The sequence below is a fragment of the Amycolatopsis dendrobii genome, assembly GCF_014145675.1.
Lineage (GTDB): Bacteria > Actinomycetota > Actinomycetes > Mycobacteriales > Pseudonocardiaceae > Amycolatopsis > Amycolatopsis dendrobii.
The window spans coordinates 1-56,357 of record NZ_JACGZW010000013.1; the positions used below are offsets into that span (position 1 = coordinate 1).

At 70.4% G+C, this 56,357-nt stretch carries 55 protein-coding genes (1 of these 55 running past the window's edge); 25 read left to right on the plus strand and 30 right to left on the minus strand.

All coding sequences use genetic code 11. From position 1 onward, the window contains the following. A partial coding sequence (locus H4281_RS34045) for a sensor histidine kinase (protein WP_182894974.1) occupies positions 1 to 271 on the plus strand: 271 nt, incomplete at its 5' end. Positions 272 to 315: 44 nt separating this feature from the next. On the opposite strand, the gene H4281_RS34050 is transcribed toward H4281_RS34045, so the two are convergent. After that, entirely contained in the window at positions 316 to 633 is a 318-nt protein-coding gene (locus H4281_RS34050; RefSeq protein WP_182894975.1) for a dsRBD fold-containing protein, read from the minus strand. Positions 634 to 1,048: 415 nt separating this feature from the next. On the opposite strand from H4281_RS34050, the gene H4281_RS46665 reads away from it, so the two are divergent. Then, entirely contained in the window at positions 1,049 to 1,798 is a 750-nt protein-coding gene (locus H4281_RS46665; RefSeq protein ID WP_182894976.1) for a GAF and ANTAR domain-containing protein, read from the plus strand. A gap of 70 nt (positions 1,799 to 1,868) precedes the next feature. Further along, positions 1,869 to 2,630 (plus strand): GAF and ANTAR domain-containing protein, encoded by a 762-nt coding sequence (locus tag H4281_RS34060; RefSeq protein WP_182894977.1) that lies wholly within the window; start codon positions 1,869 to 1,871, stop codon positions 2,628 to 2,630. Positions 2,631 to 3,073: 443 nt separating this feature from the next. Here the strand turns inward: H4281_RS34060 and H4281_RS34065 are convergent, their stop codons facing one another. Continuing rightward, positions 3,074 to 3,625, minus strand: coding sequence for a hypothetical protein (locus tag H4281_RS34065; protein ID WP_182894978.1), 552 nt, complete (start codon positions 3,623 to 3,625; stop codon positions 3,074 to 3,076). A 515-nt stretch (positions 3,626 to 4,140) separates the two neighbouring features. Here H4281_RS34065 and H4281_RS34070 point away from each other — a divergent pair. Then, positions 4,141 to 5,766 (plus strand): carboxylesterase/lipase family protein, encoded by a 1,626-nt coding sequence (locus H4281_RS34070; RefSeq protein WP_182894979.1) that lies wholly within the window; start codon positions 4,141 to 4,143, stop codon positions 5,764 to 5,766. A gap of 41 nt (positions 5,767 to 5,807) precedes the next feature. Here H4281_RS34070 and H4281_RS34075 read toward each other — a convergent pair whose 3' ends face one another. Next, positions 5,808 to 6,452 carry an SDR family oxidoreductase gene (locus H4281_RS34075; protein ID WP_182894980.1) on the minus strand — a complete coding sequence of 215 codons (645 nt, stop codon included), beginning with the start codon at positions 6,450 to 6,452 and terminating at the stop codon, positions 5,808 to 5,810. 93 nt (positions 6,453 to 6,545) lie between these two features. Here H4281_RS34075 and H4281_RS34080 point away from each other — a divergent pair, with 93 nt between their 5' ends. Continuing rightward, entirely contained in the window at positions 6,546 to 6,908 is a 363-nt protein-coding gene (locus H4281_RS34080; protein WP_370648177.1) for a winged helix-turn-helix transcriptional regulator, read from the plus strand. Positions 6,909 to 7,233: 325 nt separating this feature from the next. Here H4281_RS34080 and H4281_RS34085 read toward each other — a convergent pair whose 3' ends face one another. Genes H4281_RS34085 through H4281_RS34095 form a run of 3 tightly spaced genes read right to left on the minus strand, consistent with a single transcriptional unit; the run spans position 7,234 to position 9,107 of the window. After that, positions 7,234 to 8,238 (minus strand): alpha/beta hydrolase family protein, encoded by a 1,005-nt coding sequence (locus H4281_RS34085; protein WP_182894981.1) that lies wholly within the window; start codon positions 8,236 to 8,238, stop codon positions 7,234 to 7,236. Positions 8,239 to 8,240: 2 nt separating this feature from the next. Then, on the minus strand, positions 8,241 to 8,591 hold the full coding sequence (locus H4281_RS34090) for a hypothetical protein (RefSeq protein WP_182894982.1): 351 nt from the start codon (positions 8,589 to 8,591) through the stop codon (positions 8,241 to 8,243). A gap of 15 nt (positions 8,592 to 8,606) precedes the next feature. After that, positions 8,607 to 9,107, minus strand: a complete 501-nt coding sequence (locus H4281_RS34095) for a TetR/AcrR family transcriptional regulator (protein WP_182894983.1) — start codon at positions 9,105 to 9,107, stop codon at positions 8,607 to 8,609. 289 nt (positions 9,108 to 9,396) lie between these two features. Between H4281_RS34095 and H4281_RS34100 the strand changes: the two genes are divergently transcribed. Continuing rightward, a complete protein-coding gene (locus H4281_RS34100; protein ID WP_182894984.1) occupies positions 9,397 to 9,894 on the plus strand; it encodes a hypothetical protein in 498 nt (165 codons plus the stop codon). Here the strand turns inward: H4281_RS34100 and H4281_RS34105 are convergent. After that, positions 9,875 to 11,998 (minus strand): HelD family protein, encoded by a 2,124-nt coding sequence (locus H4281_RS34105; protein WP_182894985.1) that lies wholly within the window; start codon positions 11,996 to 11,998, stop codon positions 9,875 to 9,877. The genes H4281_RS34100 and H4281_RS34105 overlap by 20 nt on opposite strands. Before the next feature lie 933 nt (positions 11,999 to 12,931). On the opposite strand from H4281_RS34105, the gene ligA reads away from it, so the two are divergent. Beyond that, positions 12,932 to 14,923, plus strand: coding sequence for an NAD-dependent DNA ligase LigA (gene ligA / locus H4281_RS34110; RefSeq protein WP_182894986.1), 1,992 nt, complete (start codon positions 12,932 to 12,934; stop codon positions 14,921 to 14,923). Between the two features lie 313 nt (positions 14,924 to 15,236). Here ligA and H4281_RS34115 read toward each other — a convergent pair whose 3' ends face one another. Next, entirely contained in the window at positions 15,237 to 16,184 is a 948-nt protein-coding gene (locus tag H4281_RS34115; protein ID WP_182894987.1) for a ketopantoate reductase family protein, read from the minus strand. A 69-nt stretch (positions 16,185 to 16,253) separates the two neighbouring features. Between H4281_RS34115 and H4281_RS34120 the strand changes: the two genes are divergently transcribed. Both H4281_RS34120 and H4281_RS34125 read left to right on the plus strand, forming a co-directional pair. Next, positions 16,254 to 16,418 (plus strand): hypothetical protein, encoded by a 165-nt coding sequence (locus tag H4281_RS34120; protein ID WP_182894988.1) that lies wholly within the window; start codon positions 16,254 to 16,256, stop codon positions 16,416 to 16,418. 56 nt (positions 16,419 to 16,474) lie between these two features. Beyond that, a complete protein-coding gene (locus H4281_RS34125) occupies positions 16,475 to 16,861 on the plus strand; it encodes a hypothetical protein (protein WP_182894989.1) in 387 nt (128 codons plus the stop codon). Between the two features lie 185 nt (positions 16,862 to 17,046). Here H4281_RS34125 and H4281_RS34130 read toward each other — a convergent pair whose 3' ends face one another. From H4281_RS34130 to H4281_RS34155, 6 genes are all read right to left on the minus strand, one after another. Next, on the minus strand, positions 17,047 to 18,762 hold the full coding sequence (locus tag H4281_RS34130) for an ATP-binding cassette domain-containing protein (protein ID WP_182894990.1): 1,716 nt from the start codon (positions 18,760 to 18,762) through the stop codon (positions 17,047 to 17,049). Between the two features lie 103 nt (positions 18,763 to 18,865). Beyond that, on the minus strand, positions 18,866 to 20,518 hold the full coding sequence (locus H4281_RS34135; protein ID WP_182894991.1) for an ABC transporter ATP-binding protein: 1,653 nt from the start codon (positions 20,516 to 20,518) through the stop codon (positions 18,866 to 18,868). Next, the gene (locus tag H4281_RS34140) at positions 20,491 to 20,763 is read right to left on the minus strand and encodes a hypothetical protein (RefSeq protein WP_182894992.1); all 273 of its coding nucleotides are present in this window, start codon (positions 20,761 to 20,763) and stop codon (positions 20,491 to 20,493) included. The genes H4281_RS34135 and H4281_RS34140 overlap by 28 nt, the downstream gene beginning before the upstream one ends. A 122-nt stretch (positions 20,764 to 20,885) precedes the next feature. Next, positions 20,886 to 21,020: a class III lanthipeptide gene (locus H4281_RS34145; RefSeq protein WP_182894993.1), complete on the minus strand. Its 135-nt coding sequence runs from the start codon at positions 21,018 to 21,020 to the stop codon at positions 20,886 to 20,888. 32 nt (positions 21,021 to 21,052) lie between these two features. Next, positions 21,053 to 23,587: a class III lanthionine synthetase LanKC gene (gene lanKC, locus H4281_RS34150; RefSeq protein WP_182894994.1), complete on the minus strand. Its 2,535-nt coding sequence runs from the start codon at positions 23,585 to 23,587 to the stop codon at positions 21,053 to 21,055. Between the two features lie 605 nt (positions 23,588 to 24,192). Continuing rightward, positions 24,193 to 25,086 (minus strand): LysR family transcriptional regulator, encoded by an 894-nt coding sequence (locus H4281_RS34155; RefSeq protein ID WP_182894995.1) that lies wholly within the window; start codon positions 25,084 to 25,086, stop codon positions 24,193 to 24,195. Between the two features lie 82 nt (positions 25,087 to 25,168). Here H4281_RS34155 and H4281_RS34160 point away from each other — a divergent pair, with 82 nt between their 5' ends. After that, positions 25,169 to 26,065: a DMT family transporter gene (locus tag H4281_RS34160; protein WP_182894996.1), complete on the plus strand. Its 897-nt coding sequence runs from the start codon at positions 25,169 to 25,171 to the stop codon at positions 26,063 to 26,065. On the opposite strand, the gene H4281_RS34165 is transcribed toward H4281_RS34160, so the two are convergent. The 10 genes from H4281_RS34165 to H4281_RS46855 all read right to left on the minus strand — a co-directional run bounded on the left by H4281_RS34165 (position 26,062) and on the right by H4281_RS46855 (position 35,085). Then, complete coding sequence (locus tag H4281_RS34165) at positions 26,062 to 26,844, minus strand: class I SAM-dependent methyltransferase (RefSeq protein WP_182894997.1); 783 nt, start codon at positions 26,842 to 26,844, stop codon at positions 26,062 to 26,064. The genes H4281_RS34160 and H4281_RS34165 overlap by 4 nt on opposite strands. A gap of 52 nt (positions 26,845 to 26,896) precedes the next feature. Further along, positions 26,897 to 27,730: an endo alpha-1,4 polygalactosaminidase gene (locus tag H4281_RS34170; protein WP_182894998.1), complete on the minus strand. Its 834-nt coding sequence runs from the start codon at positions 27,728 to 27,730 to the stop codon at positions 26,897 to 26,899. A 174-nt stretch (positions 27,731 to 27,904) separates the two neighbouring features. Beyond that, positions 27,905 to 29,212 (minus strand): alpha-glucosidase/alpha-galactosidase, encoded by a 1,308-nt coding sequence (locus H4281_RS34175; protein WP_182894999.1) that lies wholly within the window; start codon positions 29,210 to 29,212, stop codon positions 27,905 to 27,907. Next, complete coding sequence (locus H4281_RS34180) at positions 29,209 to 30,147, minus strand: carbohydrate kinase family protein (protein WP_182895000.1); 939 nt, start codon at positions 30,145 to 30,147, stop codon at positions 29,209 to 29,211. The genes H4281_RS34175 and H4281_RS34180 overlap by 4 nt, the downstream gene beginning before the upstream one ends. A 23-nt stretch (positions 30,148 to 30,170) precedes the next feature. Then, a complete protein-coding gene (locus H4281_RS34185) occupies positions 30,171 to 31,058 on the minus strand; it encodes a carbohydrate ABC transporter permease (protein ID WP_182895001.1) in 888 nt (295 codons plus the stop codon). Continuing rightward, entirely contained in the window at positions 31,055 to 31,969 is a 915-nt protein-coding gene (locus tag H4281_RS34190; protein ID WP_182895002.1) for a carbohydrate ABC transporter permease, read from the minus strand. Before H4281_RS34190 ends, H4281_RS34185 begins: the two co-directional genes overlap by 4 nt. Positions 31,970 to 31,979: 10 nt before the next feature. Continuing rightward, positions 31,980 to 33,257 (minus strand): extracellular solute-binding protein, encoded by a 1,278-nt coding sequence (locus H4281_RS34195; protein ID WP_237599259.1) that lies wholly within the window; start codon positions 33,255 to 33,257, stop codon positions 31,980 to 31,982. A gap of 50 nt (positions 33,258 to 33,307) precedes the next feature. Further along, a complete protein-coding gene (locus H4281_RS34200) occupies positions 33,308 to 34,489 on the minus strand; it encodes a Gfo/Idh/MocA family protein (RefSeq protein WP_182895003.1) in 1,182 nt (393 codons plus the stop codon). Between the two features lie 78 nt (positions 34,490 to 34,567). After that, a complete protein-coding gene (locus H4281_RS45255) occupies positions 34,568 to 34,750 on the minus strand; it encodes a hypothetical protein (protein ID WP_220508320.1) in 183 nt (60 codons plus the stop codon). Next, entirely contained in the window at positions 34,690 to 35,085 is a 396-nt protein-coding gene (locus H4281_RS46855) for a DeoR family transcriptional regulator (RefSeq protein WP_370648178.1), read from the minus strand. Before H4281_RS46855 ends, H4281_RS45255 begins: the two co-directional genes overlap by 61 nt. A 191-nt stretch (positions 35,086 to 35,276) precedes the next feature. On the opposite strand from H4281_RS46855, the gene H4281_RS34210 reads away from it, so the two are divergent. From H4281_RS34210 to H4281_RS34225, 4 genes are all read left to right on the plus strand, one after another. Further along, on the plus strand, positions 35,277 to 36,104 hold the full coding sequence (locus H4281_RS34210; protein WP_182895211.1) for an SIS domain-containing protein: 828 nt from the start codon (positions 35,277 to 35,279) through the stop codon (positions 36,102 to 36,104). After that, complete coding sequence (locus H4281_RS34215) at positions 36,104 to 36,991, plus strand: 1-phosphofructokinase family hexose kinase (protein ID WP_182895004.1); 888 nt, start codon at positions 36,104 to 36,106, stop codon at positions 36,989 to 36,991. The genes H4281_RS34210 and H4281_RS34215 overlap by 1 nt, the downstream gene beginning before the upstream one ends. After that, complete coding sequence (locus tag H4281_RS34220; RefSeq protein WP_182895005.1) at positions 36,988 to 37,824, plus strand: class II fructose-bisphosphate aldolase; 837 nt, start codon at positions 36,988 to 36,990, stop codon at positions 37,822 to 37,824. The genes H4281_RS34215 and H4281_RS34220 overlap by 4 nt, the downstream gene beginning before the upstream one ends. A 715-nt stretch (positions 37,825 to 38,539) precedes the next feature. Then, the gene (locus H4281_RS34225) at positions 38,540 to 39,748 is read left to right on the plus strand and encodes an amidohydrolase family protein (protein ID WP_182895006.1); all 1,209 of its coding nucleotides are present in this window, start codon (positions 38,540 to 38,542) and stop codon (positions 39,746 to 39,748) included. A gap of 143 nt (positions 39,749 to 39,891) precedes the next feature. On the opposite strand, the gene H4281_RS34230 is transcribed toward H4281_RS34225, so the two are convergent. Further along, on the minus strand, positions 39,892 to 40,548 hold the full coding sequence (locus tag H4281_RS34230) for a GntR family transcriptional regulator (protein ID WP_182895007.1): 657 nt from the start codon (positions 40,546 to 40,548) through the stop codon (positions 39,892 to 39,894). 137 nt (positions 40,549 to 40,685) lie between these two features. Between H4281_RS34230 and H4281_RS34235 the strand changes: the two genes are divergently transcribed. Further along, a complete protein-coding gene (locus tag H4281_RS34235) occupies positions 40,686 to 42,152 on the plus strand; it encodes a chlorohydrolase family protein (protein ID WP_182895008.1) in 1,467 nt (488 codons plus the stop codon). A gap of 13 nt (positions 42,153 to 42,165) precedes the next feature. Here H4281_RS34235 and H4281_RS34240 read toward each other — a convergent pair whose 3' ends face one another. Genes H4281_RS34240 through H4281_RS34250 form a run of 3 tightly spaced genes read right to left on the minus strand, consistent with a single transcriptional unit; the run spans position 42,166 to position 44,989 of the window. After that, positions 42,166 to 43,326 (minus strand): amidohydrolase, encoded by a 1,161-nt coding sequence (locus H4281_RS34240; protein ID WP_182895009.1) that lies wholly within the window; start codon positions 43,324 to 43,326, stop codon positions 42,166 to 42,168. Then, a complete protein-coding gene (locus H4281_RS34245; protein ID WP_182895010.1) occupies positions 43,323 to 44,777 on the minus strand; it encodes a sodium:solute symporter family protein in 1,455 nt (484 codons plus the stop codon). The genes H4281_RS34240 and H4281_RS34245 overlap by 4 nt, the downstream gene beginning before the upstream one ends. Further along, positions 44,774 to 44,989 (minus strand): hypothetical protein, encoded by a 216-nt coding sequence (locus tag H4281_RS34250; protein ID WP_037812989.1) that lies wholly within the window; start codon positions 44,987 to 44,989, stop codon positions 44,774 to 44,776. The genes H4281_RS34245 and H4281_RS34250 overlap by 4 nt, the downstream gene beginning before the upstream one ends. Before the next feature lie 254 nt (positions 44,990 to 45,243). Here H4281_RS34250 and H4281_RS34255 point away from each other — a divergent pair, with 254 nt between their 5' ends. Next, positions 45,244 to 45,591 (plus strand): hypothetical protein, encoded by a 348-nt coding sequence (locus tag H4281_RS34255; RefSeq protein ID WP_182895011.1) that lies wholly within the window; start codon positions 45,244 to 45,246, stop codon positions 45,589 to 45,591. A 30-nt stretch (positions 45,592 to 45,621) separates the two neighbouring features. Here H4281_RS34255 and H4281_RS34260 read toward each other — a convergent pair whose 3' ends face one another. Next, positions 45,622 to 46,236, minus strand: coding sequence for a TetR/AcrR family transcriptional regulator (locus H4281_RS34260; RefSeq protein ID WP_182895012.1), 615 nt, complete (start codon positions 46,234 to 46,236; stop codon positions 45,622 to 45,624). Between the two features lie 101 nt (positions 46,237 to 46,337). Between H4281_RS34260 and H4281_RS34265 the strand changes: the two genes are divergently transcribed. From H4281_RS34265 to H4281_RS34300, 8 genes are all read left to right on the plus strand, one after another. Further along, positions 46,338 to 47,123 (plus strand): SDR family NAD(P)-dependent oxidoreductase, encoded by a 786-nt coding sequence (locus tag H4281_RS34265; RefSeq protein WP_182895013.1) that lies wholly within the window; start codon positions 46,338 to 46,340, stop codon positions 47,121 to 47,123. Between the two features lie 88 nt (positions 47,124 to 47,211). Beyond that, positions 47,212 to 48,120, plus strand: coding sequence for an NAD-dependent epimerase/dehydratase family protein (locus tag H4281_RS34270; protein ID WP_182895014.1), 909 nt, complete (start codon positions 47,212 to 47,214; stop codon positions 48,118 to 48,120). 51 nt (positions 48,121 to 48,171) lie between these two features. Next, positions 48,172 to 48,816, plus strand: coding sequence for a GntR family transcriptional regulator (locus H4281_RS34275; RefSeq protein WP_182895015.1), 645 nt, complete (start codon positions 48,172 to 48,174; stop codon positions 48,814 to 48,816). A 299-nt stretch (positions 48,817 to 49,115) separates the two neighbouring features. After that, complete coding sequence (locus H4281_RS34280; RefSeq protein ID WP_182895016.1) at positions 49,116 to 50,108, plus strand: ABC transporter permease; 993 nt, start codon at positions 49,116 to 49,118, stop codon at positions 50,106 to 50,108. Between the two features lie 27 nt (positions 50,109 to 50,135). Further along, positions 50,136 to 51,857 (plus strand): ABC transporter substrate-binding protein, encoded by a 1,722-nt coding sequence (locus H4281_RS34285; RefSeq protein ID WP_182895017.1) that lies wholly within the window; start codon positions 50,136 to 50,138, stop codon positions 51,855 to 51,857. 60 nt (positions 51,858 to 51,917) lie between these two features. Next, a complete protein-coding gene (locus H4281_RS34290; protein ID WP_237599267.1) occupies positions 51,918 to 52,946 on the plus strand; it encodes an ABC transporter permease in 1,029 nt (342 codons plus the stop codon). 6 nt (positions 52,947 to 52,952) lie between these two features. After that, positions 52,953 to 53,939: an ABC transporter ATP-binding protein gene (locus tag H4281_RS34295; RefSeq protein ID WP_182895018.1), complete on the plus strand. Its 987-nt coding sequence runs from the start codon at positions 52,953 to 52,955 to the stop codon at positions 53,937 to 53,939. Continuing rightward, the gene (locus H4281_RS34300; RefSeq protein ID WP_182895019.1) at positions 53,936 to 54,931 is read left to right on the plus strand and encodes an ABC transporter ATP-binding protein; all 996 of its coding nucleotides are present in this window, start codon (positions 53,936 to 53,938) and stop codon (positions 54,929 to 54,931) included. Before H4281_RS34295 ends, H4281_RS34300 begins: the two co-directional genes overlap by 4 nt. A gap of 44 nt (positions 54,932 to 54,975) precedes the next feature. On the opposite strand, the gene H4281_RS34305 is transcribed toward H4281_RS34300, so the two are convergent. After that, positions 54,976 to 55,203: a hypothetical protein gene (locus H4281_RS34305; protein WP_182895020.1), complete on the minus strand. Its 228-nt coding sequence runs from the start codon at positions 55,201 to 55,203 to the stop codon at positions 54,976 to 54,978. Positions 55,204 to 55,392: 189 nt separating this feature from the next. On the opposite strand from H4281_RS34305, the gene H4281_RS34310 reads away from it, so the two are divergent. Next, positions 55,393 to 56,357, plus strand: partial view of an alpha/beta fold hydrolase gene (locus H4281_RS34310; RefSeq protein ID WP_182895021.1) — the 5' portion only. 34 nt of this gene lie beyond the right edge of the window; 965 of the gene's 999 nt are visible here — the first part of the coding sequence; it begins with the start codon at positions 55,393 to 55,395; its stop codon lies off the right edge, out of view.

The following is a 56,357-nucleotide window of genomic DNA, read 5'->3' on the forward strand; positions in this document are numbered from 1 at the left end:
GCTGGCCGAGCACGTGGAAGCCGTGGTGCGGGAAGCAGTGAGCAACGCCGTCCGGCACGCCGGAGCGTCGGCGCTTTCGGTTTCCGTCGCGGTCCGGGACGAGGTGGTGCGGATTTCGGTGACCGACGACGGGACCGGGCTGCCCGAGGGGGTTTCGCCCAGCGGGCTGGGGAATCTGCGGGAACGAGCGGAGTCGGTGGGAGGCGAGTTCACGCTCGGGACGCGCCCGGGCGGCGGGGTGCGGCTGGACTGGTCGGCGCCGCTGAGCTGATCCGGGGACGGCAGGCTGGCGCGAAAATGTGCCCAGCGGGAAGTTCAGGCCCGCAGCGCGTCCGGATGATGGTCCGCGGCGGTCCGGCTCGCGGGCACCGTCGCGCTGAGCTGGTTCATTTCGGCGTCGACGTCGATGACGACCGCCTCCAGCAATTCCTGCGAAAGGTCGCACAACGCCCGTCCTGCGGCGAGATAACCGGCCACGTGCGTGAGCCCGCGGCCCTCGGCCGCGCTGTGCGCGAGGCCCACGCCGGAGAATTCGTCGCCGTCGCCGGTCCGCAGCACGGCCCGGGCGCGGGTGTAGTGCACGGTCCGGTCGAACGCGACGGCCAGGGTCCACTGCTGCGGGGTCTCGGTCATGTCAGCTCCGTTCCGGGTTCACCGTCGCAGGCCCGGCCGGGCGAGGAAAAGGGCCGGAAGTCCTCTGCGCGCCTTCGTATTCCGTCGCGGGTACCAGCCGCTTCTTTCTGTTCGGACGCTCGGGCCGATCGTGCGGCGCCGTGCGCGGGCGGCGCTAGGGCCGGAGGTCACCGGCGCTCCGGCGGACGTCCGTTTCCGCGCGGCCGGACCGGAGCCCTTGGCAGTCCACTGTGGACCACCGGATTCCTGGCGGAGGGCCAGTTTCCCGACTGTCCATTGCGGACGATGCCGGGCGCGGCGGGAAACCGGTTGGCCCGGCGAGGCGGTTTCGGCGGCGGGCCGGGTCGGAGGTAAAGTGGAAAAGCCGTCCGACGCTGCTGCGGAACTCGGCTGGGTTCCGGATTCGGGAAGGCGGGTGGGACGAGCAGTGACGGGTGTCGGGGATTTCGCTGAGGCGGTGTCGCCCTTGCTTTCCCAACTGCTGGCCGCGCTGCGCGAGGGCCGCGACGCCGCCGTGCCGCTCGCGGCGTTGTGCCGAGGGATCATCGGGCTGATGCCCGTCGACGGAGCCGCGGTTTCGCTGGTCGTCGAGGGCGCGCAGCGCACGCTCGTGCTGGCCAGCGACCCGGTGGTCGAACGGCTGGACGCGCTGCAGTTCAGCCTGGGCGAGGGCCCGTCCTTCGAGGCGTTCGAGACCGGGCGGCCGGTGCTGGCGCCGGACCTGTCGCGGAACCTTCCCGCGTCGTGGCCGGTGTTCGCCACCGAGGCCGGGATGGCCGGGATCGGCGGCATATTCGCGTTTCCGCTGCGGCGCGGCGCGGTCAAGCTCGGCTCGGTGGACACCTACCGGCGCGCGCCCGGCTGGCTTTCCGAGGACGAGCTGGCGACGATCCTGCACGGGACCGACCTCGTGGCCAGCGCGTTGCTGACCGTGGTGACGGCGGGCGTCGAAGAAGAGCCCGACGACAACGTCGTCAGCAGGCTGGTCCGGGACCGGGCCGCGGTGCACCAGGCCACCGGGATCGTGATCGCGGAATTCGGGATTCCCGCGGAACAGGCACTTGCCCGGCTGCGGGCGTACGCGTATGCCCGAGGGAGACTGCTGGACGAGGTCGCGCGCGACCTCGTCGCCCGGCGGCTGCACCCGAGGGAGATCGAGGCATGAAAGCTGTCGGACGGCCGGGTTCCGCACGGGCGGAACGCAGGAACCCCGCCAATGGGAGGGAGAGAGACCGATGAGCGACGGGTTCGCCGGCGCGGTCAGGTCATCGAACGAGAACGAGCTGTTGCGCGCGTTCGTGGACATGGCCGACACGCTGGTCGACGAGTACGACGTGGCGGACATGCTGCACCGCCTCGCGAAATACTGCGTCACACTGCTCGGCGCCTCGGCTGCCGGGCTGCTGCTCGCCGACCAGCGCGGCGGCCTGGAGGTCGTCGCGTCGTCGGACGAGGGCACCCGGATGCTGGAACTGCTGCAGCTGCAGACCGAGCAGGGTCCGTGCCTGGACGCCTACCGCAGCGGCGAATCGGTGAACATCGAGGACATCGCCGCGGATTCCGGGCAATGGCCGCTGTTCGCGCGGCAGGCGGCCGCGGCGGGATTCCGCTCGGTGCAAGCGCTTCCGCTGCGGTTGCGCAGGCAGGTGATCGGCACGCTGAACCTGTTCGGGCGGCAGGGGCAGAGCCCGGTGGGCGGGTCCGCGCTGAGCGTGGCTAGGGCGCTGGCGGACATCGCGACTATCGGGATCCTCCAGGAACGCGCGATCCGGCGCGGGGAGCTGCTGACCGAGCAGTTGCAGCACGCGCTGAACAGCCGGGTCGTCATCGAACAGGCGAAGGGCGTGCTGGCCCATGCCGGCGGGCTGGAAATGGACGTAGCGTTCGAGCGGCTGCGTGCCTACAGCCGCGCGCACAACGCACGGCTCAGCGAGGTGGCCGAGGCGGTCGTGCGCAGCGCGCTGAGCCCGGAGCAGGTGATCGGCGGCGCGAGCTGAGCGCCGGGCGTCACCCGCCGCAGCCGGGAAACCACCCGGAATGACCGTAACGGCCCCGCTCCGTGCACCGCCCGGCGGTGCGGGACGTGCGGACTGCCCGGAAGGACGTCTTGGCAAGGTCGCCGGGCCGCCGTTACTGTGGGATTTCCCGGGAGGGACGCCTTCCGGGCAAATGCAGATGCCGCGTGCCCCGGCCCCCGGCTTTCTGACATCTGCGACACGGAACCCGTGCCGACCGTCCGGAGTGCCTGATGTCGCTTACGTCCCCCGAAGCGGTTTTCCATACCCGGCGCAGGAGAACGTGCGATCGCTGCGGCGAGCAGATCCCGCCGGGGAAACTGCAGACCGCGCTCGTCCCGGATTCCTCGCGCGTCGATCCCGCCGATTCCGCCGGCCACGGCCAGCGGCTCGTCTACGCGTGCGGCGACGAGCACATGGCCCTGCTAGTCGAGAAGGCCCGGCGCGACTGGGTCGACGAGCAGTGGTGGTTCGGCCTGCTGTGCCAGGCGAGCCGGGCCGCGCGGCGGGCGTCGCTGCCCGAACTCGCCCGCCACGCCCGGCTTTCCGGCAGGCAGCTCGACGCGGCGCTGAAGTGGAACCGCGACCGCGAACACCCGTTGCGGTGCTTGCCGGGCGGGCAATCCTGCTGACCCCGGCCCGCTTCGGGCGAGAGCTCTGCGCTGCCCGGAGAACCGCGCGGTCCAGCTGATCGCCAGCACCACGATCAGGACACCGGCCGCAGCCGCGACCAGCCCGCCCGCGTGCAGGAGCCAGCCGAGGAGCATGCCCAGCAATCCGGCCGCGGCGGCGGCGAGCAGCCTTCGCCGCAGCTGCGGTTTGCGGAAAAGGCTGCCGGGACGGATCGCGCACACGGAAACCGCTCCGGCCGCGAGCGCCAGCACCAAGGCGAACAGTCGCACGGGCAGCGCCGGGCTGAGTGCGCACAGCAGGAACACGCAGCTGCAGAGCAGACGCCATTCGACGCGAGCGGACACGGCACACCCCGGTTGGTCGGGCTTTGTCTTCGAGGTGCTGCCCACGGTAGGTACGCGCCGTTCCCGTCCGGCAGGGCCGGAGGAGAGCGGCTCGAAGGACCGGAGGCCCGAATCGGACAGAACACCGGCGGCCGTCGCGTTCCGTCCGCATTTTTCCGCGGATTCCGTTCCCGATCCCGCGAAGAATTCACCGCATTCGCCGGGCAGTCCCGCGCCGCGCCGCCGCCTTCTGTCCGGCGGGCCGAATCCGGATCCCTGACAAAGACCATTCTGCCCGGGAATTTGACAGTTCCCGCGCGACCGAACGGAGGTTGTGCCTTGTCCCGCCGAGCCCAGACTGGAGTCAGGCGGGAACGCGCGGTCCGTGCCGTTCTCGTGGCGGTGGCCGGGAAAACGGCCATCGGTGATGTCGAGCCCATGCCGGCAGGCCGCCTGGCCGGTGCGTGGATGCCGCTCGTCGTGTCCCGCGCCTGTCCGTCCGGCTCTCCCGGCGAGGCGGGAGCGAAGGAGGACGGATGAGACTTGACGGGAAGGCAGGCGTCGCGCTGGCGGCGGTCGCGCTGGTGGCGACCTCGCTGGCCGGTTCGGCGTCGATGGCAGGCGGCCGGGCCGCGGCCGCGCCGCCGCCGGCGTGCTCGCCGGACACGACGGTGACCACCGACGACGGCCCGGTGTGCGGGATCGCCGGTCCGGACGTCCGTTCGTGGGAAGGGATCCGGTTCGGCGCGCCGCCGGTCGGCGATCTGCGCTGGGCCCCGCCGCGGCGGCCCGCGAAGTGGACGAAGCCGTTCGCCGCGACCGCGCCCGGCAACGCGTGCCCGCAACTGGCCGGTCTCGGCCCGGGATCGGAGACCGAGGACTGCCTGAACCTGAACGTCCGCGTGCCCGCCAATCCCGGGTCTAAGAAGCTTCCGGTCATGGTGCAACTGCACGGCGGCGGATTCCTGATACTGCAAGCGCAGAACGCCGGCAGGCTCGTGACCGAGGGCCACGTGATCAGCGTCGAGGTCAACTACCGGCTCGGGATTTTCGGCTTCCTGGCGCACTCGGCGTACGGCGAGCACGCGGGCGACTACGGGCTGCAGGACCAGCAGGCCGCGCTGCGCTGGGTGCAGCGCAACATCGCGAAGTTCGGCGGAGACCCGCACAACGTCACGATCTACGGGGCGTCCGCGGGCGGTTCCAGCGTCTGCGACCACACCGCTTCGCCGACCGCGGCGGGATTGTTCCAGCGCGGCATTTCCCAGAACGGCGAGTACAACTCGTTGCTGGGCAACGACATCCAGTGGCAGGCGCAGGACTGCAAGGCTGATCTGCCCGACGAGGAGCAGGCCCAGCAGGCAGGCGCGCGGTTCGCCAAAGCGCTGGGATGCGAGTCGGACGCCGGGGCGTGCTTGCGCAAGGTGCCCGTGGCGACGCTGCTGAAGCAGGCGGGCAACGGGATGAAACCGGACAGCGGCACGATCGCGCCGATCGTGAACGGGACCACGCTGCCGATGTCGCCGGGCGAGGCATTCGCCAAGGGGCGGGTCAACAAGGTCGCGCTGATGCACGGCGTGGCTCGCGACGAGGTCCAGCTGCCGTCCGCCTCGACCCCGGAGGACTACCGGAAAATGGTGGCGCAGCAATACGGCGAACACGCGAAGGAAGTCAGCGAAAGCTATCCGCTGAAGCGATTCCCGAACCCGGCGCCGTTCCTCGCCTACCGGACCGTCGTGGCCGACTCCAACTCGGTCTGCCCCGCGCTGCTGAACGACGAGCGGCTCTCCCGGCATATTCCGGTTTACGCCTACGAAATGGACGACACCGACGTGCCGCCCGCGTTCTTCCTCGATCCGGCCAAACCGAACGGCGCCTACCACGTCTCCGAGGGGATGCTGCTGACGCCGCCGCCGGGAGTCCAGCTCAACCCCAACCAGAAGGTGCTCTCCGACCAGCTGGTGGCGCAGTGGACCGGCTTCGCGCGCACCGGGAACCCCACCGTGGACGGCACTCCGCAGTGGGATCCCTTCACCGAGCGCAACCCGGTCGTCATGTCCCTCAACGCGGCGGGGGACAGCCAGCTCACCACTGAGATCCCGCGTCAGCACCGGTGCGATGGGCTCTGGAACCCGTTGGCTCCGTTCGCGCAGCATCGGTGACGTGCCGGTGCCGGCAGGGTTTTCTCCTGCCGGCACCGGTTTCAGGGCCTGCCGCCTTCCAGATGGATGGTTTCGCCGGTCAGGAACTCGGCTCGCAGCATCCACAGCACCGTGTCGGTCACGTCGGCGACGGCGCCGGCACGGCCGACGAGGGTTCGCTTCGCGGCGTTCGCGAGGACCTCCGGCTTGCCGTCCCAGACACCGGAGTCGATGATCCCCGGCGACAACGCGTTGACCCGGACCGGCGCGAGTTCGGCGGCGAGATGTCGCGCGGCGAAGGCGGCCGCTCCGTTGGTCACGCCCGTCACCACGCTTCCGCGGGCCGGACGCCAGCCGACCTGCCCGGAGAACAGCAGCAGCGACCGGCGGATCGTGAAGTGCTTCGCGAGCAGCAAGGGGCCGATGACCTTGGCCGCGAAGGCGTCGACGGTCTTGTCCCGGTCGAGTTCGCGGATCGGCGCCGCGTGGGGCGCCGCCGCTGTGTTGACGACGTGATCGACCGGTCCGAGCTCGGCCGCCGCGGCCGCGATGGTCGCCTCGTCGCGCAGGTCGATGCGCAGCCCGCCGGGCCGATGGGACGCGACGTGCACCTTCGCGCCCGCCGCGGTCGCGGCCTCGGCGATCGCCGTGCCCAGATGCCGTCCGCCCAGCACCAGCACCGTTTGTCCGGCCAGCCGGTTGTCCATGGTCCTTCTCCGTTCCGTCGGTTCGCCGTGGCCGAAGTAGGCTATGGAAAAGTAACCAGGTACTTCAACGTAACCGGAACCGGAGGAATCGCCGTGGGCTACAACGTCATGTCCGCCCGTTGCCCGTCCCGGGTGGTGCTGCACCGGATCGGGGCGCGGTGGACGGTCTTCGTGGTCAACGCGCTGGAGGACGGGCCGATGCGCTTCACCGCGCTGGTGGACCGGATCCAGGGCGTCACCCCGAAGGTGCTGACTGAAACGCTCCGCGCGATGGAGGAGGACGGCCTGCTCGCCCGCGTCGAGTACGCGGAACAGCCGCCGCGCGTCGAGTACGGGCTCACCGACCTCGGCCGCTCGCTGCTGGTGCCGTTGCGCGCCGTCCGCGAATGGGCCGAAAGCCACGTCCCGGAAATCCTCGAAGCCCGTGAACGCGCCCAGGCCGCCCGGCAGAACTGATTCCGCGCTTGGGGCTAGGCCGTACCCAGGTGCTCCGGACCGCTCCGGCCGATGCCGCGCGCGGCGTCCGAACCGTCCGGCGCCCCGGTGCTCCTGCGCTGGGCGGCGGCCCGGACTCTCGTCGCCCGCCTCATTCGCCACCTTGCCGGAGCGACACCGGGGCTCGGCCAAGCTCGTCTCCACGCGCACCCGCCACGCCGTCTCCGCCGCCGCGGAACTGCTCGCCCGGTTCGATCACGACCACGCCGTGATCGCCGTATTTCTCGGCATTGACCCAGCGCGAGGACTGGCGCTGTCGAACGCCGGCCCGCCGCGGCCGGTCGGCTCAACGTCCCGCGAACCGGTGCAGCGCGTCGAGCACCGCCGGGGCCGGAGTGTCCGGGTGGCCGGCGTCGTGCAGCAGGTGATCCACCCCGGGAAGCCGCACCCGGCCCGGTCCGCCGGCCTGCGCGCGCCGCAGTGCGGCAGTCAGGGCATCCGTTGTCGCGCAGGGGACTTGAGCGTCGTTCGTGCCGCAGGTCAGCAGCACCCGGGTCCCCGGCCGCAGCGCCGCGGCGGCGTCCGGCGGGTACACGGCGTCGTCGCTGTCCACGAATCGGCTGTTCGGTCCTTGAAAACCGGCGAAGAGATGCGCGACGGCGGGCGGCAGTCCGGCGGCGTCGACCGGCCGGTGTTCGCGCAGGGCGGCGACGGCGGCGTCGATCGCCGTGTCGATCGCCCGCTGCTGTTCCGGGGTCAGCTGGCCTTGCCGGGCCGCCTCGGCGATCTGGGCATGCAGTTGCAGCGCGACCAGGTCCAGCAGGCGGATCGCCTGGGGTTGCAGCAGGGCCAGGCCGCGCGGCCGCACTTCGGCGCCGAGCAGCAGGGCGGTCAGCGCACCCTCGCTGTGCCCGACGACTGTCAGCGCGTGCCGGTCTGTCTCCGGCTGGTCGCGCAACGACGCGTAGGCGGCTCTCGCCTGACGGACGAACGCCGGGTAGTCGAGTCTCTCCGGGTGGTCCTGATAGGCGCCGAGCCCGGTGCGGCCGGTGCCGTACTTGTCGAACCGCAGCGTGACGACCCGGTCTTCGCCCAGTGCGGCGGCGACGTGCGTCAGGGTGTTCGGCGACGCGTGCGGCTGGTTGCCGTCGCGATCGGTGGGGCCGCTTCCGGGCAGCAGCAGGGCCGCGGGCAGCCGTTGCCCGGCGCGGTGCGCGGGAACGTGCAGGGTGCCGTAGGTCGAGGCGCCCTCGGCGGTGAAGACGATTTCGCGGTCGGCGGCGGGCACAAGGCAGGGAGCCGCGGTGACGCTGGTCAAGGACAGCACGGCCGCGGCGAGGTGGGGGAGCATTGTCAGCGCAGGCCCTTCTCGATCAGCGCGACAGTCTCGCGGGGATCGTCAACCTGGACCACCAAGCGGGCGTAACGCTCGTCGGCGAGCTCGATGACGACGGCCTTCGACGCGTCCTTGACGTCCCAGAACACCTTTTCCCCGTCGAGATGGAACGTGCCCGCCGTGATCACGCCGGGCACGTGGGCGCCCGGCGCGCGAATCCCCTTGGGCTCGGCGGCCATTCCGGGGTCCGCGGTCGCGCCCCGGACATTGGCCAGCGGGATGGTCAGGCTGCTCTTGAAGGCCCAGAGCTTGTCGAGACCTTCGATCACGACAACGAGATCGTCGCCGTCGATGTGGACCAGTGCCATGTGTGTTCTTCCTTGTCAGTCAAGCGGATCGAGCCGTCGGGTCAGCGCGGTGCGCGCCTCTTCGGGGTTGCCGCGCAGCCGGAGTCCCAGTGCGGCAGCGGCGAGGGCTTCGGCCAGGGCGGGGGAGACGCCGAGCGCGTCGCCGATCGCCTGGTCGAGCGAGGCCAGCGCCGCGGAGACCTCGGTGGCGACCTCCTCGTCGGACGGTGCCCGTTCGACCGCGGCGAGCAGCAGCAAGCCGAGGTCGGCCGAGGCGACCAGGCGCAGCGCGGCATCGGCGTCTTTCGCCGCGGCGAGCGCTTCGGCCAAGGGCTGGACGTCGTCCGCGACGTGCCGGCGCAAGGCGATCAGGTAGAGGCCGCGTTTGCTGCCGAACGTCTTGTACAAGCTGTTGCGGTGCACGCCGAGGTGGGTGACGAGGTCGTCGACCGACACCCCGTCGTATGCGCGCCCGCCGAACAACCTCGCGGCGGCGCGCACCACCTCGTCCTCGTCGAACGCCCGTTGCCTGCCCATGCGACGACGGTAGCCTTTTGAGGAACGATCAGTCAAGAACAATCGTTCCTTAAAAGGCCGGGAGGCGTCGCCGCCGAACCGGCGGACGGGATCGGCCTCGTCCGCGCCGACCTCGCCGAGGCCAGTCCGCCGATTCGCTTTCCCGCAACGAAAAGGCGCCCTGGCGCGCTGCACGGGCCTGTCGGAGAAAATCCCGTCACCATCGGCGTACCGGCGCGCATAACCTCCGGAAACCGCCAGGTCGTGATCGACAGCGGACCGTATTGACGAGCCAGGAAGGCCGCAGATCGTGACATTGCGGGAAAAGGTCGAGAGCCGTCTCGCCGGAGAGTTCGTGCCGGGGGAGCGCGTCGTGGACGCACTGGTCGCGTTCCGCACCGGAGGCGTGCGCAAGACGATGGTCGCCGGCGCGGCAGGCATCGCCGGGCTCGCGGGCGCGGCCGGGATGGCGCTCGCCGCGCGCCGCGGCCAGACCGAAGCCCCTCAAGTGCCGATCTCGACGCCCGGCCGGTTCGTCTTCTCGCTCACCTCGCACCGCGTAGCCCTGTTCACCGTCGGGGGCATCGTCCGGGCCGCCCCCGGAAAGCCGTTGCAGTCGTGGACGCTGGACCAGCTCGCCTGGGTCTCGGAGCCTGAACTGAACTCCGGCGTGGCCCAAGCGCTCCGGGGCCAGATCGGCGTCGCGGGCGAAGGCGTCCTTGGCTACGAATTCGCCCGCCTCCAGGTCGACGCCGGGCGGTCCATGGTCAAACGACTGGCCCGTGCGCTCACGGACCTCGAAACCTGACCTCCTTCACCTGGGCCAGCTCGTCCGGTGCCGGTCCAAGATGGACGATCCCCAACCGCCGGGTCGCGCGCGTCATCGCGACGTAGAGGTCGTTGCGCCCCCGCGGAGCCTCGAGGATCCGGGCCGGATCGACGATCAGCACCGAATCGAATTCCAGCCCCTTGGCCTCCGCGGGCGTCAGCACCGTGATCGCGCTTTCCTCCCGCAACGACGCGAGACGCCCCGGCGGCGCGATGACCGCGAACTGCCCGCCGTTGTGCTCCTCCGCAACCCCGCGGACGATCCGCTCCAGCTCCGCAACCGTGCTCCGCACCCGCCACGGCGATTCCCCAGCCTTCCGCACCGACCGCGGATGCGGTGCGGCCGACAACTCGCTCGCGACCGCCATGATCTCCGCGGGCGTCCGGTAATTGACGCTCAGCTCCGCCACCCGCCAGCGATCCGCCACGTGCGGCCGCAACACCTCCTCCCACGACGCCGCTCCGGCCGGATCGCTGGTCTGGGCGAGGTCGCCGACCACAGTCATCGACTTGCCAGGACAGCGGCGCAGCACCATCCGCCACGCCATCGCCGACAACTCCTGCGCCTCGTCGACCACCACATGCCCGAACGCCGGGGCGGACTCGCCGAGCACCGCGGCCGCTTCGTCCAGCAACGGAATGTCCGCCGCACTCCACGGTGTGCTGCCGAACACCTCGGCCACGACCGCCTCGGCAGTCAGCGACGGCCATAACCCGTCCAGCACCCTGCCCACCGCGACGTCGGCGAGCAACGCTTTACGCAGGTCAGCCACGTCAGCCTCATCCAGCAACCGCCGCGGCCCGTCGTCCTGTTCCGGCCCGAGCACCACTCCCGCCGCCTCCAGCGCGCGCAGGTCCGCCGCACTGAGCCGCCCGTCCGCAGTGCCGCCGTCGAGGGCCTCGCCGGTCTCGGTGAAGACGACGTTCTCCAGGCGGTCGGCCAACTGCTGTGCGAGAAGCTCTGTCATGCGCTGCTGAAACACCAGCCGGGCCTGCTGATAGGGCAGTCCTTTGCGGACGGCGAACTCGATCGCGCCCCGCCACTCGGCTGGCTCTAGCCGCAGGACCTGCTGTTCGAACACCACCTCGACCGCCTCGGGCCGGATCGCCGCCGTGGCCTGCTCGGCTGCCTCCGCCCGCCTCTCGCCCGCGACAACTCCGGCGGTGCCCGCCCGATCCCCGCCTGCCCTCGCAGACCGCGCTTGTCCCGTACCCGCGGCAACTTCCACCCGCCCCCAAACCGCCGCTGCGATCCGGCCAGCCGCCTCCGCCCGCCCCTTGCCCTCGGTTGCCTCGACCGGATCCACCCGCCTGATCTCGACCCCCGGCCGCAACCCGGCAACCGTCGCCGTCACCACCGCCTGTTCGCCCAACCCGGGCAGCACCTGCCCGATGTAGTCGAGAAAAATGTCGCTGGGCCCGATCACCAGAACCCCTCGCGTGCGCAACCGCGGCCGCGTGTACATCAGATATGCCAGCCGATGCAGCGCCACCGCGGTCTTCCCGGTCCCCGGCCCGCCCTGCACCACCAGCACTCCCGCATACCCGTCGCGCACGATCCGGTCCTGTTCGGCCTGCAGCGTCGTGACGATGTCGCCCATCCGCCCGGTCCGGTCCGCCGTGAGCGCGGCTAGCAACGCCGCCTCCCCGACGAGGACTCCGGGGTCCGCCGCACCGGGATCGAACAACTCGTCGTCCAGCGCGGCAACCACCCGTCCCCGGGTCGTGATCCGCCGCCGCCTCCGGACCCCGAGCGCCTCCGCCATGGTCGCGGTGTAGAACGGCTGCGCCGCCGGCGCCCGCCAATCGAGCAGCAGCGGCTCGTCCACGCCGTCCTCGAACAACCCCAAGCGGCCGATGTACCTCCGGCTCCCGTCGCGCATCTCCAGCCGCCCGAAACACAGCCCGTCCTCGACAGCCGCCAGCCGGGCCGACTCCGCTCGCCAGCGCGCCGCGACCTCCGGATCCGCGCTTTCGCGCCCCCGTGCCGCCTCCTCGCGCAACGCGTCGAGCCTGCCGTACAGGCTGGTGACGTACTCCTGTTCGCGGGCAAGCTCCCGCTCGACCTGGTTTTCAGCCGGCACCCCAGAACTCCCCGCTGTCGGGTGAACGATGGCATCGAGGGTGCGCGCCGATCCGGAGAAAGAACAGTCTTGTCTTTGCCGGCGGCGTCAGCCGAACGGTTTTTCCGCCCGAACCGGACGCTGCCGTCGAGGCCTGGCCCCGGAACTCCGGCCGCCCCAAGGCGGGCCTCCGGGCGAGATTCGCGCTGGCCAGGTTCGCGGCCCGCCGCACCGCTTCCGCCGGCAACGGCGTTTCCGCTGGTCCAGCGCCCGCGCACGCACCGCCGCGACGAGTTCGCCCGAGGCCGACCGCGCCGGCACGGCCACGCCGCACAACGGCGGCACCCCGTCGCTGTAATCGAACGCCACGTCCCGGTCCCGGGCGTCGGCGAGCAGCTTTTCCCATTCCCGCCCGGAATATTTTTCGGGCGGCTCGGCGCGCGGTCCGGAAGCGGCGAGAACCATTTCCGTCGCAGCCTTGGAAGGCAGCGCCCAACCGGCACGCATCGCGCAGATCTCGTCGGATTCCGCAGCCGAGGAGCGCCCGTCCGGAATCGGCTGGCACGCCGACGCTGGCCGAGCAGCCGGTGGGCGGCCGCCAATTGGGTAGGCCCGGCCTCGCCGTTCCGCGCCAGTTCCTCCGGCAGAAGAAACGCGCCTTCCAGCACGCCGCGCCCGGGTTTACGCGCCATCGGAATTCCGTCCGGAATCACGCGTCGCCGTCCTCCGGGTTTTATCGCCGGAACCGCATTCTCCGGGCACACTTCCTCGCTTTTTCTCGAAACCGGAGAAATTCGGAAAGATCCGTGCGGCGAAGAACGTTCCTGGCCCACAGGGCTCGGCTGCCGCCCCTTCCCGGCAGCCGCGGGGTCACCCGATCGGCAGCCCCGCGGCGACCGCCCGGTTTGCGTCGCAGTCCGGTTTTGTCGGTGGGGCCGGGTAGCGTTCCGGTCCGTGGACGTTCGGGAACGTATTCAGGAGCTGGCCGATCAGGTCGTAGTGCTGCGCGACGCGTACTACCGGGGTTCGCCGGTGGTGGCGGACGCGGAGTACGACGCGATCGAGGACGAGCTGCGCGGGTTGATCGAGGCGAGCCCGGAGCTGGCCCCGGACCCGAACCCGCTGGACCAGGTGGGCGGGCCCGCGGTGCTGCACGCGCCGATCCGGCATTCGCGGCCGATGCTGTCGCTGGAGAAGGCGACGAAGCCGGAGCAGGTCGAGGCTTTCTTCGACCGGTTCCCCGGGCAGCCCGTGGTCGTGATGCCCAAGCTCGACGGCCTGTCGCTGGCCCTGGTGTACGAGGACGGCCGCCTGGCGCGAGCGGTCACCCGCGGCGACGGAACCACCGGCGACGACGTGACCATGCTCGTGCGCGCCCTGACCGACGGCATTCCGCACCAGGTCAGCGCCCCAGGCCGGGTCGAGGTGCGCGGCGAGGCAGTGATGCTGCGGTCGACCTTCGCCGCCTACAACACCGCACACCCGGACAAGCCGCTGATCAACCCCCGCAACGCCGCGGCGGGCACGCTGCGCGCGAAAGACCCAGCCGCGGTCGCCGAGCGTCGGCTGCGCTTTTTCGCCTTCGACCTGGACACTGAACCGGGCAGTGCGGAAACCGACCTGGGCAGCGGTCTGCTGGCGCTCGGCTTCACCGCCGCGGACATGCGCCGTTGCGCCGACGCGGCCTCCGCGCAAGCCGTCATCACCACGATCGAGCAGCAGCGCAACGACCTGGACTACGACATCGACGGCGCCGTCCTCCGGCTCGCCGACCGCGCCGCGTATGCCGCCGCAGGCACCCGTTCGAGTTCGCCGCGCGGGGCACTGGCGTACAAGTTCGCCGCCGAGGAGAAGACCACCGTACTGTCCGATGTGGTCTGGGACGTCGGCAAAACCGGCAAGATCGCCCCGGTCGCGTGGCTGGAGCCGGTCTTCGTGGGCGGGACCACGGTCACCCGCGCGACGCTGGCCAACCAGGAGGTGATCCGCGCCCGCGGCATCAAGATCGGCGACACTGTGCTGGTCCGCAGGGCGGGCGACGTCATCCCGTTCGTCGCGGGCGTTCTCGACGAGTCGAAACGCACCGGGGCGGAGCGGGAGATCGTGCCCCCGTCGACGTGCCCGTCGTGCGAGCAGCCGCTCACCGAACAGGGCAACAGCCGGGAATTGTTCTGCACCAACGTTTCCTGCCCGGCCCAGACCGTGCGCCGGCTGATCCACTGGGCGTCCCGGGCGGCCGCCGACATCGACGCGATCGGCGGCGTGTGGATCGAACGGCTGGCCGAGGCCGGAATCCTGGAACACCCGTCGGACTTCTACCGGCTGACCAAGGAACGCCTGCTGGAATTCGACCGCATCGGCGAGGTCTCGGCGACGCGGATGATCGAATCGATCGACGCCAGCCGCCAGGTCGGCCTGCGCCGGGCACTGATCGGGCTCGCGATCCCGATGGCGTCGGAAGGCACCGCCGCCCGCCTGTGCCGCGCCGGATTCGCTTCGCTGGAAGCAGTGCTCGACGCGGGCGTCGACGGTCTTGTCGAAGTAGAGGACATCGGGCCGAAGGTCGCCGCCTCGCTGGTGGAACACCTCACCCGGCTGCGCCCTGAACTGGAACGCCTGCGAGAACGCGGAGTTTCCCTGGACGTCCTGGAAGAAGACCTCCCGCCCGCCGTCGTCGCAGGCGCGCCGCTGGAAGGCAAGACCGTAGTGGTGACCGGTGCGATCAGCGACCCGCGATCCGGGGAGAAGGTGCCCCGCCCCACCTTCCAGCGCCTGTGCGAGACAGCAGGCGCGACCACCGCGTCCTCCGTCTCGGCAAGCACGGACCTGCTGATCACCGGCGCCGACGTCGGCGCGAGCAAGCTCACGAAGGCCGAGAAATTCGGCGTCGAGGTCGTGGACCAGGGGGTGATCTGGGAACAGCTGATCGCGGCCGGAGTGGTCTGAACCCGCTTTGCCGGGACGGGTTCGCCGGGTCTGCCGGATCGAGGCGACGGGCGTGCTGGCGCGCCGCATGACCGAGAACCCCTTGCCCGGCAACGGATTCACCTGAACCCTTCGGGGAGCGGCACGGTGCAGGGATCGCGCGCTTTCGGCGACGGCTGGCGAGGCTCCGGACGCGGATGGATGCTCGCCGCCCGGCGTGCCGATCAGCCGTCGCACGCGCTGACTTCCAGAGCCCGATTCCTTCGATCCGCCATCTGGCAACGCTTCGCCCGCCCGCCAACCGATCCGCGGCCATCGGCCGAAACCCGGCGGCTCACTCCGTCCTTTCCAGACCGAAGTAAGGCTCCGCCGCCTCTAATCGCGGCACCGTGACGCCCAGCCGCCGGGCCTCGGCCAGGACGTCGCGGCAGATCTCGCGCGGCTCGCGGGCATCGGGATCGGAGTGCGCCTCGAGATTCACCCGCGCCGGGGGAAAGCGGGCCAGCAGCCACCCCAGCACCGGGACCGTCAGCCAGGTCGGCGCCCGGAACAGCAGCAACGCGCCCCGATGCTGCCGCACGTCGACGCCCCGGGCTTCGAGAAGCCGCACAAGCTCGCGCCCAGCCAGCAACGCCTCCCGCAGATCGCTCCGGGACCTTGCCAGCGAGCTCAGCGAACCCACCCGCACGCCCTGCGAGTGCAGACCCGCGTCCGAGATGAAGTGAACCCACAACCAGCCCCGGAAGTCAGGCCGTTCCCGGACCCGGAACCCAGCGTCGCGGAACACCTGCCGTACGACCCGCTCGCGTTCGGTCGGAGGCTCGCCGAGGGTCCCGAACACAGCGAGCGGCATCAACATCCCGCGAAGCACGCCGTCCTCGCCGAAACCGCCGCCGCCCTGGGGAAAGCCCCACGCGACTTGCTCGACGGGCAGATCGCCGATCGCGGCCAGCGGCTCGGACCAGATGTTGCCGAACACCAGCACCGTCGCCTTCCCGGCGCGCGGCGCCAGAAACGCCGCCGCCTCCGGGAGCCGATAGTGCTGGACGCTCAGCACGATCAGATCGAACTCATGGCCCGGTTCCAGCTCCTCGCGGTAGCGCACCGGCCAAGTCTCGGCGCCCCGCCGCCCCCGCAGGTCGCGGAGATCGAGGTCGATCGACTCCCCGTACTCCGCCGCGCGACCGGGGCGGACATAGAACTCGACATCGTGCCCCGCCCGCTCCAAGGCCCAGCCGTACATCGCCGCGATCACGCCGCGTCCGAACATCAAGATTTTCACTGTCGCACCTCGCCGGAGGCTAAAACTGGAGACAATCTCCACTTGCGAAGATATGGAGACGATCTCCAGTTGTCAACGAGGGGCTCCGGCGACGCCTTCCTCCGCCGGACGATCGACAGCGCCGAGGACGGCGGCACAGACCCGGTCTCCGCCGCGGCACTGGCCAACGCGGTCAGCGGAGAGGGCCAAGCCGTCATCGAGCCAATCCGGGATTTCCCGCATAATCCCGCATAGAACGCCGCGGCACAGTACGATTCCGCCCAGCATCGACCACTCTCTGGGGGAAAATCATGAAACGCATCGCCGTCAGCCTTGCCGTGTCCGCAGTCGCCGTCCTCGGCGGAGCGGGGGCCGCGAGCGCGGCAGGCTACCCGACGTCGAACTTCGGCGACGACATCATCGGCGGGGCCGCCGGGGGCACGCTGACCTGGTACAACCGCTCGGTCGGCGTCAGCGGCTACGTCCGCGACGACGCCGGTTCCGGAAGCACCACGGTGACCTTCGAGTTCCGCCAGGCGGGCACGCTGTTCGACGTCCAGACCCGCTCGGCGCTGAACGACTACAAGACCTTCGGCTGGACCGAACCCGGCCCGTCCGGCGGCTTCAGCAAGGTCGACATCTACCTCGGCCACGGCAACAGCAGGATCCTCATCGCCTCGGTGCCGCGCAAGGTCTGAGCGGGGCGTTCACCTGCGGCGGAATCCGTGCTGCGGCGGGCTTCCAGAGGGAGTATCGCTCGGTCGGCGACGGAGCAGGCGAACACGGCCGGGAACGCCCCGCTCACCGACGGAGCGGTGGCGGCGAACAGCGGGAGCTGCATGGCTTGCCGCTCCGGCTCTTCGCAGGCGGCGGTCCCGGCCGTTCAGCTGGCTTCAAGGCGAGATCGCTCCGGCAGCCAAGCCCGCATCATCTCGGCGTACCGCGCCGAAGCAGCGAGAAGTTCCTCGTGCCGGCCCAGCAGCGTCTCCGGTCCGTCCATCAGCAGCACGCGGTGCGCCCTGATCGCGGAGGACAGGCGGTGTGCGATCACTATCAGGGTGCCTCCCCGGGCGGCGAAGGCGCGTTCCGCGCGGACCTCCGCCGCCGGGTCCAAAGTGGACGTTGCTTCGTCCAGCACGACGACTCCGGCCGGCGAGGCATAAGCCCTCGCCAGTGCGAGGAGCTGGGCTTCTCCGGCGGAAATGCCCTCCGCGCCAGGGCCGAGTTCGGCGTCCAGGCCGCCGAGGCGGGCTAGCAGCGGGGCGGCGCCTACGGCTTCCGCGGCTGCGGCGAGACGGCGGTCGGAGGCTTCGGGGTGGAACAGGGACAGGTTTTCGCGCAGGGTTCCGGCGAAGAGGTAAGCCTGTTGCGGGACCAGCACCAGATGCCGGGGGCGGTCGGCCAGTTCGCTGACGGGCACGCCGCCCAGCCGGACTTCGCCGGAGTGCGGTGGCAGCAGGCCGGTGAGCAGACCGGCGAGGGTCGATTTCCCGATGCCGCTCGGGCCGACCACCGCGAGGTGTTCGCCGGGGCGCAGGTCGAGGTTCAGGCCGTGGACGACCGGTTCCGGGGCGGCGCCCCAGCGGAAGGTCAGGTCGCGCACGGCGAGGCCGAGTCCGGCGGGGCTTTCGGTCGCTGGGCGGCGTTCGGGCGGGGCGGTGGTTTCGGCGAGCCGGCGCAGGGCGACGAGCAAGCGGAGGACGACCGTGGACGCGGTGGCGGCCAGTCCGCGCAGTGCGGGTTGCAAGGTGGTGGCCAGGTAGACGAGCGCGCCCAGCGCCGCCCCTGCGGTCAGTTCGCCGCGGGCGACCATCGACGGCGCGAGGGCGAGCGCGAGCACCAGCGGGACGAATCCGCCGAGCGCCACGATCATCGACCGCAGCGCGGCCGACCTGGCGACCCGCACCGCGGCCGAGGCTTGACGGTCCACCGCGTGGTCGGCGGCCAGCGCGGCGACCGGTTCGGCTCCGCAGGCGACGACGTCGCGCAGCCCGGCGAAAATCGAGCCCGTGGCGGCTGCGGTGCCTTCGTCGGCCAACGTGAGCGCGCGTTGCCGCCGGGCCAGGGAGGGCAGCAGCGCGGCGAATCCGGCCAGCGCGAGCACCACCGGGACCACGACCGGCAACGCCAGCGACCCCGCGACGGTCACCAGCCCGGCAATCGCCGCCGCGGTGGTGACGATCATGCCGCGCGCCTGGACGAGAAGCCCGCCGGTGGCATCGCGCACGACCTCGACGTGCTGGGTGATCCGCGCGACGCCGCGAGCGTCCGGCCCGCTCCGCGGCGGCGCGGGATCGTGCAGCACCCCGCGCACGACGGCGGTCACCAGCGCGTCGCGCAACGGCTCGACGACTTTGCCCAGTTGCCGCCACACCAGCCGCGAGCCGAACGCGCCGGCGAGAGCGGCGAGTCCGAATACCCCGAGCCAGCCGAGGCCGATGCCGGGCTTGCCTGCCGCGAACCCGCTGTTGACGGCCAGTTCGACGAGCCGTCCGGAGAAGAACGCGGGCAGTCCTTCGAGGACGGAGCAGGCCAGGAGAACCAGCCCGCCGCGCCATTGCCCGGCCAGGGCGTTCCAGTAGAGGCGGCCGATGCTCATGGTCCCTCCGCGTGCACGGTGCGGTTGTGTCCGTGGGCTTGCTGCGCCGCGAGCCCACGCCACGAACTCGCCTCGGCGCGGCGCCCGGCGAACGCGTTCCCGCTCACGTTTCCTCCGTGAACACCGCGCGATACCCCGGCATCTGCCACAACCGCGCATGCGGCCCGACCGCCCGGACCTGCCCCGCCGCCAGCCACACCACCACGTCCGCCCGCGCGGCCATCGCGGCCCGGTGCGTCACGACCACCCGGGTCCGGCGGCCGAGTTCCGCCGTCACGGCGCGTTCGGTGACCGTGTCCAGGCTGGCGGTGGCGTCGTCGAGCAGGAGCACCCGCGGGTTCCGCGCGAGCGCCCTCGCGAGGCCCACCCGGGCGGTTTCCCCGCCGGACAACGGAGTTTCGGCAAGAGGAGTGTCGTAACCGTGCGGCAAGCGCACGAGGATGTCGTGAATGCGCGCGGTCCGGCAAGCCTCGTCGACCGCCGGAACGCTGGCCCAGGAACCGTAAGCGACAGCATCGGCGACAGTGGCGCCGAGCAGCGCGGGCTCGGCCGAGGCGTATCCGACTACGGCCCGAAGCTCGTCCGGGCGCAGCACGGCGAGGTCGCGGCCGTCGAGCAGCACCTGTCCGGCGTCGGGGCGGCGAAGACCGGCCAGCAAAGAGACCATAGTGGACTTTCCCGTGCCGGAACTTCCTACTACTGCGGCGAAACAGCCGCCGGGAATGGTGAGGTCGACGTCGGCGAGCGCCCCGTGGACGGTGGCTCCGCGGAGTTCCAGGGCGCCGTTTCCGGGCAGCAGTCCGAGTGCGCCGCGAGGCGGGGGCTCGGCGTCGAGGACCTCGGTGATCCGGAGCGCGGCCGAGCGGATCCGGGAAAGGGTGGTGAGCAGAGGGATTTGCGTGACCAGGCCGAGTCCGAGCGCGACGTACCCAAGGGCGGCGAGGACGTCCCCGGCGCTCAACCGCCCGTCCAGGACACCGAAACCGGCGGCGGCGAGGGTGAGGATTTCCACCGTGGGGAGCAAGAGACCGGCTCGCCACACCATCCGCGCCTGCGTGCGCCACATGCCTTGGCCGGCGAGGTTCAGCCGAGGCAGCGGACGCAGCACCCGGGCGGCTTCGGCGTCGGCGGTGCCGGACGCGGCGATCGTCCGCAGACCGGCGACGGCGTCGAGCAGCCGGGCGGACAGTTCGCCGGAAACCCGTTGGTAGGCAAGCACATCCTTGGCCGTTCCGCGCAGGTGCGACCGCGCGAGCAGCAAGGCGAAGGGGAGGCTGCCGAGGAAGACGAGTGCGAGCCGCCAGTCCAGAAGCGCGAGCAGGACTACCGCGCCGGAGGACAGGAGACCGGTCGCGACCAGCTGCACCACGATCGCGGCGACGCCGCCAGCCGCTGCGCAATCGCCGGACACTCGGCTGACCGCGTCGCCTGGGGCGAACGGCGAGCTGGTGCCCAAGGCGAGCAAACGGTCGGTGACGCGGCGGCGCAGCCAGGCGCTCGCGTTGCTGGTCAGGCGGGCGGGAAGGACCACCATGACGGCGTCCGCGGCGATCTCCGCGGCGCCGATGGCGAGCAGCCAGATCACCGCGCCGGTGCTGCTTCGGCCGCTGAGCACCGCGTCGGTGGCGGTGGCGAGGGCGCCGGGCAGCAACAGTCCGGCACTGGCAGAGAGCAGCGACGCGACGATCACCGCGGCGAGCCTGGGACGGTCCAGGAGCGCGGTCGAGGTCAGGAGGCGATCGGCGGGTCCGGCCATGGCACTCCCTTCGCATGGCGGTCGGCAGGCGCGGTGTTGGCTGAGATCGGCGAAGCGGCTGCGGTGAGCCGGGGGCGGCCGAAGAACAACGGGCGATGCCGTTTTCCTCGGGCGTCTGCGGCGAGCGTGGCGTCGGAGGAGGTCAATGACTTGACGAGGACCGCGGCGGCGGAGCGGCGCGGGTCCGGCGCGCTCGGCGAATGCGCCGAGTGCCCGCTCTGCGGCCCATCCTCGCGGTCGGACATCGCCGGACTCTGGCCGGATCGGCGACCTCGACCTCGCCGCGACCACCGCCGCCAAGCGGGGCAGAATGAACGGGGCGGGAACGGCGCACTTGTCCTGCGCCGTTCCCGCCCTGCCCGCGCGGTCAGTAGCAGAGAAGCAGGCTGAGCGTGCTGTCGCCGCACCATGCGCTGTAGTGGCTGTGGCCGTGGTGGTCCAGTCCCTGGCCTTCGAGGGCTTCCGGGGCCTCCAGCGCCTGCAGTTCCAGGACGTTTTCCATGGGTGTTCCCTTCTCTCGGGGTCCGCCGGCGCTCATCGGCCGGAGGTGTGCGGGGACGGTGCGGAGCCCAGGAAGGGCAGCGGTTCCGCGCCGTCCAGTAGTGCGGCGAGCGTGCGGAGGACCCCCGCGCTGCCGGTGCTGACGTCGGTCGACAGGCGAAGCAGCTGGTTGCCGGGGAAGGCCAGCCCGCCGTGATAGGGGACGCCGTGCCAGGACAAGCGCGCCAGATGCAGGTCGATGGCTTCCCGGTCGAGCTCGTCGGCGAAGGACAGCGCGGCGGCGAGCCCGCACCGGCCGTAGAGCAGGCCGGGGTGGATCACGAACTCCCCGCGGCAGGCGGCGCGCAGCCCGGGCAGGCTCTCGGCGGCCGCGGAGTCCGGCAGGCGCCGGGCGATCTGTTCGGCGACCAGCAGGATTCCGGCGCTGCCGATCGCGGCGTAGGGGAGCAGGCGCAGGGCGCCGTCGCGGACCTGCAGCGATCCGTCCGACGCGGGAGCGCATTCCTCCAGGTCGCGGGCCAGCACCCGGTCGGCAAGGGTGAGCCAGGACGGCTCGCCGGTGTGCTCGTACAGCCGCAGGAACAGCAGCGCGGGCCCGGACCAGCCGCTGAGCAGGCCGGCCCTGGCGAAGCGGCCGGGCGGGTCTGCGGTCTCGAACGCGCTCGCGAGCTTGAGCGCGACGTCCAGTGCTTGGCGGCCGAATTCGTTGTCGCCGCGGGTCGTCGCGAAGTGCAGGCGGGTGAGGCCGATTCCGGCGAGCCCGCTTTCCAGGCCGTGGTCGGTGGTTTGATCGACCAGCGACCGCGACGCGGCGAGCAGTTCGTCGGCTTCTGCCGCGTAGCCGAATTCCTCGAGGACGTACGCGATGCCGTGGCTGCCGTCGAAGAACCCGGGCCGCGAGGGCGGTTGCCGCCGGACGGCCGCCAGCAGCCACTCTTCGTATTCCGGATAACGGCCGGCTCCGGCGACGTGCAGCGAGTGCAGCACGCCCGCGGCTCCGACGCCGAACCCCGTGCCGCCGGAGCGGAACTGTTCGATGTCGCCGGGGAACAGCCGGTCACTACGCTCCGGAGTGGCAGCGGCGAGGATGGCTTCCGCGATCTGCTTGCGGACCAGCGACCAGTCCGGCCGCGGCTCGTCCAGCGCGGTGTGCGTCGAGGGCGATGCGGTGCGCGGGGCGAGCACGGAGACCACACCGTCGGCGTACCCGTCCGGCAGGTCGAACCGCTGCTGCGCGAAGTCCGCGAGCCCGCGCAGTTTGCCGGGCGCGAGTTCCAGCAGCATCACCAGCGGAAGGAACAGCCACAGCCGCAGCGCGGCGAGGGCATGTTCGTCGATCTCGAAACCGTGCCGGTCGGCGGGTGCGCGGAAACCGGGGGCGCCCAGCCCCGGACGGTCGCCGGAATCGGCCTCGACAGCCAGTTCGAAGTCGATCAGCGACACCCGGTCGTGCTCGTCCACCAGGATGTTCTTCCCGTGCAGGTCGCCGAACACGATCCCGTGCCGGTGGATGTCCGCGACGATGCGTTCGACCTGGGCGAGCACGGCCAGCGCGCGTTCGCGGTAGGCCGCGAGACCGCCCTCGGCCCGCGTGCCGCTGGTGAGCGGGTAGTGCCGGGCGAGCCAGCTGCTCAGCGCGATGCCGGGCAGGTGCTCCATCGCCAGATAATGGTGCTCCCACACGGTGAACTGCTCGTGCACGCGCGGGATGCCCGGAACGTCCGCCAGTCGTTCGAGCACCTCGCGTTCGTGGTTCAGCCGGGCGACCGCGTCGGCGCCTTCCCGGTCCAGCCCGGCGTGCGGCCGGGCCTCCTTCAGCACGACGGTCTTCCGGCCGGCCCCTCGCTCGGCCAGATAAACGCCGCCGCCGTTGGAAAAGTGCAGGGAACCGGTCACCCGGTACGGGAATGCGGCCCCGTTCTTGCGCGCGGCCAGGCTGCCGGACAGACAGGACGGAATCGGCACCCATTCCGGGACGGAAAAGGACGGTTCCCGGCGGTCGGGCACGAGCGTGCCATCCGGATGGCGGATTGCCAGCACCCGGGTTCCGGCGTGTTCGGTCCACTGTTCGGCGAATCCGCCGTACCGGACGTAAAGCGGGCCTTCGCGGTAGCGGAGATCGCTCAGAATATACGCGCCGTGCTCGCCTTCCAGCTCGGCGGAAAGGTCGGACAGTATCGCGGCGAGCGCCTCTTCGGAGTGCGGGTAAATCGTGACGAGCTTGCCGCTACCTTCGCGCGGAGCGTATTTCGAATTGCGGCTCAGCAGGGTCGCCCGGGAGCGCAGATGCTTGTACGCGATCCGATGCTCCACACAGTACCGATGCACGCGGGACAGTACGCCGGCCGCGTTGTCCAGACCTGCGGAGACGTGGATTTTCCAGCCCTGGGCGGGAAGTTTCCGGCCCGCCGGGCGCAGCGACCGCCAGATCCCGCGCGTCTCGTCCGTCCACTCGGGTCCCGGCAGCGGCAGCCCCGCGGCCAGGTCGCCTGCCGCGCCCGGCGATTCGCGCGGTTCGTCGAAGAACAGCGGATCGGCGAAGCAAAAAGCCTCGTACCGGACGTCCATGAAAACGAACCCTTCCCTTTCCCCGAGGAAAACCGGGCGACTTCGATGTCGGACGGTGACACCATTCCCGCACGAGGGGGGTGCCCCGGCCAATCCGCCAACCCGGGGGTTCGACGCTCCTCGTCAGGGTGACGGACGCGGGTTTGGGTCGCTAAACCGGGGACTGCGCGTGAGTCATCCCTACCCGATCGGGGTGTAACGAAGTCGGTTTCCGGTCGGCCGCCCAGGTCGGCGCGGAAAGAGCCGGTGAAATTGGCAGCGGGCCATCAACCCGTTCCGGTGAGCCGGCTTCCGCCCGTCGTCCGGCGCGAACCCGGTGCGGACTGGTCCGTTCGGGGCGGCGCGGCGCATTCGCGTCGCGAATGTGGTGCATTCGTTACCGGACAATGCCCGGCCGCCCGATTCCCGCCTCCGGCACCGTGCCGTGAAGGACTCCTTGAGGGAATCAGATTCCCTCAAGGAGTCCTTCACGGCTTTTCCAGCCCAACTCCCAGGCCGCGGGCACCACTTCGGCGACCCCGGGCCCCCGGTTGGCTGTCCGTGAGGGGGGACCCGCACGGACTCTGAGTCCCTCACGGCAGTCCCCGAGGCCGGGAGGGCGATGCTCACCCGGCCAGTGCCTTCCCCGAGCACACCAGGCTTTCCAGCAGCTCCACCGCGCGCCGGGCGGCCGGGTGCTCCGCGATCGGCTTCTTCACCGCCAGGCTGAGGTGCCGGACCGGCGCGGGAGAGGCCAACGCCACCGTGGCGAGACCGTCCGGCAGTTCGCCGATGCCCAGTTCCGGCACCACCGTCAACCCGATTCCCGTTGCCACGAAAGACATCGCGGTCCGGTAGTCGTGCGTCTCGACGACGAAACTCGGCGAGAAACCGGCCTGTGTGCAGGCGTTGAGCAGCACCTGACGGCACGGGCCTTCGCGCAGGTCGTTGTCGACCCAATGCCGTTCGGCGAGCGCGGCCAGCGGCACTTCCGGCAGCCCGGCGAGCGGGTCGTCGAGGCGGACGACCGCCAGGTAGGGGTCCTCGGCCAGCCGGTGCACGACGACCGACCCGGGGTGCTCGGCCCCGGTTTCCTCCACGAAGATGTCGATGTCCGGGTCGCCCTGCGTGAATTCGGTCAGCATCAGGTCCAGGCGCAGGCCGGGGAATTCGGTGCGCAGCGCGGCGACCGTCGGGGCCAGCCAGGTCGAGCCTGCCGAGCCGAAGTAGCCGATCGACAGGCGGCCGACGCGTCCGGCGCGCAGCTCGCTCGCCACCTGCTCCACCCGGCTGAACGCCTCGAAGAGCGCCTCGGCCTCGGCGGCGAGCGTGCGCCCGGCCTCGGTGGGCTCGATGCCACGGCCGGACCGTTCGAACAGCTGCAGCCCGGTCTCCCGTTGCAGCGTGGTGATTTGCTGGCTCACCGCGGACGGCGTGTAGCCGAGCGCTGCGGCGCTCGCGCGGATCGACCCTGACGCGACGACTGCGCGCAGCACGCGGAGCCGGGGAATGTCCAGCATACGGCGAATGTACAGCACTCCTTAACGGAGGTACAGAACTCATCGCTTGTGCTGTACAGCTGACCGAGGCGACGATGGCCAGGTGACCGATCTCGTGGAAACCGCCCCGCCCGCCCGCAAGACCGACTTCGGCAAGATCGCGGCCGCCGCGGGGCTTGCCGTCGTGCTGTGGGCCTCGTCGTTCGTCGCTATCCGCAGCGTTGGGCACGCGCTGTCCCCGGCGCCGCTGGCGTTGCTGCGGCTCGCCGTCGCGGCCGTCACGCTCACCGTGTTCGCCGTGGCCAAGGGCGCGGTCCGGATCCGGCTGTCGCGCAAGGCGTTCCTGCTGGTCGCGGCATACGCCGTGCTGTGGCTGGCCGCGTACACCGTCGTCCTCAACGCGGGGGAGCGGCACGTCGACGCCGGGACCGCGGCGTTGCTGGTGAACCTCGCGCCGCTGATGGTCGCCGTCGCGGCCGGGAAGTTCCTCGGCGAGGGCTTCTCGCGCTCGCTCGTCGTCGGCTCGCTCGTCGCGCTGGGCGGGGCCGCGCTGATCGCGACCGGAGCCACCGGGAGCAACGACTGGGCTGGCGTGCTGTTGTGCTTGCTGGCCGCGGTGCTTTACGCCGCTGGCGTCATGGTCCAGAAAATCACCTTGCGCCATGTCGACGGGCTGACCGCGATCTGGCTCGGCTGCGTCGTCGGCACTGTGGTCCTGCTGCCGTGGACACCGCAGCTGGTCAGCGAACTGCAGGTGGCCCCCACCGGGGCGGTGCTCGGCAGCGTCTACTTGGGAGTGTTCCCCACCGCGGTCGGCTTCACGGCGTGGGCGTACGCGCTCCGCCGCACGGACGCGGGCCGGTTGACGATGGTGACCTACGCCGTGCCCGCGGTGGCCGTGCTGCTTTCCTGGCTGTTGCTCGCGGAAACCCCGACCGCGTACGGACTCGTCGGCGGCGTGCTCTGCCTGGCCGGCGTGGCGATCTCTCGCCGCCGTTAACGGCGTCCCCACCCCGACACGAGGGGATAGGAGGACACGGTGAACCGCGGATCGGCGAGCACCCGGCGGAACTGCTCGATCTCCTCCGGCGGCACGCCGTCCGCGGTCAGCTTTTCGGCCAGTTCCACCGAATTCGCGGCCAGCAACCGGATTTCCGGCCCGCCGCCCGGCCACCGGGTCGTGCTCCGCGCGCTGCCGACCTCGCGCAATCCGGCTCCGGCGAGCACCTCCGGCAACTGCCCGGCCCATTCGACGTCGCTGCCCGCCCGTTCGAGCAGGTCCAGGATCCGGCCTTGCACGGAACGGAAAATCGTCGCGCTTGCCTCGTCGGGCGTCTCCAGCACGGTTTGCCCGCGCGGCTCGATTTCTTCGAGGACCAGCCAGCCGCCGGGGGCGAGCGCGCCGGCGAGTTTCGCCACCAGTTCGTCTCGCTCCGGGAAGTGGATCAGCACCAGGCGGGCGTGGATCAGGTCGAATTCCCGGTCCGGCACCGGCTCCGCGCGGACGTCGTGGCGCACCGCCGAGGCGTTCGCGGGCAGGTCGGCGAGCAGGCGCGTGTCGAGGTCGGTGGCCAGCACGTGCCCGTCCGGTCCGACCTGCTCGGCCAGCCGCCGGGCGACCGATCCGCCGCCCGCGCCGAGTTCCCAGCAGGACCATCCCGCGCCGACGCCGAGTTCGGCCAGGTGCCGGAAAGTCGTCGTGTCGTAGCTGGCTTCCAGCGCGGACATCCGGTCGCTCGCCGGGGCGCTCGCGTTGTCGAACGGGTACTCGTCGTCCATTCCGCCACCCTGCCAGCATCCGCGCGGCGGTGCTGGCAGGATGACGGAAGTCTCAGCAGGTCGCGCGGACGTAGCCGGATTCGCCCTGCGGCGTGACGTCCCGGTCCCGCTGCACGACGCTGAGGGTGGCGCCCCATTTGGCGCAAGCGTTGCGCAAGCCGTCCGGGGTGTATTCGATGACGATCACGCGGTCGCCGAAATACTGGGTGTATTCCGCGCAGTTGTCCTGCTCGCCGCATTCCTCGGCGACGGCGAAGTCGAGCCCGTTGCCGACCCGCGACGAGGAGAGTTCCGAAGTGTTCTTCTGGGCGATCGCGAGGCCTTTCCCGTGTGCGCGCTGGGAAAGCAGCTTGACGAGGTCCTGGGCGTTCCGTGCGCTGAGCAGGCCCTGGGACCGGGTGAAGCTGTCGTAGTTGTCCGGCTCGATCGCCTGGTAGCCCTTGCCCGCGCACTCGTCGATCCAGCCGCCGACCTTGTCCGCGATCCGGCTCCGCTTGTCCGCGGTGCGCAGGTCGAGCAGCGCCTCGTTCCAGTCGGGATCCAGGACGACGTCGCCGTTGGCGTCGCGCAGGACCAGGTCGCCCCATTCGCCCTCGGCTCCGGGCTGGGCCTGGAAAGCGTTGACGTAGCAGATGTTGTACACCCCGGCGGCGGCCGGGGCGCCGTGGTCGCGGCTGACGACCTGGACGCCCGCCGGCGGCTGGTAGGGGCCGCCGATCTGGTAGTCGAACCCGGCGTGCGGGGCGGGCAGGGCGACTTGGCTGTGCGGGGCGGGCAGCGGGGCGCTTTCCGCCGGGCCGGCGGCCCCGAGCGCGCACGCCGAACTGCCGATCAGCACGGCGGCCGCCGCGGTCGCGCGAGAAATCCGACCAGGAAGCGAATGCATCTGGTGACTCCAGCGATGGTGAGTACGGCCCCGCCTCGGAGGTTCCGAAGACATCCTGGCGACTGGGTCCGGGCTCGCGGGGAGATCCGCATTACCGGCTGGGCGTACTTCTGGCGCCTGCCCGTCCGGCAGGCGCCAGAAGTTTAGCGGATCACCGCGCCGCGCCGTCAAGACTCACGAGCTGCCCAGTGTTTTCCGCAATCCCGGCTGAAGCGCGTCGCCGTGCGCGAGCACCATTTCGTCGCACAGTTCCCAGATGCGTTCGACCGGAAGCGCCGCCGCCGTCGCGGGGTCGGTCATCGCGGCGTGGCGGATGTGCCGGGGATCGTCCTCGACCGCCGCGCGCACCACGAGTTCGGTGGTGCTCAGGTAAGTGCGGTTGAGCGCGGCCAGCTGCGGCGGAAGCGCGTCGACGCGCGTGGGGCGGATGCCGGTGGCATCGGCGAGGCACGGCACTTCGACGGCTCCGGTCGCGGGGAGATTCGGGATCAGCCCGCGGTTGAGCACGTTGCCGTAAACGGTGCGCGGCGTCCCGGTGACGACACTGTGGATGATTTGCGGCGCGTATTCATTGGTGCCCTCGACGGTGAGCGGTTCGTCGCGCTCGATCGCCTGGCGGGTGCGTTCGTATTCGGCTTCGTTCTCCGCCACGACGTCCAGATACGCGCCGATCGGCAGCCGCAGCCGTTCGATTTCGCTGGCGTGGCCGAGATACCAGGGCACGTATTCCGAAGAATGCTCGCTGGTTTCGGTGGGGTAGTAGCCGAGCCGCCGGAACATGTCGAACCGCACGCGCCGCCGCAGCTGCGGGTCCTCGGAGAGTTCGGCGAGCCGCGGGTACAGATCGGCGCCCTGGTGCTCCAGCCGCAGGATCCACGCCTGGTGGTTGATGCCCGCGGCGTGGTAGGTCACCTCGGGCAGCGGCACTTCCAGCAGTTTGGCCAGGTCGTGCACGGTCCAGTACACCGAATGGCACAGGCCGGCCACGCGGTCCGGGCCGAGCGTTTCGGAGAGGTACTGCACGTTCATCGCCATCGGGTTCGTGTAGTTCAGCAGCCACGCCCGCGGGCACACCTGCGCGATGTCCTCGCCGAGTTCGCGCAGGAACGGGAACGTGCGCAGGGCCCGGAAGATCCCGCCGACGCCGAGCGTGTCGCCGATGGTCTGCTGCACGCCGAAGCGCGCGGGAATGTCGAAGTCGACGCGGGTGGCTTCGCCCATTCCGATTTGGACCATGTTGACGACGAAGTCCGCCCCGTCAAGGGCCTCGCGACGGTCGAGGTGCGCGGTGAGGACGGGCTTGGCGCCGCGGGCTTCGGCGATGCGGCCGGCCGCCGCGTGCGCGATCCGCAGGCGTTCCGGGTCGATGTCGTGCAGCGCGACGTGCACCTCGGCCAATTCGGGATAGGCGAACAGGTCCGCCAGCAGACCCTGGGTGAACACGACGCTGCCGGCGCCGACGAAGGTGATCTTGGTGGTCATGCGCTTTCCGTTTCGGTGAGATCGAGTTCGTTCCAAGTGGGTTGGCCGTCGATCCCGCCGCGCGCGAGCGTCGACCGGCCGCCGCCGGCGACCCCGGCCCGCAGCGCGTCGCGGAGCGGCAGCCCGCGCAGCGTCGCGGCCAGGAACGCGGCGTTGAAGCTGTCCCCGGCGCCGACGGTGTCGAGCGGGGAGATCGGGGACGCGGGAACCGTCACGGTTTCGCCGCGGTGGTGCGCGAGAGCGCCGTCGGCACCGTTCTTGACGACGACGGTCGGGCCTTGTGCGGCGAGGTGCGCCGCAGCGTCGAGCAGGCTGGATTCTCCGGACAGTTGCAGCGCTTCGGCGGCATTGGGCAGGAGGAAGCCGGTCTCCTGAAGTACCAGCTTGATGCCGCTGGGATCCCACTGCCGCGCTGGGTCGTCGTTGGTGTCCAGCGACGTGGTCGCGCCGTGCGCCCGTGCGGTACGGAACAGTTCCGGCAGCCCGGCGGCCAGCTTGGGCAGCAGGAAGTACGACGAGGCGTGGACGTGTCGCGCGTTCGCGAGCAGCTCAGCGGGGACGTCCGCGGCCGACACCGCGTCCAGCACTCCGGAGCTGGTGACGATCGCCCGGCCGCCGCCGCGGGTCAGGATCGCGGTGAGCGGGGTCGGCAGCGTCGGATCCACCGTGAGGGCTTGGGTGTCGACGCCGCGGCCGTCGAGGAGGTCGCGGACGAAGCGGCCGGCGGCGTCGTCGCCGATCCGCCCGGCGAAGGCGACTTTCAGCCCGAGCCGGGCGGCACCGGCGGCGGTGATCGCGGCGGACCCGCCGAGCGTGATGCAGCCGTGGCCGACGAGGTGCTCCCGTTGCCGGAAGTCGAGGTCTTCGGTCAGCGGACCGAGGACGACGTCGGGGTTGACGTCGCCGAGCACGAGCAGGTCGAAGCGGTGCGGCATGCGTGGTTCCTCTGGACGACTCGTCAGCCTTTGAGGCCGCTGGAGGTGATGGACTGGATGAACGTCTTCTGCGCGCCGAGGAAGGCCAGCAGCACCGGCAGCACGGTGATGACGTTCCCGGCCATCACCGCGGCCCAGTTGGTGTGGTGCTGTCCCTGGAAGGTGGTCAGGCCGAGCTGGAGCGTGTACTGGGTGTCGTGGTTGATCGCGATCAACGGCCAGGTCAGGTCGTTCCAGGTGCTGAGGAAGGTCAGCACGGCGACGGTGCTCAGCGCGGGCCGGGACAGCGGGAGCACGATCCGGATCAGCACCCGCAGCCGCGAGCAGCCGTCGATCCACGCCGCTTCTTCGAGTTCACGCGGCAGCGACAGGAAGAACTGCCGCAGCAGGAACACCGCGAACGGCGTGACCAGCGACGGGACGATCAGCGCGCCGAGCGAGTCGATGAGGCCGAGCTTCTTCATCACCAGGAACGTCGGGATCATGGTGAGCTGGAACGGCACCGCCATGGTCGCCATCATCAGCCCGAGCATCGCCTTCGAACCGCGGAACCGCATGCGCGCGAACGCGTAGCCGCCGAGCGAGCCGAAGACGAGGTTGGCCGCCACGGTCACGACCGACACGATGAGCGAGTTGGTGAACCAGCGCAGGAACAGCGCGTTCTCCAGCACGTACCGGTAGCCGGAGAAATCGATCCCGGACGGCCACAGCGACGGCGGGAACCGGTTGATCTCCGCGTTGCTCATCACCGAGCTGAGCAGCAGCCACACCAGCGGCGCGGCGAACAGCAACGCCAGCGGGGCCAGCAGCAGATGCCACGGGCTGAACGGCAGCCGCCAGCGCCGGGGCTGGCGTGCCACCTCGGGCAGCCGGGCGGCGGAAACCGGGGCGACGTGGGCGCGCGTCGTCATCGAACCTCCTTGGTGCGGCGCAGCAACCGGACGCCCAGCCCGAGCGCCAGCAGCACGACGGCGAGCACGTAGGCCGCGGCGGCGCCGTATCCGGCGGTGAAATTCTGGAACGCCTGCTGCCAGATGAAGTAGACGATCACCGTGGTCGAGCCGAGCGGCCCGCCCTTCGTGGTGACGTAAGTCAGATCGAACACCTGCAGCGATTGGATCAGCTGCCACAGCGTCAGGAACGTGGTCACCGGGAGCACCGCGGGCAGAGTGACGTGCCGCAGGATGCGGAACGGGCCGGCTCCGTCCAAACGGGCGGCTTCGATCAGCGACGGCGGCACGTCCTGGAGCGCGGCCAGGAAGACGACCATGCAGAACCCGGTGCCGCTCCACAGCGTGATGGCGACCAGGACCAGCAACGCCTGCGCCGGGTCGGTGAGAAACCCTTGCGGGCTCAGGCCGATCCGGTGCAGCAGCGAGTTGGCGACGCCGAACTCCGGGTCGAGGATGAACGAGAACAGGACGCCCTGTGCGGTGGCCGAGAGCACGAACGGAACGAACATCAACGTCCGGTACACGCCGATGAAGCGCACTCGCCGGTTGAGCGCGAGCGCCAGCGCGAGGCCGAGCACGATGCTCAGCGGAACGTATAACGCCGTGTACAGCAGCGTGTTGCCGACCGCTTGGCCGAAGTGCGGGTCCTGTGCGAGCGCCGCGTAGTTGTCGACGCCGACGAACCGGGAGGGGGTGACCAAGTCGTCGGCCCGGAACGACAGGACGAGCGACCACACCACGGGCACCAGCCCGAGGCCGATGATGACGACGACCGAGGGGCTCAGGTAGGCCCAGGCGGCGGCGGTTTCGCGGCGGCGGCGGGTCTTGGCGGCCGGAGCGACTGTGATCGGGCCGGGATGTACGGACATGGGCGGGGTCCTAACGGGGGATGATGAGGGCGGCGTTGGCCGCGGAGGCGCAGTCGCGCATGGCGTCGGCGGGGGTCGCGCGCCCGAGCAGCACGGAGACGATCGCCGCGGCGACGGCCTGCGAAACCTGCGGATAGGCGGGGTGGTTCGCGCGGACGTGCGAGTTCTCGAGCGACTCGGCGAACACGGAAAGCCCCGCGGTGTCCCGGGTTTTCCGCTGCCATTCCGGAAGCCGCTGCGATTCGGCGCTCAGCGGGAGGCTGCCCGCGCCGACGTCCCAGACGACGTCCTGGCCGGGCGCGGTCAGCCACCTCAGGAACGTTTTGGCCGCGGCGAGGCGGCGGTCGCCGTTGTCGAAGACCGTCCAGGTGTCCGGTCCGGAGATGGTGATCGGCTTTCCGGTGAACGTCGGCAGCGGGACGACGTGGTAGTCGATGCCCGCGCCGAGGATGTCGGGCAGTTGCCACGGGCCGGTCGGCACCATCGCGATCCGGCCCGAGGCGAAGGCCTGGTACATCTGCTCGGAGCCGGGTTTCGGGTCGATGTAGACACTGCGGTCGGCGGCGAGTTTCCGGATCACTTCGAGTGCCTGTACTCCGCTGTCGGCGAAGCCGATGCTGCGCCCGTCCTGGCCGACGATGGTGCCGCCGAGGTCCCAGATCATCGGCCACAGCCGCCAGACGGTGTCCTCGTCGCCCGCGCCGGGCCAGGCCGTGCCGAACTGTCCTTGGCCGCGGTTGGTCAGTTTCTTCGCGGTGGCCACGAAATCCGGCCAGCGCCAGGAGGCGTCCGGCAGCGGGACGCCGTGCTGCTGGAAAAGTTTCCTGTTGCAGGCGACGGCCAGCGAGTCGAGCATCGCGGGCACCGCGCGGACGCGCTCGTTGACGGTGACCGCTTCGAGCGCGGGTTTCCAGAACTGGCCGTGGACGACGTCGCCCATGTCGGCCACGCGCGGGCTGCGGGCGATGCTGGCGAGGTCGGAGCCGAAGATGTACGCGATGTCCGGGTAGGAGCCGGACGCGAGCGCCGCGGTGACCTTCTGCAGCATGGCGTCGGCGAGCACGCCGCCGCCGAGGTCGATCCGGATGCCGGGGTTCTCGCGCTGGAACGCGGCGACGAGTTGCTTGAGGACTTTGAGACCGGTGTCGCTCTGGCCGTGCCACATTTCGACGGTGACCGGCCCGGACGTGGCGGCGGGGGCCTCGGCGCAGGCCGCGGCGGCGGGCACCAGCGCCATCGCCGCCGCGCCGCGGAGAAAACCGCGCCGGGTCAGGGTTCGCACGCGCATGGGTTTCGTTTTCCTTCCCTTGCGCTAGCGGGGACAGGGGGAGGGAGAGGTCATCTGCGGTTTCCTTCCGGCGGGCAGAAGTGGGCGGCTACCTTTTCGGGCAGGGGAGGGACGTCGATCGGCACGGAGCCGGAACGCAGGGATTCAGTGGCGAGTGCGCCCGCCGCCACGGCTTCGCGGGCGGCGATCGGCGACAGTTCCGGCGGGTCGCCGTGCACTGCGTAGCGCAGGAATTCTTTCATGGTGCGGAGATCCGCGTCCTCGTGTCCTGATGCGACACCGTCGATCGGGTACTCGCGGTCGCCGTCTCGGGCCCAATTGCGGCGGCGGTTCCATACTTTCACCACGCCGCCGCCGGTGTCGCCGAAGTTCTCGGCGCGGCCTTCGGTGCCGATCACGGTGTAATTGCGCCAGTAGTCGGGCGTGAAGTGGCATTGTTCGTAGCTGGCGAGGACGCCGTTGTCGAGTCGCAGGTGGACCATCGAGAGGTCTTCGACGTCGACGACCGGGTTGAGGCCGGTTTGGGCGGCGGGAGGCCAGTTGCCGAAGGAAAACCAGTCGTCGGCGAGGCGGTCGCCCTGTCCGCCTCGGTCGGTGATCTTGCCGTAGACGGCCAGGTCGCCCATCGCGGTGACGCGGCGGGTGAAACCTCCGGCGAGGTAGTGGATGACGTCGAGGTCGTGACTGGCTTTCTGCAGCAGCAAGGAATTCACGCGGCTGCGGTCGGCGTGCCAGTCCTTGAAGTAGTAGTCGCCGCCGTTGCCGACGAAATGGCGGCACCACACGGTTTTCACTTCGCCGATCTCGCCGCGCGTCACGACGTCGCGGAGCGTGCGGACGACGGCTGAGTGCCGGAAGTTGTGTCCGATGTAGAGCTTGGCGCCGGTTTCCTGGGCGGCGGCGAGGACGGCGTCCGCGTCAGGAAGTGTTGTGGCGAGCGGCTTTTCGAGGTACACCGCGACTCCGGCGCGAAGCAGGTCGACGGCGATCTCGGCATGCGTCCAGTCCGGGGAAGTCACGATCGCGGCGTCGACCAGGTTCGCGAGTTCTTGATGCCCGGCAACGATCTCGAGGTCGCCGAACATCTCGCGCGCTCGCGCCCGGCCGCGCTCGTCGGGGTCCGAAGCGGCCACGAGCTCCGCCGCGACGCCGGATTCCGCCACGTGCCGGGCGATCTCGGCCCGCAGGCCGACCCCGACCACGCCGACTCGCAACACCCCGGGGTTCACCACGTCGCCACCTCACCTCTGCGTGATATTGATCTGCATGATGGCAAAACAATCATAAATACGCAACGGTTGCGGGCCTGCTTAGCTCGCGACGACCGGCTCCGCGGAGGCCGCCGCGAGGTCGGCGGCGAACGAGGACGACCGCGTCCGGCGCGCCCGCCGACGGCGCTGCCGAGCCGGCCGTTTCGCAGGACTGCTGCCGGTCACGACGCTTGTGACCCGCGCGCGGGCGGACAGCTCGTAGGCGATGTCGGCCGCGGCCACCCCGGTTTCGTCGTCGCTGCGGATGAACCGCTCGCTCTTCGCCGGCGTGCGGGCGGCGATCGCCGCCTCGGCCTGCCGGGCGATCTGTACTGCGGCGGCGGCTCGCAGCCGGTGTCCAGCGCGACGGCCCCGCTGCGGATGCGGGTGATCAGCCGCTGGTCGGCGAGGGTCGGGAGGTCCCGTCGCGCGGTCGCGGGGGAGATGCCGGGTGCCCCGCCGATCTCCGCGATCGTGACGCTGCCCCGTTCGCTCGCCGATTCGAGCAGGGCGTTCAGGCGTTGCCGGGGCGTCATGCCGGTCTCTCGTTTCCTGGTCGGAGGCGGGGCGGTGCTCATCCTAGAGGCCAGGCTCACTCGACTTTATGATCGAATCTGCGCTATAACGCATAGGTCAATCAAAAACACTCAAGTATGATGACGGCTGCGATCATCTCGCCCGTCCTGGATCGAAAGGCCTCCATCCCGTGTCCTCCCTTCCGGATGCCTCCGGCTCCTTCGCGGCCGCCGAACTGGCTTCCCAGCCCGAAATGTGGCGCGCGGCGGCCGCGCTGGCCCCGTCGGCCGCGCTGCCTCAGCCGGGCGAACGAGTGGCCGTAGTCGGCTGCGGCACCAGCTGGTTCATCGCGATGAGCTACGCCGTCGCCCGCGAACAACGCGGCCACGGGGTCACCGACGCCTTCGCCGGCTCCGAATGCCCGGCTTCGCGCGAATACGACCGCGTCGTGGCGATTTCCCGCTCCGGCACCACGACCGAGATCATCGACCTGCTCGCCGCCATGCCCGCACAGCGCACCGTGCTGATCACCGCGGTCGGCGAGAGTCCCGCCGCCGCCCACGCGGACGAGGTCGTCGAACTTTCCTTCGCCGACGAACAATCCGTCGTGCAGACCCGCTTTGCCACCACCGCGCTCGCCCTGCTGCGCGCCGGTCTGGGCGACGACATCGACCAACTCGCGTCCGCCTGCACCGAAGCGCTGACGCAACCGATCGACGACCTGCTCGACGCTGAACAGGTCACCTTCATCGGCCGCGGCCCCGCAGTCGGCTTGGCTTGCGAGGCCGCACTGAAGACCCGCGAAGCCGCACAGTTCTGGGCTGAGTCCTATCCCGCCATGGACTACCGCCACGGCCCGATCGCGATCGCCCAGCCGGGCCGTCTCGTCTGGTCGCTGGGCCCGGCCCCCGCCGGACTCGCGGACGACGTCGCCCGCACCGGCGCGCGTTTCGTGCACCACGACCTGGATCCGCTCGCCGCACTCGTGGTGGCGCAACGCTTCGCCGTCGCGCTGGCCGCCCGGCGCGGCCTGGATCCCGACCGCCCGCGCTCGCTGACGCGCTCGGTGATCCTCGCCTGATGATCCTCACCCTGACGCCGAACCCGGCCATCGACGTCACCTACCGGATCGGCGCCCACGCGCCCGGGGACACGAACCGGGTGCTGGAGGTGCAGCGACGGCCGGGCGGCAAGGGCGTGAACGTCGCCCGGGTGCTCGCTGCCGTGGAGGCCCCGGTCCAGGCCCTTCTCCCGTTGGGCGGCGAGGCGGGCCGGTGGCTCGGGGCTGAACTGGACGTGCCCTTCGAGGCAGTCCCGATCTCCGGCGAAAACCGAACCACCGTAACGGTTGCCGGGGACGGCCATCCGACGGTTTACGCGGAACCCGGCCCGGAAGTGTCCGAAGAGGAATGGACAGCTTTCGGTTCTCGCCTGGCCCACTGCCTGCCCGGGGCGGACCTGCTGGTGGTTTCCGGTTCCCTGCCGCGTGGTGCCTCCCCGGACCTGGTCTCCGACTGGACCCGTATCGCCCGGGAAGCCGGAGTGCGGACGCTGGTCGACGCCTCCGGCCTCGCGTTGCTGGCCGCGGCCCGCGCCGGTGCGCTGGTGAAGCCGAATCGAGCCGAACTGCTCGCCGCGACCTCCGCAGCTGACGAAGCGGCTGGCGCTGCGGCACTTCTCCGGCTGGGCGCGCAGTTGGTCGTCGTTTCGCGCGGAGCCGACGGCATCGCCGCCTATGGCCAGGGCGGCGTTCGGATTGTCCCCGCCATCCCCGACGTCCATGGCAACCCGACCGGAGCCGGGGATGCCGCGACCGCCGGACTGGCCGTCGCCCTCGCCGCCGGTCGCCCCCTGATCGAAGCCCTGCGCACCGCCGCCGCACTGGGCGCCGCAGCCGTCCTCCGCCCGGTCGCCGGAGAAGTCGATCTCCCCGCCTATCGCCGATTCCTGAACGGAGCCCCCGCATGATCACCCGTCCCGAACTGCCCCGGCTGCTGGCCGCCGCCCGCGAGCGCGGTTCCGCCGTGGGCGCGTTCAATGTGATCATGCTGGAACACGCCGAGGCCATCGCCGAGGGTGCGGAACAGGCCGGATTGCCGGTGGTGCTGCAGATCAGCGAAAACTGCGTCCGCTACCACGGCGGATTGGCCCCGATCACCGTGGCGTCCCGGGAAATCGCCCGCCGCGCGTCGGTCGGCGTGCTGGTGCACCTGGACCACATCGAAGACCCGGAGCTGATCCGGGAGGGCATCGCATTGGGCGTGGACAGCGTGATGTACGACGGATCGCGCTTGCCGTACGCGGAAAACCTGCGCACGACCCGGGAGATCGCCTCGCTCTGTCACGACGCGGGTGTAGCGGTGGAAGCGGAACTGGGCGAGGTGGGCGGAAAGGACGGCGTGCACGCGCCCGGTGCCCGCACCGACCCGGCCGAAGCGGCCGACTTCGTGGCCGCGACCGGCGTGGACGCCCTGGCGGTGGCAGTCGGGACATCTCACGCGATGGTGGAACGGACGGCCCAGGTGGACCGTGCGCTGGTGACCCGGTTGCGAGACGCGGTCCCGGTCCCGCTGGTATTGCACGGCTCGTCAGGACTGTCGGACGAAGAACTGCGCGGGGCGGTGGCGAGCGGGATGGCGAAGGTCAATATCTCAACGCATCTCAATGGCCTGTTCACGCGGTCGGTTCGGCGGTTCCTGGAGGAGCGGCCGGACGCGGTGGATCCGCGGAAGTACGTCCGGCTGGGGAGGAGCGCGGTGGCGTCGGAGACTGCTCGGCTTCTGCGTTTGCTCGCCGGTTGAGCGGGTACGGCGGCCGGTACTGGTGCATGCGACCGGCGGTGGGGAGCGGTCCGGTGACGGTTTCCGGAGACAGGCTGAATCCGAGGCGCCCGCTGAGGACCGCCATCATCGCGGTCGACGCGTCGGCGATCGACGCGCGTGAAGGGAAGCCGATGAGCCCGGCGTCGAACATCTCGCCGTCGAACATCTCGTCGTCGAACATGTGGGGGCGAGTCCCGGCCCGGGAGTCGTAGGGCGCGCCGCGCTGGAACGCGAAGACGAACTCGCCGGGCGAGAGACAGGAGACAGCGGTGGGGTCGAATGGGTTGGCTGCGATGAGGACGACCTCGGTGTTCTCGGCCAGGCGGTTCGAGATGCCGTCGAGATAGCTCTTCTGCTGCGAGTACTCCACCACGACGGTCCATTCGCCGGACTCGGCGACGCGAATCCATCGCGGCCTTTCGTCGAACGTGGCCGTCCGCAGCACAGGGTCGGCCAGTGCTTGCTCCGTGGTCATGGTCCGCGCCGAGTCCGGATCGATGCCGAAGGCGCGAAACACCTCGGCGGCGCTCGTTCCGCGCACGAAGGCCAGCGCGCCCGGTCGTCCACAGGCGATTTCCCGGTCATCGTTCCTCCGGCCGCGGGCTTCGCCGACGAGCTTGGGCGGAGAACGCGGCACGACCGGGTCGGGTACTCTTGGTATACCAAAGTGCTCCCGTCGAGAAAGGTGCTCTCCGTGTTGATCCGTGACGTCCGTCCCTGGGGCGGTCAGCGCAGCGACGTCGAGGTGGCAGGCGACCGGATCGCCGCGGTCCGGCCGCATGATCCGGCGGCGTCCGGCGGGGACGTGGTCGAGGGGCGCGGGCGGCTGCTGTTCCCCTCCTTCAGCGACGTGCACGTTCACCTCGACTCGACGCGCATCGGCCTGCCGTTCCGGCCGCACACGGGAGCTCCCGGCGTCTGGGCGATGATGCTGAACGACCGCGAGAACTGGCGGAACGCCGAGGTCCCGCTGCCGGAACGCGTCGCGGGCACGTTGGAGCGGATGATCGCGAACGGCACCACTCGCGTGCGCACCTACGCGCAGGTCGACGTGGACTGCCGGCTCGAGAAGCTCGACGCGGTGCTCGCGGCCAAGGAGCGCTTCGCCGCGCACGCGGACGTCGAGGTGATGGCGTTCCCGCAGGCGGGGATCCTGCGCGAGCCGGGCACGGCGGACGTGCTGGAGGCCGCGCTGCGTTCGGGTGCGTCGGTGGTCGGCGGGATCGATCCGTGTTCGCTCGACAAGGATCCCAAGGGGCACTTGGACGTCGTGTTCGGGCTGGCCGAGAAGTACGGCGTCGAGGTCGACATCCATCTGCACGAGCCGGGCCATCTCGGGGTGTTTTCGACGGACCTGGTGATCGAGCGGGTCCGCGCGCTGGACATGCGCGGCAAGGTGACCATGTCGCACGCGTACGAGCTGGGCTCGGTCTCGGAGGCGGTGAGCCGACGGCTGATCGACACGTTCGCGGAGCTGGACATCGCGATGGCGACGGTCGCGCCGTCCGTCGACCGGCAGTTGTCGCTGGCGGAGCTGACGACCGCGGGCGTGCGCGTCGGGCTGGGGGAGGACGGGCAGCGGGACTACTGGAGCCCGTACGGCAACTGCGATCTGCTCGACCGGACGTGGCAGCTGGCCTTCACGCACGGGTTCCGGCGCGACGAGCTGATCGAGATGGCGCTCGCGATCGCGACGACGGGCGGCGCGTCGATCATGAGCCACGACGTGCCCCGGCTGGCGGGAATCGCCGACCGGCCCGGCGTGGCCGCCGGCGACCGGGCGGACCTGGTGCTGGTGGACGGTGAGACGCCGACCAGCGCGGTGATGGACCGCGGCAAGGACCGCACGGTGCTGCACGACGGCGTCGTGGTGGCGGACGGGCTGGCGGTCGTCGACCTCTGACGGGGCGAAGCCCGGCGGGCGCGAGCGTCTGTGCGGGGAACCCTGCCGGAATCAGAGTTCCCCTCGCAGACGTCAGCGGGAGCGGGGGCGCACCGGGGCCGGCCCGGCCGCGAGGCAGGCTGGGGAAGCTCCGCGCTCGCGGTTCACCCGGCCGAAGCGGATTCCTCCGCCGGATGCCGCCGCGCCGCCTCGCTCGTGCCGGTCGCGAGATGGGCCAGCACCAGCCGTTCCACGCGCTCGACATCCCGGTCCACGATCGCCTCGTACAAGAGTTCGTGCTCGGCCGCCATCGCTTCCAGGTCGTCGTGCTGGCCGAGCAGCCATCGCATGCGGCTGCGCAACGTCCGTTCCAGTTCGCCGAGCAATTCGTTCGCCGACAGCGACGTGACGACCTCGTGGAAATCCGCGGCTGCCCGGCGTGCGGACACCGCGTCGCCGGCGCGGGCGGCGCGCAGTTCCGTGTCGAGCACCTCCCGCAGCCGCGCCAGGCCTTCGCGCGTGCGGCGTTGCGCGGCGAGCCGGAAAGTGAGGCCCTCGAAGGCCGTGCGCACCTCGTTGAGGTCCGCGACGTCCGACGCGGTGAACTCCCGCACCACCGACCACGACCGCGGCCGCGGCGTCACCAGGCCCTCGTTTCCCAGCGCGCGCAACGCGTCCCGCACCGGCACCCGGCTCACGCCCATCTCCGCGGCCAGATCCCGTTCGACCAGCTTGCTGCCGGGAGCCCGCGTGCCGTCGAGGATCTCGTTCCGCAGCCGTTCCGTGACGCGCTCGGACTCCGACGCGAAACCCGGCTCCATCCGATCCCCTCCCGCCGCTGTCACCGACAGTATCGGCGAACCTCCTCCCAGGTTCCCGGAAAAACCCGCCCCCGGCAAGGTCTGGCCGCCAGGTTCCGCCGTTTGGTATACCTAAATCCCCGAGCGGAAGGAATCCGATGCGCACTCGCTGGCGTGCCCGCCATGTGCTGGCCCATCAGAACGGGCGGCACGCCCTGCTGGAAAACGGCGAGGTCGTCTGGGAAGACGACGTCGTCGCCTACGTCGGCCCGCGGTATGCCGGAACGACGGACGTGGACGTCGACCTCGGCGAATCGCTCGTCCTCCCGGGCCTGATCGACCTCGACGCGCTGACCGACGTGGACCATCTCGTCCTCGATTCCTGGGCGGCGGCGGACCGCGCGGCCGGTCTCCAGTGGTCCGAGGACTACTTCGCGCACCGCCGCCGCGACGTCTTCACCCCGGAAGAACGGCAGACCATTCGCGAGTACGCGCTCGTCCAGCTGGCGCTGCACGGAATCACGACGTTCATGCCGATCGCGTCGGAAGTCCATTCGTCGTGGGCCGAGCCGTACGAGGAACTCGTCGCGATGGCGGACTTCTCGCGGAACCTCGGGCTGCGCGGATATCTAGGCCCGGCTTACCGATCCGGCGTCAACGTGGCCACTGCGGACGGTGCCCGCACGGTCGCCTTCGACGAACCCCGCGGCGAGGACGGGTTAGCCGACGCGTTGCGGTTCCTGGACCACGCAAAGGAACTAGACGACCCGCTCGTCAACGGTGTTCTGCTGCCATGCCGCATCGAGACCCTCACCGAAGACCTCATGCGCGCCACCGCCGACGCAGCGCGCGAGCGCGACGTCCTGGTGCGGCTGCACTGCCTTCAAGGCGTGCTGGAGCGCGAACTGATCCTCGACCGCTACGGCGTGACTCCGCTGGAAATGCTCAAGCGCACCGGCCTGCTCGGCGAGCGCCTCCTGATCCCGCACGGCCAGGTCCTCGACCGCCATCCCGATGTCTACGGCGAAGACCGCGGCGACGTCGCGACCTTGGCCGCAGCCGGCGCGTCGGTGATCCACTGCCCGCTCACGTCTTTCCGCTACGGCCACGCCCTGCGCTCGTTCCGCGACTACCGCGAAGCAGGCCTGAACCTGTGTCTGGGCACGGATTCCTTCCCGCCGGACCTGGTGCGCGGCATGGACGTCGGCGTGCATCTGGCGAAGGTGATGGACGACCGCGCCGACGCGGCTCCGGCCGAATGGTACGTCGAAGCGGCGACGCTCGGCGGTGCCCGAGCGCTCCGCCGCGACGACCTCGGCAAGCTGGAGCCGGGCGCACAGGCGGACCTCGTCGCGTTCCGCGTCGGCGACCTCCGCGACGGTGTGCGGGACGACCCGATCCGCACGTTCCTGCTCTCCGGAACCGCCCGCCAGGCAACGCATTCCGTCGTCGCGGGCCAGCCGGTGCTGGTGGACGGGCGCCTTCCCGGCGTCGACGAGCGGGACCTCCGCCGCCGCGGGCAGGCGTTGTTCGAGAAGATGCGCGCCGCGTATCCGGAGCGGGACGTCGAACGCCGGGAGGCGGGGGAGTTGTTCCCTCCGGCCTTCCCGGCGTTCCAGGAGTAAGCGGCGGGCGGGGCTATCGCCGCGAGACGATGGCCCCGCCCTTCACCACGAGCCGTCGCGGAGGATGGGACACGACGGCTTCGGCCGGGTACCGTGCGGCTACGAGGAAGAAATCAGCGTGGTCGCCAATTTTCAGGCCGTAATCCTTGAGCCGTAATGCTTTCGCGCCGCCGTACGTCGCCGCGTGCAGCGCGAGTTCGATCTCCGGGTCAGTCCGGAACGAGCTGCGGTACGCCAGGTGCATGGTGCGCGTCAGCATGTCCCCGTCGCCGTAGGGGCCCCACAGGTCGCGGATGCCGTCGTTGCCGCACGCGGCGTTCGCGCCCGCTGCCCGCATTTTGGCCAGCGGCGGCACCGGCCGGTCGTACACCGCCGCGGTGGTCAGTGTGATCCGCTGCTCCGCGAGGCCTTCGAGCAGCCGGTCCTGCTGCGCGTCCGGGATGCCGCAGATGCCGAACGCGTGCCCGATCGCGACCTTCCCGGCGAGCCCGAGCGCCTTCGTCCGCTCGATGACGAGCTCGATCTCCCAGGCCCCGAGCGGTCCTTCGTCGTGCAGATGCAGGTCGACCCCGCAGCCGTGCCGAGCGGCGATGTCGAAGATCGCGTCGAGGTGCCCGCGCGGATCGCGGTCGTAGCCCGCCGGGTCGATGCCGCCGACGTTCTCGACGCCGGACGCCACGGCGCGCTCCAGCAGTTCCAGCGTGCCGGGCCGGGTGAGCAGGCCGCCCTGGGGGAAGGCGACCTGCTCGACGGTGACCCGGCCGCGATGCCGCGCCGCCGCCTCCCGCACCGCCTCGATGCCGGACAGCCCCAGTTCGGGGTCGACATCGGTGTGCGCGCGGACGAAGGAAGTGCCGTTCGCGATCATCGCGTCGAGCAGCGCGGCCGCGGGTTCGGGCGAAGGGAGCCCGAATTCCTTGCGGCGGCGCTGTTCGTTGGAGATCCGGTCGGCGAGCGTCGAACCCGAGGTGTTCGGCACCCAGGGCAGGCCCCACAGGGTCTTGTCGAGGTGGCAGTGCGCGTCGACGAGGCCGGGCAGCAGCAGCGCGCCGCCGCCGTCCTCGACGGGCCCATCCGCATCGGCGGGCCCGAACCCGGCGATCCGGCCGTCGCGCACCAGCACGTCCGTCGGATCGCCGCCTCCCAGCCGGACGTTGCGCAGCAACAGGTTCACGCGACTCCCTCCACAGCCTCGGCCCGGACGGTCGGCTCGCGCCGCTCGGAGGTGGCGAGGCTGACGCCGACGGTCAGCACGACGTTGACGGTGATCGCTAGGAGCCCGGGGTTGAGTCCCCACAATGTGTTCTTCGAAGCGAGCACCGTCCACGCGACGATCGCCACGCCGACCACGAGCCCGGTCGCCGCGCCCGCCTTGGTCAGCCGCCGCCACACCAGCCCCAGCACGATCGCCGGGAAGAACTGGGAGACGCCGTTCTGGCCGGTCAGCAGCAGGTTCACCAGCAGGGCGGGCTGGAAGATCGCGAAGACCAGCGCCACCGCGGTCACCACGACGACCAGCGCGCGCGACAGCCGGAACACGCCCAGTTCGCTGGTCTTCGGCCGCAGGACGCCCTGGTAGACGTTGCGGGCCAGCAGCGTCGCGGACTGCAGGAGCAGCAGGCTGATCGGCACGATCGCGGCCAGCGCGCCCGCGCCGCCGACGAGACCGACCACCCACGACGGCATGGTCTTCAGCGTCAGCGAAAGCAGCGCGCCGTTGGTGGCGCTGCCCTTCAAACCGGGCACGACGAGCACCGCGGCGAAGCCGACGAACAGCGTCAGCGCGATCAGGATCTGGTACAGCGGAAGGTAAATCGCGTTGCGGCGGATCGTCTGCTCGGACTTCGCGGTGTACATCGCGGCGAGCGCGTGCGGGAACATGAAGAACGCCGCGCTCGTGACGAGCAGGGTCGACATCATCCACGGGACGCCGAGCGGGCTGCCCGGAGCCGGGACGCCGAGGAAGCCGGGGTGCTGGGCCTGGACAGTGTCGATGAGATGCCCGAAACCGCCGAAGTAGTGCACGGGAATGGCGATGCCGACGACCAGCACGGTGCCGATCAGCAGGATGTCCTTGAGCACCGAAACCCACGCGGCGGCCTTCATGCCGGACGCGTAGACGAACACCGCGATCAGCACGACCGCGAGCACCATGCTGGTGACCCGGTTGATGCCGGTCGTCGTCTCGACGATCTGGCCGAGGCCGAGCAGTTGCGCCTCGATGTAGGGGATCATGAACGCCACGCCGACGATCGCGGTCAGCGCGCCGAACCACGGGCTGCGGAAGCGGTGGGTGAAGAAATCCGCTTGGGTGACGAGGTTGTGCTTCTTCGCGTACCTCCACAATGGAGGGAGGAAGAAGTAGGACAGGACGAAGGCGCACGTGCCGTAGCCGGCGATGTAGAACGCCGCGCCGCCGTTGGCGTAGGCGAATCCGGAGGCGCCTAGGTAGGTGAAGGTCGAGTAGGTCTCGCCCGCGGCGAGCACCCAGAACAGCAGCGTCCCGTAGGACCGGCCGGCGACCGTCCACTGTTCGAGGTTCATCTGCTTCCGGCCGCGCGCGGCGAGTCCGATGACCACCGCCAGCGCCACCACGGCCAACGCGACGACGGCTCCCGCGTTCATCGCTGCTCCTGCTCGGTCTCGGCGGCGCCCGGGCGCCGGATGCGGTCGGCGACGCCGAGGAACACGGGCGTGAGGGCCACCCAGAGGAGGATCCAGAACCCGATCTCGGGCAGGAACCAGATCCGGCCGTCGCCGCTGAACCAGGGCAGGCCGGCGATCATCGCCACGTAAGGAGTGAAGGCCACCGCGGCCACCACTGCGGAACGCTTCATCGCGCACACCCTTCATTGTTTGGTATACCATAAGCGCGGCCAGTGGCGGGTTGTCAAGGGCGTGTTCAGGAACGATGCGGGGTCGCTATCGTTCGAGATGCCGGGGTGTTCGGCGATGTTTGCGGTTTGTCCGATTTGGACGCTGTTGGCGGCACGAGTGCTTTGGTAGACCGGATCACTCTGGTTTGGCGAGGCAAAACCCTTCGCCGGCACCCGCGTTCGGGGCTAGCTTGTGTCGTCGAAGGGGGGGCGCAATGGACAACTCGACGACGCAGCTGTGGCGGCCGGCCGGCCCGGCCGAACTGGAGCTGGTCCGTCAGTCCGGCTGGCGCGCGTGGCCGCCGCGGCTGCCGGATCAGCCGATCTTCTACCCGGTGCTGAACGAGGACTACGCGGTGAAGATCGCGCGAGACTGGAACGTCCGGTACGACGGCGCCGGGTATGTGACCCGCTTCCGCGTCGAAACGGCGTTCCTCGCCCGCTACCCGGTGCGGCAGGCGGGCGGCGAGACGATCCTGGAGCTGTGGGTCCCCGCCGAGGAGCTGGAGGAATTCAACGCGCACCTGGTCGGGGAAATCGAGGTCGTGCACGAGTTCCGCTGACCGGCTGGCTCGCGAGCGCCGGTCCCGGTTCTAACCGTGATCGGCGCTCACGAGCCCAGCCGACAACCCGCGAAAACACCGGACCGCCAACTCGACCGGTGCCGACTTCTCCTCCGTCCCGGCCCACAGCTCAAGCGAGATCCGAATGGCATCCGTCGCCGCGGCCGCCACCAGATGCACCGTCACCTCGTCCGTCTCCGGAGCCAGCCGCGCTAACACCGGCCGCAGCCGAGTCTCGGATTCGCCGTTCACCCGATGCCACACCGCCGCCAACGCCGAATCGTCCCCGCTCGCGGCTCGCAGCAGCCCGCGCGTCCAGCTGAATTCCGTAGTGGCGTCGGCGGCGGAGATCGTCTTGTGGATCGCGTCCTCGACTGCCTTCAGCAGCGGCGTTCCTTCGGGTGTCGACGCGAGGTGCTCCCGCCACGAATCGGCGCCTACGACCAGCAGCGGGGCGACCGCGTCCTCTTTGGTGCGGAAGTAGCGGTAGAAGGTGCGCGGCGCGACGCCCGCCGCGGCGGCGATCGCTTCCGCGGTCGTTCCCTGTGCGCCATGCTCGGTGAACAGGCGCGCGGCGGCGCGGGCGATGTCGAGTTGCGTCGCCGCTTTGCGCCGTTCGGTCAGGGTTGGGGTCTTTCCGCTCACCGTCGCCACGCTACCTGATCACTGTCAATCGTGCGGTTGCAGTCAGAGTGGCACAGTCTGCCACCTAGGCGTACCGTGACGGCAGACGAAAGGAGCGGACCATGAACCGTTACGAAGGACGCCGGGTGCTGGTCACCGGAGCGGGCTCGGGCATCGGGCAGGCGACGGTGCTGCGGATGCTGGCCGAGGGCGGGCGCGTCGTCGCCGCGGACGTGAGCGAAGCGGGCCTGGCGGACACCGTCGAGAAGGCCGGCGACGCGGCGGACCGGCTGAGCACCGTGGTCGTGAACGTCGCCGACGAAGCGTCGGTGAAGGCCGGGGTCGCGTCGGCGGTCGAGCAGCTCGGCGGGCTGGACGCGCTCGTCAACGCCGCGGGCATCCTGCGGTCGGCGCACACCCACGAGATGCCGCTGGAGGCGTTCGAGCAGGTGCTGCGCGTCAACCTGGTCGGCACGTTCCTGATGATCCGCGAATCGATCCCGGCGCTGCGCGAGGGCAGCGGCCCGGCGGTGGTGAATTTCAGTTCGACGTCGGCGATGTTCGCGCACCCCTACATGGCGGCGTACGCGGCGAGCAAGGGCGGCATCCAGTCGATGACGCACGCGCTGGCGTCCGAATACGCGAAGGACGGCATCCGCTTCACCGCCGTGCAGCCCGGTTCGATCTCCTCGGGCATGACCGACGGCAGCGGCAAGAGCAAGCAGAGCGTCGGCCCCGGCTTCCCCGAGGACGCCGACTTTACCCTGCTCGGCAAGCTGCTTCCCGCGCTGGGCCAGGGGTTCGCCGGTCCGGAGACGGTCGCGTCGGTCGTCGCGATGCTCGCCAGCGAGGACGCCGCGTTCATCACCGGCACCGAGGTCCGCATCGACGGCGGCACGCACTTCTGATGCGCGATTTGTTCAAGAACTGACCGGCGGCCGGGCCGTAGCGTCGCGGCATGACCAAGCTTTCGACTGCCCGGCGCGGGGTGCGGCGATGATCCTCGTGACCGGCGGCCTCGGCATGATCGGCGCGCACACGGCCCGGGCGCTGGCCGATCTGGGGCAGGACGTCCTCGTCACCGGGCACCGGCGGACCGATGTCCCGTCCTTCCTGGAGGGCCGGGTCGCCGTGGAAACGCTCGACGTCACCGACCGGGAGGCGTTCCTCGCGCTCGGCGACCGGTACGACATCACCGCGATCGTCCACCTGGCCGGCAGCATCCCCGGCGACGACCCGGTCGCGTTCTTCCGGACCGACCTGACCGGCCTGGCCAACGCCCTCGACGCGGCCCGGGCGTGGCAGGTGCGGCGGTTCGCGGTGGCGAGCAGCCTCGGCGTGTACCTCGGGCGCGACGAGCCGAGCTGGCACGAGGACCTGCCGCTGCCGGCCGCGGATCTGCCGCATCTCATCGTGGCGTTCAAGAAAGCCGCCGAACCCCTCACGACGCACAGCCTGCGGGGGAGCGGCGTCGAACCGGTGGTGCTGCGGATCGGGACGGTGTGGGGTCCGCTGGTGGACCCGGAATCGCCGTTCTTCCCGATCCCGTCCTACCTCAACGCCGGGCTGCGTGGCGACCCGCCGCGTCCGCTGGTCGCCGACGAGGGCTTCGACTGCTGCTACGCGCCGGACGCCGGCCGCGCGATCGCGTTGCTGATCACGGCGCCGTCGCTGAAACACGACACGTACAACGTTTCGAGCGGGCAGCCGGTGACGAACCGGGAGTTCGGCGAGGCGCTCGCGGAGATCGCGCCGGGTGTGCCGGATCAGCTGCGGCCCGGCGGCGCGACGGGGCCGTATCTGGATATTTCGCGGCTCAGGGAGGAAACGGGCTTCGCGCCGGAGTTCGACGTGCGGGCGGCGGTGGCGGATTACGCGGAGTGGCGGAAGACGAATCCGCGCTGAGCATCCACCGGCCACAGTGGACGGTCCGGGCGGTGGTGCGAGAATGGCCCGATGGCAGCGGAACAGGGCGTCGAATCCGAGACGGACCGGGTGGTCCGGCAGCTGCGGGACGAGATCCTGGACGGGGCGCGCGCACCGGGAAGCAAGCTCGTCGAACGGGATCTCGCCGCGGACCTCGGGGTGAGCCGCGTCCCGGTGCGGGACGCGCTGAAAACGCTGGTCGCCGAAGGCCTGGTCACGCCGCGTCCCCGGACGTGGGCCGTGGTGCGGGAGTTCACCGCGAGCGACATCGCCGACTTGCAGGAAGTGCGCGCGGCGCTGGAAGTCCTCACGTTCAAGCTCGCGGCGGCCCGCCATTCGCGGGCCGGGCTGGACCGGCTCCGTGCGGCACTGGACGAGGAAACGTCCGCCGCCGCTGCCGGGGACGCGGTGACGGCCCGCCGCGCGGCGGCGGATTTCCACGAGGCCGTCACGGCGATGGCGGGCAATGAGCTGCTCAACGAACTGGAACTGACCTTGCGCAGCCGGATGCGGTGGCTGCTCGGCCAGCACGAGGACCTGGAACGCGTGGCGGGGGAGCATCGGGCGCTGTACGACGCGATCGCGCGGCGGGACGTGGACACCGTGGAAGCGCTGCTGATGGAGCACATGGAGAGCGGGCGGCATCTGCGCGGGCTGGGGCGCGGGGAGGACTGACGGCCGAGTTCCCGGCAAGGAGGCGGGATCGGCCAGGGGCCGGGCACGGCCTGAGTCACGCGCTCGAGACCGCCCGTCCGCCGTCCTTTTCGGACACCCTGCTGAACCGCGGCGGGCGAGAAGCCGGCGCTTGATCATCATCATTTGGTAGGCCGCACGTCGCCCGGCGACGTGCGGCCATTTCGCGCTGTGCCAACGAGCACACAGCACGGCAACAATCCTCGAAGACACTCTTGTGATCTTGCGCGAGCACTTGGTATACCAAACGCCATCGTTTCGCTCTCGACGAGGAGACCCCCGTGCAAGGTGTCGACACGTCCGCCGCCCCGGTCGCGACAGTCCGCTCCGGCCGCACCCTCGTGGGCACGGCCTGGCTGCGGATCCGGCGCAGCCGCATCGCGATGGCGGCGCTGGCCGCGGTGTGCCTGATCGTGCTGTTCGCGATCCTCGCCCCGGTGCTGACGGGCATCGAGGGCTCCGACCCGTTCACCGCGCACACCGGCCCGGACTTCCTCGACGGCTTCACCACGCCCGGCTTGCCGCTGGACTACTACCGCTACCCGTCGAGCGAGCACTGGCTGGGCCTCGAACCAGGCCTCGGCCGGGACATCTTCGCGCGGATGGCTTACGGCGCACGGGTTTCGCTGACCATCGCGCTGCTGGCCACCGTCGTCTCGGTCGTGCTGGGCACCGTCCTCGGCGCGGCTGCGGGCTACTTCGGCGGCAAAACCGACATGGTCATCAGCCGGATCATGGACCTGTTCCTCGCGTTCCCGCACCTGCTGCTGGTGCTGTCGCTGACGCCGATCCTGCAGTCCCGGCTGCGCGGCACCGCGCTCGATTCGGGCAGCCTGATCCCGATCTCGTCGCTGGTGATCATCCTCGGCTTCTTCGGCTGGGCTTACCTCGCCCGCGTCGTGCGCGGCCAGGTGCTTTCGATCCGCGAGCAGGAGTACGTCGAGGCGGCGAAGGCGTTCGGCGCGAGCCGCCGGTCGATCATCCTGAAGCAGATCATCCCGAACGTGCTGGGCGTCGTGCTCGTGTACGCGACCATGCTGATCCCGATCAACATCACCTCCGAAGCCGCGCTGTCGTTCCTCGGCGTCGGCGTGAAAGACCCGACGCCGTCCTGGGGCCAGATGCTCAACGCGGCACAGGCGGGCAACTGGTATCTCTCCGACCCCTGGTTCCTGGCTGTGCCCGCGGGCGCGCTCGCGATCACCGTGCTGGCTTTCAACCTGCTGGGCGACGCCGTCCGGGACGCGCTCGACCCCAAGGCGTCCCGCCGCTGATTTTCCCTTCTGCATAAGGAGTGTTCCGTGAAGAAAAGCACCACCGCGGCGGGAGTCCTGGCGCTCGCCGCCGGACTGACGCTGACCGCGTGCGGCGGCCCGAAACCCGCCGCGGGCGCGGGCAACGGGCAGCAGGACGTGACCAAACGCGCCGCGGTCAAGGTGGCCGAGGGGTCGACGGCGAAGGGCGGCGACGTCCACGTCCTGATGTCGTCGGATTTCCAGACCCTCGACCCGGGCAACAGCAACTACGTCCAGACCGCCAACGTCGGCCAGCTGTACTACCGCACGCTGACCATGGCGAAGGAGACCTCCGGCACACCGCCGACGATCGTGCCCGACCTGGCGACCGACCTCGGCAAGGCGTCGGCGGACGGTCTCACCTGGACCTACACCCTCCGCCAGGGCCTCAAGTACGAGGACGGCACGCCGATCACCGCGCAGGACGTCAAGTACGGCGTCGAGCGCACCTACGCACGCGACGTCTACACCCAGGCCCCGCAGGAACTCGACTCCGCGCTGACCGACGACGGCTACCAAGGCCCGTACAAGGGCGGCGACTTCAAGGCGATCGACACCCCGGACGACCACACAGTCGTCTTCCATCTGAAGCAGCCGTTCGCCGAGTTCCCCGCGCTGGTGTCGCGGTCGAACACCGCGCCGGTGCCGCGGGCGAAGGACACCAAGCTCGACTACACCAACCACCCGGTGTCGAGCGGTCCGTACAAGATCGCGTCCTACGACCGCGGCCGCGGCCTGAAGCTGGTCCGCAACCCGAACTGGGACCCGGCGACCGACCCGAACCGCCCGGCGCTGCCCGACACCTTCACGTTCACGCTGTCGACCGCGCAGGCGACGATCAGCCAGCAGTTGCTTTCCGACGCGGACCCGACGGCGCTCACGCTGGACACCCAGGGCGCGCTGCAGCCGTCGGACATCGCGAAACTGTCCGCCTCGGACATCTCCAAGCGCACCGCCGCCGGTCTGCTCGGCTGCACCGACGTGCTGAACTTCAACACGACGACGATCACCGACCCGGACGTCCGCAAGGCGTTCGCGCTGGCGCTGGACCGCAACGCGATCCTGCTCCAGTACGGCGGCGAGCGGTTCGGCAACATCCCGCAGTCGTATATCAACGACGCGCAGAAAGGATATGTCGAACAGCACACCGCACTGGACCCGAAGGGGCAGTCGAAGCTCGGCGAGGCCAAGAAGCTGTTGCAGGGCAAGAACTATCCCAAGTCGCTGGTGTACGGGTACGCCGAGGCGTCGGCTAAGTACAAGGGGGTCGGCACCGTCCTGCAGCAGAACCTGAAGGCGCTGGGCGTCGACGTGCAGCTGCGCCCGATCCCGACCGCGAACTACTACACCGTCCTCGCCGGCGACCAGATGCCGGACATCGCGCGGTCCGGCTGGTGCGGCGGCGCGGACAGCGCGTCGGTGCGCTTCACGGTCGACCCGAACGTCGGCCCGAGCCTCGACGGCAAGACCTACGGCTTCTCCAACATCCCGCGGTACTACGACGCCAAGCTGTCGGGCGAGCTGTACCGGCTGCGCGGGCAGAACGGGTCCGCCGACGAGCTCGGCCGCAAGTGGGCGACCGCGATGGATCAGATCATGCAGCAGTACCCGCTCGTGCCGCTGGTGCGCAACTACACCTACAGCGTGGTCGGTTCGAAGGTGCGCAACGCGCAGGTCGGCTACTTCTTCGGGTCGATCGATCTGTCGGCCGTCGGCATCGGGCAGTAGCACCCCAGCGAGTACTCCAGCGAGCACTCGAGCGACGAGAGAGGATTCCCCGGCGATGCGGTGTCCACAGTGGACCAGGCGGGTGCGGACGTGATCGGATTCCTGGCGCGGCGCGTGGCCGCGATGATCGTGCTGCTGGTCGTGATCAGCTTCGTCACGTTCGCGCTGTTCCAGATCGGCCCGGCCGACCCGGCCGCCGCCGCGTGCGGGCAGGAGTGCACGCCGGAGCGGATCGACCAGGCGCGGATCGCGCTGGGCATGGACAAGCCGTTCTTCGTGCAGTACCTGGACTACCTGTCCGGCTTCGTGCACAGCCGCACGATCGGCGCGCCCGGCGCGTTGACGGTGTGCGCGTGGCCGTGTCTCGGCAAGTCGTTCCAGACCAACGAAGCGGTGACGGACGTGCTCGCCCGGGCGCTGCCGTACACGGTGTCGATCGCGGTCGGTGCGGTTCTGCTGTGGACGGTCGCCGGGGTGTCGCTGGGTCTTCTCGCGGCGCTGCGCAAGGGGCGGGCGACCGACAAGCTCATTGTCGGCGCCGCCTCGGGCGGGGTGTCGCTGCCGATCCCGGTGACCGGTTTGCTGCTGCTGCTCGTGTTCGTGAGCACGCTGCACCTGCTTCCGTTCACCAGCAACGAGATCTCGTCGCCGTTCGGCCCGGCCGGACCGCTCGGCTGGTTCGGCAACTACCTGCTGCCGTGGGTGGCGCTGGCGCTGCTGTTCAGCGCGCAGTACATCCGGATCACCCGGACCACGATGCTGGAGACCTTCGGCGAGGACTTCATGCGCACGGCGAGGGCGATGGGACTGCCGCGCCGGCGCGTCGTGTTCAAGCACGGCGTGCGGGCGGGCATCACCCCGATCGTCACCATGCTCGGCCTCGACATCGGCAGCCTCCTGGGCGGCGCGGTGCTGACCGAGCAGATCTTCTCCGTGCCGGGCGTCGGGTTCACCGCGGTGCACGCGGCGCAGTCCGGCGATCTGCCGGTGACGATGGCCATCACCATGATGGCCGCGTTCTTCATCATCGTGGCCAACGTGGTCGTCGACCTGTGCTACGCGGTGATCGACCCCCGAGTGAGAGTCTGAGGGCACGTGTCTGCAACCGAAACGCCGCTGCTGGCGGTCCGCGACCTGCGCGTCAGCTTCCCGACCGACGACGGCGTCGTGCACGCGGTCAACGGGATGGACCTGACGCTGGGCAAGGGCGAGACGATCGGGCTGGTCGGGGAGTCCGGGTCCGGCAAAACCGTGACCAGCCAGGCGCTGCTGGGCCTGTTCAAGGGCACGCCCGCGACGGTGACCGGCGAGATCCTGCTCGACGGGACCGATCTGAACACCCTCGCCGAGCCCGCGATGCTGGCCTGTCGGGGCAAGAAGATCTCGATGATCTTCCAGGACCCGCTGTCGGCGATGCATCCGTTCTACCCCGTCGGCTCGCAGATCGCCGAGGTGTACCGGACGCACAACCGCGTGTCGCGCAAGGCGGCCGCCGAGGTGGCCGTCGACATGCTGGGCCGCGTCGGCATCCCCGACCCTCGCCGGCGCGCGGCCGGATACCCGCACGAGTTCTCCGGCGGGATGCGGCAGCGGGCGATGATCGCGATGGCGCTCGTGTGCGAGCCGGAGCTGCTCGTCGCGGACGAACCGACGACGGCGCTGGACGTGACCGTGCAGGCGCAGATCCTCGACCTGATCGGCGAGCTGCAGGCCGAGACGGGCACCGCGGTGATCATGGTGACGCACGATCTCGGCGTGGTGGCGCAGGTATGTCACCGGGTCGCGGTGATGTACGGCGGGATGTGCATGGAGGTCGCGTCCGTCGACGACCTGTTCGCCGCGCCCGGCCACCCCTACACGCAGGGCTTGCTCGCGTCGATGCCGTCGCTGGCCGGGGAAACCGGACGGCTGCGGCCGATCCCGGGCTTCCCGCCCGCGCTGCTCGACCTCCCGCCCGGCTGCCTGTTCGCCGACCGGTGTCCTCAAGCGTCGTCGGTGGCCGACGGCCGGTGCCGGACCGAGGTGCCGTTGCTGTCCGGCTCCGGGCATCTGTCGCGGTGCCATCTCGGGGAGGCGGCGTGACCGAGCTGCTGGAGGTCCGGGACCTCGTGAAGCACTTCCCGGTGCGCGCCGGGCTGTTCCGTTCGACGGGCGCGCTGAAGGCCGTCGACGGGATCAGCTTCTCGATCGGAGTCGGGCAGACGCTCGGCCTGGTCGGCGAATCCGGCTGCGGCAAGTCCACGACCGGCAGGCTGGTGATGCGCCTGCTCGACCCGACCTCCGGGAGCATCCGGCTGGCCGGCGAGGAAATCGGCACCCTGCGCGGCGCCGCGCTGCAGGAATACCGGCGGCGGGTGCAGATCGTCTTCCAAAACCCCGCCTCAGCGCTGAACCCGCGCCAGTCGGTCGGCGCCGCCATCGCCGCGCCGCTGCTCGCACAAGGCATCGCGCCGCCCGGCGGGGCGAAGGCGCGGGTGCGGGATCTGATGGACCGGGTGGGCCTGCGGCCGGACCACTACAACCGGTTCCCGCACGAGTTCTCCGGCGGGCAGAAACAGCGCGTCGGCATCGCGCGGGCGCTCGCGCTGGACCCGCAGCTGATCGTGTGCGACGAGCCGGTGTCCGCTTTGGACGTTTCGGTGCAGGCGCAGGTGATCAACCTGCTGCAGGACATCCAGCAGGAGACCGGGGTGGCGTATCTGTTCATTTCGCACGATCTGTCCGTGGTGCGCCACTTCGCCGACCGCGTCGCGGTGATGTACCTGGGGCACATGGCCGAACAGGGCACGACCGCGGACGTCTTCGCCGCTCCCCGGCATCCCTACACCCGGGCGCTGCTCTCGGCCGTCCCTTCGCCAGGCGCGGACCGCGCTCACCGGATCCGTTTGGCCGGTGATCTGCCGAGCCCTTCGGACCCGCCGAGCGGCTGCGTCTTCCGCACGCGATGCCCGGTTTACGCGGCACTGGGGGAGTCGCGGCAGCGGTTGTGCCGAGACGAGGCGCCCGCTCCCGCTTCGGGCGCGGCCTGCCACCACGTCGAGGCGGCGAACGCAGTGCTGGCTTCCGCCGGATGAGGAACGGTTTCCCCGGCTTTTCCGGCCGGGGAAACCTTTTTCGCTCAGTTCGTATGCGAGATTTCGATGTAGTGCTTTCCGTTCATGGGAATGCACTCGGCGCCGTCGACCGTGGGGTCTGGTGGCAGGGCGCGCAGTGCGTGGACACAGTCGTCCGGGGTTTCGTATGGCCCTTTGTACTCGAGGTGGCTGGCGAACGCGGTGCCGCTCAGCAACAGGGCGCCGCCGGTGGCAGCGAGGCAAACGGCAGCCGTGGCCACGATCTTCCGCATGTGCGATCCCTCCGGTTCCGGCGGTCGCGCTGACCGCCTCACCACGATCGCTACCCTCGCCGAAGCGCGGCGAACCAGCCCTTGCCTGATCGGCTAAAAGGATTTGATCGAACGGGCACCGGGCGCAACCCCTTGCCGGAACGGCAAGTTTCCGTGCCCTCGCCGGGCTGGGCTGGCGAAACTGACCGCATGATCACCGCATCCCAGCTGGTGCCTCGCTCTGTCGCGGCGCTTGCCCTGACCCTCTTGCTCACGATCGGCAGCGTCGCCTGCTCCGCCCCTCCTGCCGAGCCTTACGCCGCCGCCACCCAGAACGATCCCGCGTTCCAGAGCACCTTCCGGCACGAATTCGCCGACGTCGACGGGGTCCGCATGCACTACGTCACCGGCGGCAGCGGCAGCCCTGTCGTCCTGATCCACGGCTGGCCCCAGACCTGGTACGGCTGGTGGCCGGTCATGCCGGAGCTCGCGAAACACCACACCGTGTACGCGATCGACCTTCCCGGCTTGGGCGACAGCACCGGTTCGCCGAGCGGATACGACAAAGCCACCCTGGCGCGGTATGTGCACACGCTGGTTGCTTCGCGGCTCAAGGTGCGGAACGCCGCCGTCGTCGGACACGATTTCGGTGCTGCGGTGGCATTCCAGTACGCGAGCCAGTTTCCTGGCGACACCGCGCGTCTCGGCTATTTCGATCTGCCGCTTCCCGGGCCGGCGATCAATGCTGCCGCTTACCGGACGTTGAGCTGGCATATCGCTTTCCACTCCCAGCGCCGCGTTCCCGAGGCGGTGGTCGGCGACGACGTGCGGGAATACCTCGCGCTGTTCTATCCCCAGGTTTCCTTCGGCGGGACGGCTTTCGGCGGAACTTCGGAGCGATCGCCGTTCTCCGACGCGGAAGTCAGTGAGTACGCCCGGACCTATAGCCGTCCCGCGGTGCTGTCCGGCGGTTTTGAGCTTTATCGGACGCTGGACAAGGATGTCCGCGACACGGCGGCGGCCGCGCCGGTGAAAGTGCCGACGTTGCTGCTGACCGCCCAGGGGCAACTCGACGCCATCCGGGGCACGGTGGCTCCGCGGATGACTGACATCGTCCAGGCGGCGGATGTGCCGCACGCCGGGCATTGGCTGGTGGAGGAGAACCCGCAGTTCGT

Bases quoted from the DNA above. Each gene is read 5' to 3' on its own strand.
- H4281_RS34185 (WP_182895001.1), bottom strand. From the start codon at position 31,058: ATGACGACGCGCGCCCACGTCGCCCCGGTTTCCGCCGCCCGGCTGCCC.
- H4281_RS34130 (WP_182894990.1), bottom strand. From the start codon at position 18,762: ATGAGCATCGGCCGCCTCTACTGGAACGCCCTGGCCGGGCAATGGCGC.
- H4281_RS34275 (WP_182895015.1), top strand. From the start codon at position 48,172: ATGGCAGCGGAACAGGGCGTCGAATCCGAGACGGACCGGGTGGTCCGG.
- H4281_RS34195 (WP_237599259.1), bottom strand. From the start codon at position 33,257: ATGCGCGTGCGAACCCTGACCCGGCGCGGTTTTCTCCGCGGCGCGGCG.
- H4281_RS34305 (WP_182895020.1), bottom strand. From the start codon at position 55,203: ATGCGGAAGATCGTGGCCACGGCTGCCGTTTGCCTCGCTGCCACCGGC.
- H4281_RS34250 (WP_037812989.1), bottom strand. From the start codon at position 44,989: ATGAAGCGTTCCGCAGTGGTGGCCGCGGTGGCCTTCACTCCTTACGTG.
- H4281_RS34140 (WP_182894992.1), bottom strand. From the start codon at position 20,763: ATGTCCGACCGCGAGGATGGGCCGCAGAGCGGGCACTCGGCGCATTCG.
- H4281_RS34175 (WP_182894999.1), bottom strand. From the start codon at position 29,212: ATGACCACCAAGATCACCTTCGTCGGCGCCGGCAGCGTCGTGTTCACC.
- H4281_RS34170 (WP_182894998.1), bottom strand. From the start codon at position 27,730: ATGCATTCGCTTCCTGGTCGGATTTCTCGCGCGACCGCGGCGGCCGCC.
- H4281_RS34255 (WP_182895011.1), top strand. From the start codon at position 45,244: ATGGACAACTCGACGACGCAGCTGTGGCGGCCGGCCGGCCCGGCCGAA.
- H4281_RS46855 (WP_370648178.1), bottom strand. From the start codon at position 35,085: ATGAGCACCGCCCCGCCTCCGACCAGGAAACGAGAGACCGGCATGACG.
- H4281_RS34095 (WP_182894983.1), bottom strand. From the start codon at position 9,107: ATGGGCAGGCAACGGGCGTTCGACGAGGACGAGGTGGTGCGCGCCGCC.
- H4281_RS34245 (WP_182895010.1), bottom strand. From the start codon at position 44,777: ATGAACGCGGGAGCCGTCGTCGCGTTGGCCGTGGTGGCGCTGGCGGTG.
- H4281_RS34070 (WP_182894979.1), top strand. From the start codon at position 4,141: ATGAGACTTGACGGGAAGGCAGGCGTCGCGCTGGCGGCGGTCGCGCTG.
- H4281_RS34190 (WP_182895002.1), bottom strand. From the start codon at position 31,969: ATGTCCGTACATCCCGGCCCGATCACAGTCGCTCCGGCCGCCAAGACC.
- H4281_RS34210 (WP_182895211.1), top strand. From the start codon at position 35,277: ATGTGGCGCGCGGCGGCCGCGCTGGCCCCGTCGGCCGCGCTGCCTCAG.
- lanKC (WP_182894994.1), bottom strand. From the start codon at position 23,587: ATGGACGTCCGGTACGAGGCTTTTTGCTTCGCCGATCCGCTGTTCTTC.
- H4281_RS34165 (WP_182894997.1), bottom strand. From the start codon at position 26,844: ATGGACGACGAGTACCCGTTCGACAACGCGAGCGCCCCGGCGAGCGAC.
- H4281_RS34060 (WP_182894977.1), top strand. From the start codon at position 1,869: ATGAGCGACGGGTTCGCCGGCGCGGTCAGGTCATCGAACGAGAACGAG.
- H4281_RS34090 (WP_182894982.1), bottom strand. From the start codon at position 8,591: ATGGCACTGGTCCACATCGACGGCGACGATCTCGTTGTCGTGATCGAA.
- H4281_RS34135 (WP_182894991.1), bottom strand. From the start codon at position 20,518: ATGGCCGGACCCGCCGATCGCCTCCTGACCTCGACCGCGCTCCTGGAC.
- H4281_RS34075 (WP_182894980.1), bottom strand. From the start codon at position 6,452: ATGGACAACCGGCTGGCCGGACAAACGGTGCTGGTGCTGGGCGGACGG.
- H4281_RS34145 (WP_182894993.1), bottom strand. From the start codon at position 21,020: ATGGAAAACGTCCTGGAACTGCAGGCGCTGGAGGCCCCGGAAGCCCTC.
- H4281_RS34270 (WP_182895014.1), top strand. From the start codon at position 47,212: ATGATCCTCGTGACCGGCGGCCTCGGCATGATCGGCGCGCACACGGCC.
- H4281_RS34180 (WP_182895000.1), bottom strand. From the start codon at position 30,147: ATGCCGCACCGCTTCGACCTGCTCGTGCTCGGCGACGTCAACCCCGAC.
- H4281_RS34265 (WP_182895013.1), top strand. From the start codon at position 46,338: ATGAACCGTTACGAAGGACGCCGGGTGCTGGTCACCGGAGCGGGCTCG.
- H4281_RS34050 (WP_182894975.1), bottom strand. From the start codon at position 633: ATGACCGAGACCCCGCAGCAGTGGACCCTGGCCGTCGCGTTCGACCGG.
- H4281_RS34220 (WP_182895005.1), top strand. From the start codon at position 36,988: ATGATCACCCGTCCCGAACTGCCCCGGCTGCTGGCCGCCGCCCGCGAG.
- H4281_RS34230 (WP_182895007.1), bottom strand. From the start codon at position 40,548: ATGGAGCCGGGTTTCGCGTCGGAGTCCGAGCGCGTCACGGAACGGCTG.
- H4281_RS34235 (WP_182895008.1), top strand. From the start codon at position 40,686: ATGCGCACTCGCTGGCGTGCCCGCCATGTGCTGGCCCATCAGAACGGG.
- H4281_RS34155 (WP_182894995.1), bottom strand. From the start codon at position 25,086: ATGCTGGACATTCCCCGGCTCCGCGTGCTGCGCGCAGTCGTCGCGTCA.
- H4281_RS34085 (WP_182894981.1), bottom strand. From the start codon at position 8,238: ATGCTCCCCCACCTCGCCGCGGCCGTGCTGTCCTTGACCAGCGTCACC.
- H4281_RS34215 (WP_182895004.1), top strand. From the start codon at position 36,104: ATGATCCTCACCCTGACGCCGAACCCGGCCATCGACGTCACCTACCGG.
- H4281_RS34125 (WP_182894989.1), top strand. From the start codon at position 16,475: ATGAAACGCATCGCCGTCAGCCTTGCCGTGTCCGCAGTCGCCGTCCTC.